Below are 56,383 nucleotides of genomic sequence, written 5' to 3'. Positions count from 1 at the left end.
CCGGAGTTATTGGGGCATTCCGAGATGATGAAATTGTTACTGGTGTGTATCATACCAGCCTTGTTTTCCCGGATGTGTGAGTAACTATGTCCCTGTTATCCGTATTTGCCGTGTATATGGTGCTTGGGGCCTTTGCGGGCACGCTTGCAGGCCTGTTCGGCATTGGTGGTGGCCTTATTATTGTGCCGGTACTGATTTTTAGTTTTGGGGCGCAGGGCTTCGGTCTTGAGGTTGCTGCCCACATGGCTGTTGGAACCTCGCTGGCGACCATTGTTTTCACATCCATTAGCTCCATTCGTTCTCACCATGGTCATGGGGCTATTCGCTGGGATGTTTTCCGGCCAATGGCTATCGGCATTGTAGCCGGTGCACTTATTGGTGCCTGGACCGCTGCGTTATTGAGTGGTGCTGCTTTGGAACTGATCATCGGTATATTTGTCATTCTGGTGGGCATCAAAATGCTGCTCGACGTAAACCCCTCGCCGGGCCGGAACGTTGCGGGTAAACCGGGTCTTGGTGTGGCTGGAGCAGTTATTGGTTGGGCCTCTGCCATATTTGGTATCGGGGGCGGAACGCTCACCGTGCCATATTTGAGCTGGAGCAATGTTCGAATGCAGCAGGCAGTGGGCACCTCTGCCGCGTGCGGGTTACCTATTGCAGTTGCAGGTGCTCTTGGCAATGCCTGGACGGGCTGGAATGAGCCAGCGCTGCCGGAATACAGTCTCGGTTTTATCTATTTGCCTGCCTTGATCGGAATTATTATCACCAGCGTGCTGTTTGCACGTGTGGGAGCTAATTTGGCACACCGGCTCAACGCCAAAGTGCTGAAACGCGTCTTCGCCATCATGCTTTTGCTGGTGGGCCTTCGTTTTTTAATGAGCTAAGAGGTTATTGATGCTTCAGCATCCACAGATAGACCCCGTTGCCATCGCCATCGGGCCACTAAAGATTCACTGGTACGGTCTGACATATTTGGTCGGCTTCCTGGCTGGTTGGTGGCTAGGACGAATACGCACACGCAAACCCTGGTCTCCTGTAACAGAGGAGCAGATGGGCGACCTTCTGTTTTACCTTGCCCTTGGGGTTATTCTGGGGGGGCGCTTTGGTTATGTGATCTTCTATAACTTTGATGCCTTTCTGGCAGACCCGCTGTGGCTTCTGCGGGTATGGGAAGGCGGCATGGCTTTTCATGGTGGACTGTTGGGAGTCATGTTTGCCATGTGGTGGTACGGCCGCAAAATCGGAACCGGATTCTGGCGGATTGCAGATTTCGTTGCTCCCTTGGTGCCGGTAGGGCTTGGGGCAGGGCGCATTGGTAATTTCATCAATGGCGAACTCTGGGGTAAGCCTACCGATCTACCCTGGGGCATGGTGTTTCGCCAAGCCCCCGATGCGCTGGCTCGCCACCCGTCCCAGCTCTACCAGTTTGCTCTCGAAGGCGTGCTGTTTTTCATTATTCTCTGGTGGTTCTCCGCCAAGCCGCGCCCAAGAATGGCGGTGTCTGGGCTGTTTCTGATTTGCTATGGCGTCTTCCGCTTTTTGGTGGAATTTGTACGTGAGCCCGACGCACAGCTTGGTTACCTGGCTTTTGACTGGGTCACCATGGGACAGGTGCTTTCCTTCCCGATGATTCTGGCTGGGGCGGTGTTGATGTTTATTGCTTACCGGAGAAACGCGGAATGAAAGCCTATCTCGATCTGATGCAGGATGTCGTTGAAAACGGGTTCAATAAAGGCGACCGGACGGGTGTTGGCACCCGTTCTGTTTTTGGGCGGCAGATCCGTTTTAATCTTCAGGATGGCTTCCCGCTGGTCACCACCAAAAAAGTACACCTGCGCAGTATTATTTATGAGCTGCTTTGGTTCCTGAAGGGGTCTACAGACAACAACTGGCTAAAAGAGCGGAAAGTCTCGATCTGGAACGCCTGGGCGCTGGAAAATGGCGATCTTGGGCCTATCTACGGCAAGCAATGGCGAAGCTGGCAATGCCCGGATGGCCGTGTGGTGGACCAAATCAGCGATGTCATCGACCAGATCCGCAACAAACCAAACTCTCGCCGCCTGATCGTCTCAGCCTGGAATCCGGCGGAGCTCCCGGATGAGTCCGTGGGGCCACAGGACAACGCCCGCGAAGGCCGCATGGCGCTGGCCCCCTGCCACTGCCTGTTTCAGTTCTACGTGATTGACGGCAAGCTATCCTGCCAGCTGTATCAGCGCAGTGCGGACTTAATGCTCGGCGTGCCGTTCAACATCGCATCCTATGCTCTGCTAACCCACATGATCGCCCAGCAGTGTGATCTGGACGTGGGTGAGTTTGTACACACCTTTGGCGATTGCCACCTGTACCAGAACCACCTGACAGACGACATTGTGTTTGAGCAGCTAAAGCGCGAGCCAAGAGCTCTGCCAAAACTGGTTATCCAGCGGAAGCCAGGCTCAATTTTCGATTATGAGCTGGAAGACTTCGAATTCGAGGGCTACGACCCTTATCCGGCCATCAAGGCGCCTATCGCTATTTGATGCTGGCGGGGCGTCTTCCAAAATTTGACCGGAAACTTGAGTGAACGGGCGAGCGGGAAGGGTACTCCGAAAAACGCTGTGAATACGTCCGTGTACGCTTGGCTCCGCCATCCATGGCTCCGCACATTTTCGGAGTCCCCTTCCCGCTCGCCCGAATTATGTTTCGATGTTCGAATTCGAGAGGAAAAGAAATGCGTAAAGCCTTAATAGTCGCCATGTCCCGAAACCGGGTAATCGGCAAAAATAACAATCTGCCTGGTACCTGCCGGGTGATTTGAAGTACTTCAAGCAAGCGACCATGGGCAAACCCATCATCATGGGCCGGAAAACCTGGGATTCCATTGGTAGGCCACTGCCTGGCCGGATGAACGTCGTCATTTCCCGCAACGCAGACCGTGAAGCCCCCGCAGGAACCGTTACTGCAAAATCACTGGAAGAAGCTCTGGTAAAAGCTGAAGCACAGGCTGAGCTGGATGGTGGTGACGAGGTAATGATTATCGGAGGAGGGCAAATCTATACGGAAGCGCTACCCATGGTAGATCGTATTTACATTACTCAGGTACACGCCGAGGTGGATGGCGATGCGTATTTTCCGGAAGTGAGCTGGGATGAGTGGGAAGAAATCGGACGGGAGGATTTCTCCGCGTCCGATAACAACCCTTACGACTACAGCTTCGTCGTCTATCAGCGCTTGGCGTCTGACTGACGAGGAGGCCGGTTACCGGCCGGCTTGCCACCTTTGCCAGGTGGCTTGCCGCGAGCACCGGCGCCGCCAGGCCCACCGCGTCCTTTGTTGAAGCCGCCTTTTGGTGGTCCTTTGCGGAATTCACCTTGGCGGCCGCCGCCTTTGCGGTCACGGCGCGCAGGTGCAGACGCAGATACTACGGGCAGGGCTTCCGGCTGCTCCAGGGGCAGTGAACCAGGTTGCATTGCCTCCATCCAGCATGCCAACGCGCCGGCAACCATGGCGATGTCCATTTCGTTGCGCTCAGCTATTTCATCCAGCAGAGCCATGGATTTTGCGATCTTTTTGTCTTCTGCAAAGCCCATAAGCTGGCTTTCAAACTGCTCTTCGCGCATTTTTTTCAATTCAACGGGCGTTGGCAGTTGGTAAGCTTCCATGGGTGAGTTGGTAGCGCGCTCAAGAGTGCGCAACCAGCTCCGCTCCCGTGGCGTTACCAGAAGAATCGCCTTTCCTTCGCGCCCGGCACGACCGGTGCGGCCTACCCGGTGGATATAGGCTTCGGTGTCGTAGGGTACATCGTAGTTAATAACGTGTGTGATTCTGGGTACGTCCAGGCCACGTGCGGCTACGTCAGTAGCAACAATGATGTCTTTCTTGCCGCGCTTGAGGTCTTCAACGGTCTGTTCGCGCTGGCGCTGGTTCAAATCCCCGTTCAGGGGCGCCACTGCGTGACCGCGGGCGCTCAGTTTTTCTGCCAACAGCGTGGTTTCGGCCTTGGTGCGCACAAAGATAATCGCACCTTCGATAGGCTCTACTTCCAGGATGCGGGTCAGCGCATCCAGTTTGCGCTCTGCATAAACGGGCAGAACAAACTGCGAAATACGCTCAACTGTGCGGGTTTCGCTTTCGATTTTCACCTCAACCGCGTCGCTCAGGTAGGTTTGAGCTACCTTCTTGATTTGCGGTGGCATGGTGGCTGAGAACAGAGCGCGCTGACAGTTTTCCGGCGTCTTGGAGAGAATGGCCTCAACGTCGTCAATAAAGCCCATGCGCAGCATTTCATCTGCTTCGTCCAACACCAGGGCCTTCAGGTTGCCCAGCCTCAGCGTGCCTTTGCGAAGATGGTCAAGCATACGGCCGGGGGTGCCGACAATAACCTGAGCGCCGCGCTTGAGGCCTTTGATCTGAGGGTAGAAATCCTGGCCGCCGTAAATAGGTAGCACGTGGAAGTTACGAAATTTCGAGGCGTAGGAGGTAAAGGCTTCTGCTACCTGAATAGCCAGCTCTCGCGTGGGCGCCAGAACCAAAATCTGGGGCTCAGTTACCGTGGCGTCAATTCGGCTCAGTAGTGGTAGTGCAAAGGCTGCGGTTTTACCCGTGCCGGTCTGGGCAACGCCCAGGAGATGTTTGCCAGCGAGCAGCGCAGGAATGCACTGGGCCTGGATGGGCGTTGGGGTTTCATAGCCAATAGCGGATACAGCTTCAAGTACGGCTGGATCAAGCCCCAGTTCGGCAAAGGACAATTCAGACATTGATTTACTCGGTATTCGAAAGGTAGAGCATTGCCCGTGCAATGCATTATGTGGCGATATTATAACCGCTTTCTACGGGCTTTAATACGTAAAATCTTTTGTAGTCTGTAGGTAGTTGCCGGGGCGCTGCCATTGCGTTGTTCCGGGATTTTGGGCAATCTTTCTGTTCTCACCGATAGGTTGCTAACAGGAAGGCACTATGACCTTTGATGAACTGATTACCGCTGGCCGTGCCAGTAATGAGTTGACGATGCCGGCATCCTGGGCCCAGGGCGCGCGACGTTTGGCGGCCTGGTGACGGGCTTGTTGTTTGATCGGATGGAGGGAATAGTCACCGGTGCCAGGCCGGTGCGCTCCATGCACGTATCTTTTGTGGGGCCGGTGGAGGCTGAGGTACCCGCAACTTTTGATGTGCAAATACTGCGTGAGGGGCGGTCGGTTAGTCAGGTAGAAGGGCGAATTATTCAGAACGAAGAGCCCAGGGTGGTATGTATTGCCGCGTTTGCCGGCGACCGAGAGTCCGCTGTGCGGATTGATGGCGTGTCAGCTCCAGAGATAAAACCTGTGGATCAGTGCCAGGCCCTGCCTTATATCGAAGGCGTGACCCCGGGATTTATAGGTCACATAGATATGCGTTGGGCGTACGGAAGCATGCCGTTCACCGGAGGAAGCGGGCGCGAAATGGGTGGATGGATGCGGTTTCGGAAAACGCCGGAGGTTATGACAGATGCACACATTGTGGCCCTGATTGACGCTTGGCCCGCGCCGGTTCTCCAACACTTCAAATCCCGCGTGCCAGCGAGTTCATTGTCTTGGGCGTTTGATATCATCCACCCAAGGCCAGCCTTGAAGGCGGATGACTGGCTCGTGTACAAGGCGACAATTGAACAGGCAGGAGATGGTTACTGCCATTTCAATGCCCAAGTCTGGTCCCCTCGTGGTGAGCTGTTGGCAATCAGTCGCCAGACGGCGACTGTATTCGGTTAATGCCGTCTAAGCTGCCTGGAATAAAAGGGTGGCTTAGGCCACCCTTTCTATTTTCAGCGCATCAATAATGATCTGAGCAAAATCTTCGGGGGAATCTTCCTGCAAAAAGTGCCCGCCTCGCAAAATGAGGTGCGGTTGTCCCAGTGCGCCTGGAATGCGACGTTGCATATAGCGGTCGCCGCCGCGGGTTATGGGGTCGCCGCTGCTAAAGCACGTGATAAAGGGTTTGCGCCATTGCTCCAGAACTTTCCAGGCTGCTTTGTTGGCATCGCTTGCGGGGTCGTCTGGGGACACGGGTACCAGCTTGGGGAACGCCCGAGCCCCGGCCTTGTAGTCGGTTGACGGGAATGGCGCCTCGTAGGCTGCCAGTTCGTGCTTATTCAGTGTTCGCTCGGTTCCCAGTTGGACAATCCGGCCAACTGGGAACCAGGGGCTGTGGGTCGCGAAAGCCTTCCACACACTGAATGCGGCTGGCGCGCGGGTTTCACCGGTTGGCAGCATGCCGTTGCCAACAATGATGCGCTGGAATCGATCCGGAAGCTCTGCTGCAAGCCGCAGACCAAGAAGCGAGCCCCAGTTTTGGCAAACCAAGGTAATATTTCTGAGGTTCAGAGTTTCCAGCCACTGGGTAAGCCACGCCATGTGGCGATCGTAACTGTAGTCGTCCACAGAGGCCGGCTTGTCGGATTTTCCGAAGCCCACAAGGTCTGGCGCCAACACCCTATGCCCCGCAGCGGCGACAAGAGGGATCATGTGACGGTACAGGTACGACCAAGAGGGCTCGCCGTGAAGCATTAGAACGGGCGAGCCGCTTGCAGGGCCTTCGTCAACATAGTGCATCCGAAGACCGGGTTCGACATCCAGGTAATTAGGAGCAAAAGGGTAGTCCGGAAGACCTGTGAAGCGGTCGTCGTCGGTTCTTAGAATACGCATGCCATCGACTATCCTGACTGATTGGTTGCGTGATTGTTACGGGCTTCCTGTTTCAGGAGCCGTTGCAACAAGCTTCAGCCACTAGGATAAATCAGTTCGCAGAATAGTGTGTTTGAGTTGCGTAACAGAGCGTTGCGGCTTTGAATCAGGACTTGTCTGGCTCGACAGTGGGACGACGGTTGGAGCGCTTGTCTTCCCAGTTGAGATCTTTTGGGTTGTACCAGCCGATGGCGTTGAGCACTTTTTCGCGTGTTGTGGTCGATAAGGTTGGCCACAACTCCTGAAAGTCATCCAGCCCCTGGTCGCGCAGCCGCTGTTGCTTGCTCTGCAAGCGGTTAATAATTCGCGGCAGTTGCAGAGCCTCGCCCAGCTGGCCCGGCACAAGAACCTCCTGGCCCAGAACTTTTCGGCGGTGGGTTCTGGCGGCGAGCACTCGGCGCAACTCCGCCGCTGCGTCCAAGGCAGTTTCCGTGGTAAAGGTTTCCAATGCCATGACCTGTTTAATAGTTAATCAACAACTTTTCACTATACCCTGAAGCATGCACGAGTGGCCATGCAGGCGTGGTAGCTAATGCCCGACTGAATCTGATAGGACAAAACGGAATTATGTACGCAAAACTTGAGACACGAACCTTTCTTGCCATGCTGGTCGGAGTTTCCCTAGCCTTCGTGCTTCTCATGAAGCCTTTTTTCGGGCCCATTTTTTGGGCAATCGCCATTGCACTGATTTTTCACCCGTTTCAGGTATTCCTGGTGCGCCGGCTTGGCGATCGACCAAACGTGAATGCATTGATTACGTTAACCGTATGCATGTTGATTGTGGTGATTCCGGTGCTGGTGTTGGTGACCTCTCTGGTGGCTGAGGGGCTAGGGATTTATCAGCAAATTCAGGACGGTCAGATAAAGCCAGGCGAGTATATTGATCAGGTGAACCAGTCTTTCCCGGCCATTCAATCATCCCTGGCGCAATTTGATATAAGCTTTGGCGAAATCCGTGATCGAGTGGTCAGCCTGTTTGTGGGTGGTAGCCAATTTCTTGCGAAACAGGCCCTGGGTGTTGGTCAGAATACTTTCCAGTTTTTCCTCGGGCTGGCCCTGATGGTGTACCTGGCGTTCTTTCTACTGCGCGATGGCAACAAGCTGGTTGACCTGCTGATTCGCGCGCTCCCGCTGGGGGATGAGCGTGAGCGCTTGCTGTTTGCCAAGTTTGCTGAGGTAACTCGTGCAACGGTTAAAGGTAATCTGTTGATTGCTATTATTCAGGGCGCTTTAGGTGGCATCATTTTCTGGCTTCTAGGCATTGGCGGCGCGCTGTTGTGGGGCGTGGTCATGGCTATTTTCTCATTGCTGCCTGCTGTGGGCGCTGCGCTGGTCTGGGTGCCAGCCGCTATTTACCTTGCCGCCGTGGGGGATGTCACCCAGGCGTTGGTGCTTACAGCTTTCGGCGTAGTGGTTATAGGGCTTGCGGATAACCTGCTGCGCCCAATTCTGGTTGGCCGGGATACTAAGCTTCCTGATTACATTGTGTTGCTGTCCACCTTGGGTGGCATTGCCATGTTTGGTATTAATGGTTTTGTGATGGGGCCGTTGGTCGCTGCGCTGTTCATGGCGTTCTGGGGGATCTTTATTCGGGAATTCAGTGAAGAGCCACAAGCGACCCTTAACAATGATGAGGATGTCGGTTAAGGCGACACGAGACAAAAGTATGCTAGTCTTTTAAGAATTCGCCTCAGCCTGTGGAGATTGGCACCACATAACAAGAAAGAAACGGATATCGGTGAGATATCAGGAGTAAAGCAGGTGAGTATCATGAAAAACGCGACCACCCGTATGGGCCGCTTGGCGCTCGCAGCCGGTGCAACCGTCATTTTGGGGTTCGCGCCCGCCGCGTTCGCGGATGAAGCGGTTTCGCTGAAGAATGCCCTTTACGGCGCTGGGTACAACATTACCAATGTAAACTCTGGAATGGACGAAACCACCCGGTCTGAACTGTCTCGTTTTCAGAAGGATAATGGGCTTCAGGCAAACGGTATTCTGGATGAGGCAACCAAAAAAGCGCTGGGCATGATCCGTGTTCAGGTTGCGGCCGCCGCGCCTGTGTCAGCTCCAAAGAAAGCTCAACCTGCAGCTACCAGCCAGCCTGAGCCAGTTGAGGAAGATGCCGTTGAAGAAGAGGATGACGGCGGTTGGTCATTCTTCTGATTTAGGTGTCCAGAAACAAAAAAGCCCGCGCAGGTTATGTCAACTGCGCGGGCTTTTTGTATGAGGGGCCAGATTAACCGAGCTTTTCCAGATCCCTTACGGCGCCTTTGTCAGCGCTGGTTGCCAGCAGCGCATAGGCTTTCAGAGCCGCTGACACTGCACGATCTCTGGGTTGCTCAGGCTTCCAGCCTTTTGCATCCCGGGCTTCTCGACGACGATCCAGTTCCTGTTGATCCAGCTGTACGTTGATGGATCGTTGGGGAATGTCGATAAGGATCGGGTCGCCGTTTTCGATTAGGCCAATAGCGCCCCCGGCTGCAGCTTCGGGCGAGGCGTGGCCAATGGAAAGCCCAGAGGTGCCGCCGGAGAACCGGCCGTCGGTGAGCAATGCGCAATCTTTGCCCAGCCCTTTGGACTTGAGATAGCTGGTGGGGTAGAGCATTTCCTGCATACCGGGGCCGCCTTTGGGGCCCTCGTAGCGGATAATGACCACGTCACCGGGTTTGACTTGATCATCCAGAATACCTGCAACCGCAGCGTCTTGGCTCTCAAATACCTTGGCCGTGCCCTCGAACACAAAAATGCTCTCATCCACGCCTGCGGTTTTTACCACACAGCCGTCAACGGCGATGTTGCCATACAGGACGGCAAGGCCGCCTTCTGAGCTATAAGCGTGCTCAACCGAACGAATACAGCCGGTCTCGCGGTCGCCATCAAGGCTTGGCCAGCGAGTGCTTTGGCTGAAGGCTGTCTGGGTTGGGATGCCGGCGGGACCAGCTTTGTAGAAGTCAACAACCTCAGGCGGCGGTGAGCGCATAATATCCCAGGTTTTCAGGGCTTCTTTCATGGTTTTGCTATGTACCGTGGGCAAATCGGTATTGATCAGGCCGCCACGTTCCAACTCCCCCATAATGCCCATAATGCCACCCGCGCGATGCACGTCTTCCATGTGATATTTGGGCGAGTTTGGAGCGACTTTGCATAACTGCGGGACCCGGCGGGAAAGCTGGTCAATCTCGTTCAGAGTGAACGGAACCCCGCCTTCCTGAGCGGCTGCCAGTAGGTGCAGAATGGTGTTAGTGGATCCGCCCATGGCGATATCCATAATCATGGCGTTTTCGAACGCGGCCATGGAGGCGATGCTCCTTGGCAGCACACTGGCATCGTCCTGTTCGTAATAACGCTTTGCATTCTCCACAATCTGCCGGCCGGCTTTCAGAAACAGCTGCTCACGGTCGGAATGGGTAGCCAGCATGGAGCCGTTGCCGGGTAACGCCAAACCAATGGCTTCGGCCAGGCAGTTCATGGAGTTGGCGGTAAACATGCCGGAGCAAGAGCCACAGGTGGGGCAAGCGCTGCGCTCGTATTCTGCAACCATTTCGTCGTCGGCAGTGGGGTCTGCTGCAATAACCATTGCATCCACCAAGTCCAGTTTGTGTTCTGACAGCTTGGTCTTGCCGGCTTCCATGGGGCCGCCGGAAACGAAAATAGCGGGAATGTTCAGGCGCATGGCGGCCATTAGCATTCCCGGTGTGATTTTGTCGCAGTTGGAGATGCACACCATCGCGTCGGCGCAGTGAGCATTCACCATATACTCGACTGAGTCAGCAATCAGTTCCCGGGACGGCAGCGAGTAGAGCATGCCATCGTGGCCCATGGCGATGCCGTCATCCACTGCGATGGTGTTGAATTCTTTGGCAACTCCGCCGGCTGCCTCGATTTCGCGGCATACAAGCTGGCCAGATCCTTGAGGTGGACGTGCCCGGGCACAAACTGCGTGAAGGAGTTAACAACGGCAATAATGGGCTTGCCGAAATCACCGTCTTTCATGCCGGTGGCGCGCCAGAGGGCGCGGGCGCCGGCCATATTGCGGCCGGCGGTCGAAGTCCGCGAACGATACTGAGGCATGGTGTTCTGGTCTCTCTGTAAGAATGCTGGTTGAATGCTTTAATGCAGAGGTAAAGGATACCAGATTAGCCTCTGGGCGCATGGTTGTTTTCCGCCGCCGTGGTTACAATAGTTAACAGATATTACGAATCAATGCCTCGCTTAAGGAGATTGCCTATGGCTAGCCAGGAAAGCCTGCCGCTACGCCGTTTGAAAGCATTTCAGCCACTGAATCGACTGACTGATGATCAGCTGGTATTACTAGCTAGTCGCGCCGAACGCAGGGCTCACGGTCCAGGCCAGCGCGTGCTGGAGCGAGGTGTGCGTGACGGCCTGGATTATTTTCTGGTGTCCGGAAAGGTCGAGTTGGAATCGATGGATGGTCGTAAGTCGGTCATCGAGGCCGAAACCGAGCAGGCACTGAACCCCATCGCCAGACTGCAGCCGCGAATGTACGACGTGACCGCAGTAAAGCCTTGTGAGTTTCTTGTGGTTGAGCAGGACGTGCTCAATCAGCTTTTGCGCGCAGCGCCAGTTGCCCAGGTAGAGATGGATTCGGGTGAGAGCCAAGGTGAGGGTGAGAGCGAAGAGCACCATCTACTGATGAAATTTTACGCAGAGCTTCGCTCCAACCAGCTTAAGCTTCCAAGCGTTCCCGATGTGGCTTGGAAAGTGCGGCGTCTGGTCGACAGAGACGACACTACTGCCGACCAGGTGGCCAGCGCCGTGTCTGCCGACCCGGCCATGGCGGCCAAGCTGGTGCGAGCCTGTAACAGCCCGCTTTACCGGGGTTTCAGCGATGTGCGTAACGTTCGTGAGACAGTTGTTCGGCTGGGCATGCGCACAACTCGTCAGCTGGTTACCGTGTTTTCCATGCGGGAAGTGTTCAAAAGCCGGCATCCGTCGTTACAGAGGGAAATGGAAAAACTCTGGCGGCACTCCCGTGAGGTGGCGGCACTTTGTTGGGTTTTAGCCGACCATGCAACCCGCCTGAATCCAGAGGAAGCATTGCTGGCGGGACTGCTCCATGACATAGGTGTGGTACCGGTTTTGGTGCAGGCGGAGCATCATGTAAATCTGTTTGCTGACGACACTAATCTGCACAGTGCCATCAGCGAGCTGCGGGCAGATGTTGGTACCGCTGTTCTGGAAAGCTGGTCATTCCCGCCCACTTTTGTTGAAGCTGTGCGGCATGCAGAAGACTGGGGCTATGAGGCCGGGAAGCAGAGCCTCAGCTGGTGGATGTCGTTATTGTGGCGCAACTTCACGCCATGATTGGGTCCAGCCAAAATGAGGGCCTGCCTTCGTTCGACGAGGTGCCGGCCTATGGCAGGCTTGGCAATCTTGAGCTGAACGCCTCTCGCAGTCTTGATCTTCTGACCAAGGCGCGAGCCCGGGTTGATGAAGTTCAACAACTGTTGTCGATTCGATGAAGGTTCCGGTTTTTCCTCTCAATTCGGTTGTGTTGCCTGGGGGCAGGGTTCCATTGCAACTGTTCGAGCCGCGTTACATCGATATGCTGACCCGCTGCCTGAAAGAAGATCAAGGATTTGTTATCACCTTGCTACGCGAGGGTGAGGAATCCGAGCGAGTGGCGTCTTTTTATGAAACCGGCACATACGTGCGCATCATCGACTTTCAGCAACTGGACAATGGGTTGCTAGGGATTACTGTTGAAGGCGATGCCAAGGTTTCTATCACCCGCAGCTGGCAACAGGACGATGGCTTGAATTTGGGCGAGGTGGCCTTTTTACCTGCAGAAACCCGGGCGGATATTCCCATCGTATTTCACGAGCTGCCCTCTGTATTGCGCGCGTTGTTCAGGCACCCGGTTATTGATGAGCTGGGTATGAGTGTTGATTATGATGAGGCTTGTAGTGTCGGCTGGCGGTTGACCGAGCTGCTACCTCTGGACAAGCAGGAAAAGCAGCACCTTTTGGAGATGCAGGATCCACTGACACGCTTGAGTCGCCTACAAGAATTGCTTGAAGCTCTCGAAGAAGGCTGAGGTCGTTAAAGGGCGGGGGCGTAGTGCTGCACGGCTTCTGGCCAAACGAACCAGATATAGCCTCCGCAAAAAGCCAGCCAGGCCAATGCGGCCGAGAGGGTTAGTGCATCGAGGGCGATCGGAACCCGGTCAAATCGGCTGAAGCTGGCTCTTGTTGCGCCGGTAATTGCCAGCCCGAGTAAAAGCCCCCCTATAATGTCGCTGAACCAGTGTACACCCAGATAAAGCCGGCTAAGGGCTACGGGGATCAGTGGTAGCGAGAACATTATATAACTTTGCCAGCGTTTGCGGTTGCGGGCTTCCGCAGCCACAAAGCTGGCCAGCAGTGTTACAAACACGGTGATGCCGGCAGTGTGGCCGCTGGGGAAAGAGCCAGATGACGGCGGGTTTACCACCAGCTCAGGTCGCACAACGCCAATGGCGGATTTTAGACCCCATACCAATACTATGGTCATAATCGCCGCTAGCAGTATATGTACAGCCGCTGCGTAGTGACCCCGGAAAGCCAGTGCCAGGCACGCCACCACGGCCCCAGTAGTGAGGACGGGAGGGTCGCCCAGAAGTGTGGCTGCTATGGCTGGTGCGTCAAGCAACGGTTGGCGCAAATCGCTGAACCATTGCATGGCCAGTTGATCGAAAGGTTCGATTACGCCAGTCATGGTTGCCAGCTGCGCCCAGAGGATAAACAAGGCCAGAGCGCCAAGCGCAAGCATCAGCGAAGCCAGCGGGAACTCTCCTTCTTGGGCAGGGCGTTCATTGGAGTAAAGGCGCCAGAATCGGTGGGTGGTGTCATATTGCGCCATCTTCCGTTGAAGCCAGAAGTAAAGGCGGCTGTCGTCGCCAAGGCCTAGTTGAAAACGGAAAATAACCAAATAGATTACGGCCAGTGTCGCCAGGCTAATTCCCGTGACCAGATACATGTGTGCAGGTGGCTGTACATCGCTTGCCAGAGCGCCTCCCACCAGAAAGCCGGGCAGAATATAAGCCGGAGCCCAGGCAATAGCGGATCCTATATTAAATGCCAGAAAACGACGCCAAGGCATCAGCAGTGCCCCTGCAATCAGCGGTATTATCGGTCGCAATGGCCCCACGAACCGCCCGATAATAACGCTCTTCCCACCGTGTAGATGGAAAAAAATCTCTGCTTTTCTGATGTGTTCAGGGTAGCGACTTAACGGCCACACGCTTGCTAGCCGCCCCTGAAAGAGCCTGCCGATCGCAAAGCTCACAGTGTCGCCGCTGACCGCGCCCAGCCACGCCCATACCAGTACAGTCATAAGTGGCATGTCGATTTGGGCCGCCATAACCGACATGGTAAACAGGAACGCAACGCCCGGGACAAGGATGCCCGCAACCGCCAAAGACTCAATAAACGCGGTACTGAACAATGCCAGCGACAACCAGCCAGGGTTGGCGCTTAGCCATGCCGTCAGATCTGTAAGCCAGGCGCTGCTCATGTCCGGAGCGCTTCTCCCGGGCTAAACCAGGCAGAGTCGGCCCCGCGCCGGCGGGCCTCAATCATGGCTTGATGGGCGCGATTGCGCAGATTGTCGGTGCGGGTGTCGCTGCTGCCACGGGTTGTGCAGCCGAGACTGACAGTGGCTTTGCCGATCAATGGCCATTGGTGTTCGGAGATGGTGCGCCGTATGCGTTCGGCAATCACGCGCACACCTTCTTCCGGGGTGAAAGGTAAAATCAGGAAAAACTCCGAGCCATTCAGCGTATACAGTGTGTCGCCGGCACGAATAACTCCGAATAAATGCTGGGTCATGTTGTAGAACAGTGCCTGCATGCCAGGTTGGCCGTGAAGATCGACCGCCTCGTCGGCGTAATCTATGGTGAGGTCGATTACTGAGAGGCTGTGGCCGGTAGCAATGGCCCGGCTAATTTCTTTTTGCAGGGTCTCGTCCAGAAAGCGGGCATTATGGGCCCCTGTAACCGGATCGGTGATGGCGAGATCTTCTGCGGATTGAGCCATGTGATCGTATTGCCATATATAAAGTGCTGCAACGATCAGAACAATAAGTGAACCACTAACGGCTGTGAGGGCCTCTGCGGGAGGCTGTTTGACAAAAAGCAGAATCGCCATGGGGGCAAGCAGGAGCAGAGACAGCGCGAGTGCCTGGCGCAAGGGCAATATCAGCAGGTTGAGTACCAGTAGTGGCATGGCCCAGTGGCTAATGCCGGTGGTGTCCATTGTAAACATAGCTGCCAGAAGACCGCTGTTCAGGCCAGAGAGAATAATCAAGTGGCCAGGGGCAGAGAGTTGGTGCCTTCGGCTTAGGAACGTATAGGCTACGCCCCCAAGGGTCAGGGCTGCCATGCCCGAAGCCAGATAGAAAAGCTCATAAAATCCATAGCGAAGGTTTTGCAGAGCCAGGGTAAAAATAAATAGGGCCGCCAGGCCGTAGCCAACGCTGTGTGTCCAGGTTCTTAGCCGGGTTTCTGTCATGGCGCAGTTCCTTCCGCACGTGGCTGGGTTGGCGTAGATGCTGGTGACCAGGCACTGTAAGCCTGAGTCCTGTTGCCGCCCTGTTGCTGCGCGCGGCGCAGTGCGTTGGCTGCGCTTTGTTGCAGGCTATCGGCATCATCGCCGATGTTTAGCCCGGCGATGCCGGTGCTTACGGTCAGGTTCATGCCGTGGGTGTCGAGTAGAGCGTCAAGCCCCTTGCGGATGATTTCGGCCCGGGTGATGGCTTCATGGGTGGCTATGCCCGGCAAAATGACCAGAAACTGTAGGTCTGCCGCCCGGTAGTAGGTGTCAAAATCCCGTATCTGCGAGTGCAGGAAGCGTCCGATTCTCGGTAGAATCGACCGGATATCTTCGTCTGGGTCGTTGTCGCTGGCGTGGGCATCAAGGCCGATCATAATGATAGACATGTCAGTTCCCTCGCGCTCGCTGCGTTGGATTTCCTTGTGCAGGTCTGCCGACAGATATTCTCGGCTGGCGGCCTGAGTGAGTTCGTCTGTGCGCCTAAGCGGCGCTAGCTGGCGAGTTTTGTAATCGCGCAGGAATATCAGTACAGCGGAAAGCAGAGTAGTGAGCACAAAGGCACTGATCATTTGATGGCGATCAGCGATGCCTTCAGCCCCCTGGGCAGCGGCTATGGCCAGAATCACCACAATCACAGTTACCAGTGTTGCGATACCGCGAGGCACTAGTGCAAACGCAACCAATACCAGCCCGTAGAGCCAGTGGCTGAGCGCCCATGGTCCTGTCCAGAAACTCGCCATCAGCAACAATACAAGTAACCCGAAAAACAGCTTTTGAATGGTTGGCCATGGGTTGGCCCCGCGCCCCTGATGAAAGCTGCGGCCGCTGATGACGATACCTGCTGCGGCTACGGCACAGGCGGCAGTGAGTGGCTCTCCAAATAGGGCGCACAGAACCGCAATGGCCACAAAAACGACCAGGCTGGCGCGTGATAACCGGTTCAGCAAAAACTTGTCGGCCGTTTGGGCCATGGTATTCGTCCTTTTTCGGAGTTCCTGTTGTACCGCAACGGTATAATATCTGTTTGGGGTGCGTACTTGAAACGGGAAAGGTAAAGTTAGGTTCTTATTCCTGAATTCTGGCAGAAAATACATAAGGTAAAGGGATGGATATTGCAGTTTATATGACCGAAGTCGGCCAGCAGGCCCGGGCCGCGGCGACACTTGTTGCGCGTTCTACCACAGAGGTGCGAAACCGTGCGCTCTTGGCTACTGCCGAAGCGCTGGATGGCGCGCGCAATGAGCTGGCCGAGGCAAATGCCCGCGATCTTGCCAGTGCCCGGGAAAGTGGTTTGGATGCCGCCATGCTGGATCGGCTTGAGCTTACGCCTGCACGTATTGACGCCATGATAGAGGGGCTCCGCCAGGTTGCCTCTTTGCCTGACCCTATTGGTGCAATTACCGACATGACCTATCGCCCATCTGGCATTCAGGTGGGGAAAATGCGAGTGCCCCTGGGGGTTATTGGCATTATCTACGAGTCTCGCCCCAATGTAACGGTTGAGGCTGCAAGTCTTTGCTTGAAATCTGGCAATGCTACTATTTTGCGCGGTGGCTCTGAGTCCCTTCATTCCAACCAGGCCATTGCTTTGTGTCTGGCTCGGGGGCTCGCAGAGGTCGGCTTGCCAGAATCGGCGGTTCAGGTGGTCAAAACTACCGACCGCGCTGCGGTTGGGGAGCTGATCACCATGCCGGACTATGTGGATGTCATTGTGCCCAGGGGCGGGAAAGGCCTGATTGAACGAATTAGTCGGGACGCGCGGGTGCCTGTAATCAAGCATCTTGATGGCGTATGCCATGTGTATATCGACAGCCATGCCGACCCGGAAAAAGCACTGAGCGTTTCTGTCAACGCCAAAACTCATCGGTATGGGACCTGCAACACCATGGAAACCTTGCTGGTGGATAGGGAAATTGCCGCCGATATGCTGCCGCTGTTGGGGCCAGCGTTTATTGAAAAAGGCGTGGAGTTGCGGGGCTGTGAGCAAACCCGGGAAATTCTGACAAACATAAAAGCTGCTACAGAGGCCGACTGGCAGGAAGAGTATCTGGCGCCTGTATTGGCCGTGCGCGTGGTGGATGGTTTAGATGGCGCTATAGCGCACATTAACCGTTACAGCTCTCAACATACCGACTGCATAATCACAGAAAACTACACCCGTGCCCGACGTTTCATCACGGAGGTTGATTCGAGCTCGGTAATGGTTAACGCCTCCACCCGCTTTGCCGATGGCTTTGAGTATGGCCTTGGCGCTGAGATCGGTATCTCCACAGACAAAATACACGCCCGTGGGCCGGTTGGGCTTGAGGCTTAACCTCGCAGAAATACGTGGTATTCGGCGACGGGCACATTCGAGCCTGATGCCGATGCATGTAATTTATGGCGGTACCTTTGACCCGGTGCACCATGGCCACCTGCGTCTGGCGCTGGAAGTTAGTGAGCGGCTCGGGAACGTGCCTGTCAGCCTTGTGCCCTGTCATATCCCTCCCCATAAGGGCGAGACGGGTGCAACCGCCGCGCAGCGTTTACGCCTACTGGAATTGGCGCTAGCCGGCGAACCCAGGTTGCATGTTGATGACCGTGAGCTGCGCAGGGAAGGGGCGTCGTATACAGCCGACACACTACGCCAGTTGCGCGGCGAGCTGGGTGCAGATACCCCGTTGGTGATGGTTGTGGGCACGGATGCATTTGCCGGCCTAAACCGCTGGAAACAGTGGCGGCAAATTGTGGGCCTTGCACACATTGTTGTTGTGCGTCGCCCCGGTATTACGCTGGACTCTGATGGCGAACCTGCCCGGCTGCTGGCGGAGCGTGGAGTGGAGGATGTTGCGGCCTTGTGCCGCCAGGCGTCGGGGCTGGTTCTTGAACTGGATCCCCCCTGGCTGGATATCTCTGCCACCGGCATTCGCCAACGTATTGGTGCTGGTCAGTCATCCCGCTATCTGGTTCCCGATACGGTCTTGGCTGAGATTCGACGAATAGGCTTTATCGGCATGCCCCGTGAGGAACTTTTAGTGTTACAATCGCCATCGAATATGACTTTTCGGGTGGCCATTCCGGCCGGCACCCGAACAACAGGGTGATTATGCAGGCAGAACAACTCAAGAATCTGATAGTGAACGCACTTGAAGATGTGAAAGCACAGGACGTCAGTGTTGTTGACGTACGGGACCGCACCAGCGTTACCGATTTCATGGTTCTGGCATCCGGGACATCCAGCCGACACGTTAAATCTCTTGCAGACTCTGTTGTTGTCGACGCAAAAGAGCAAGGCGCTCGTGTCAACAGTGTTGAAGGTGGCGGTGGTAGTGACTGGATACTGGTGGATCTGGGCGATGTGGTTGTTCATGTCATGTTGCCCGCCACCCGTGAGTTTTACGATCTGGAGCGCTTTTGGCGCGACGCCCCGGATCCCGGTGCCGAAGGCAGCGAGTAATCATGCGATTGCGTCTGATCTGCGTAGGCAAAAGATGCCCGACTGGGTCAGTAGAGGCTACGACGACTACGCGCGTCGTATGCCTCCGGAGATGCCTCTGGATTTGGTAGAAATTGCCATGCCTCATCGTGGCAAAAACCCCGATATTCCCAGGCTGATGCAGCGCGAAAGCGAGGCAATTCTGGCCGCAACCGGTGGCAAAGACAGGGTTGTCGCTCTGGAAGTGACAGGGCGCCCTTGGTCTACCGAAAAGTTGGCAAGCCAGTTGGAAAACTGGCAGCAGGACGGGCGGGATGTGAGTTTTCTTGTAGGCGGGCCCGACGGCCTGGCAGATCCCTGTCGCCAGCGTGCAGACCAGCAGTGGTCGCTATCTCCTCTTACGTTACCTCATCCTCTGGTGCGAATCCTGCTTGCGGAACAGCTATACAGGGCCTGGTCGATTACCCGTAACCACCCGTATCATCGGGCTTAGGAAACATCCATGCCATGGGGTGAATTCAAGGACACTGCTGCCGAACGCCGGTTATTTCAGCGTCGCGTCACCGTTATGTTGGTGTTCGTGTTCCTGCTTCTGGCAGGACTGGTTGCGCGGATGTACCAGCTTCAGGTAGTAGAGCACGATATCTACACTACTCTTTCCGATAAAAACCGCGTGCAAGTTCAGTCTGTGCCGCCGCCGCGCGGGCTCGTTTACGACCGTAACCAGGTTTTACTGGCGGAAAATCGCCCGGTTTTCAGCGTAACGGTGGTGCCAGAGCGGGTTGGCGGCATGGACGCTACGCTGGAGCAGCTTGCCGGTATTCTTGATGTTTCCGAAGAGGATATGGATCGGTTTCAGCGCCGCCTTCGGGAGCCAAGGCGGCCCTTTCAGGAAATTCCGCTGCGTTATGACTTAACCGAAGATGAAATTGCGCGCTTGGCGGTACACCGACATGAACTGCCCGGTGTGGAGGTGGAAGCGGAGCTGGTTCGGTATTACCCACACAGCGAACTCACAGCCCATGCGCTGGGTTTTGTTGGCCGTATTAACCGTGATGAGTTGCAACGGATTGATCCGGTCAATTACGCCGGCACCAACTACATTGGCAAGTCGGGTGTTGAGCGGTTTTATGAAGAGCTGTTGCACGGAAAAGTTGGCTATCAGCACGTAGAAACCAATGCGCGGGGTCGTACGTTAAGAGTTCTGGAGCGAGAAAACCCGGTACCGGGTGAAGATGTCCAGCTGCATCTGGATTTGCGGCTGCAAAATAGAGCACACGAACTTTTGGATGGCCGCCGGGGTGCGATCGTCGCTATTGAACCTGCAACAGGCGGAATACTGGCTCTTGCCAGTGTGCCAGGCTTTGATGCCAATAAATTTGTGACTGGCATCAGCGTGCCAGACTACCGCGCATTGAGCGAAAGCAAAGACAAACCCCTTTTCAACCGAGCCCTGCGCGGGCAGTACCCTCCAGGTTCCACGCTTAAGCCCATGCTGGCCATTGCGGCGCTTGATAGCGGCGCGGTAACAAGGGATCACACTATCTGGGATCCGGGCTATTTTCAGATCAACTCTGCGGGTCGTCGTTGGCGGGATTGGAAGCGAGGTGGGCACGGTTGGGTTGACCTGAATTATGCAATGGCGCAGTCCTGTGACGTCTACTTCTATGAAGCGGCTATGGAAATGGGCGTGGATACCATGGTCAGCTATTTGTCTCGCTTCGGTTTCGGCGAAGACGCCACTCTGGATGTATCTGGCGCGTTAAACGGCCTCTTGCCGTCTCCGGACTGGAAGCGGGCAACGCGCAATGAGCCCTGGTATCCGGGCGATACGGTCAATTTAGGTATTGGTCAGGGGTTTATGCTATCTACGCCCTTGCAACTCGCCACGGCAACAGCGCTGATAGCTAATCGGGGCGAGTGGGTTGAGCCGCGATTGCTGAAGGATATCCAGGGCGACCGGTCGCCAGATGAGTTTCTGCCTGGCGAAACGCACGAGCCTCTGAAGTTAAAAGACACCAGCAACTGGGAATATATTGCAGATGCCATGGCCGAAGTGATGCATGGCGTTAAAGGCACTGCCCGTGGTGCAGGTAGGGGAGCACCTTATCGGATGGCGGGGAAAACCGGCACAGCGCAGGTATTCAGCCTTGCGGAAGATGAAGAATACGATGCCGACGAGATTCGGGAGCGGCTGCGCGACCACGCTCTGTTTGTCGGCTTTGCGCCCTTGAAAAACCCGCAGATCGCCGTTGCCGTAATTGTTGAGAACGGTGGCGGAGGCAGCAGTACCGCCGCGCCTGTGGCCAGGGCTCTGTTCGACGCCTGGTTGTTGGAGTTTTCGGCCATCACAGATGGCCCTTCGATTAGCAAAGCCGATTTGAAAAGCGAGATTCTTTAATGGCCACCCGGGAAGTGTTCAGTTCAACGGCCAGCAACCCTCTTGGTCGCCCGAGAGGCGTGTGGTCGGCATTGCATGTGGATCCTATTCTGCTTGTATTGCTTGTTGCCCTGATTTCCTGTGGCTTGTTCGTGCTTTACAGCGGCGCCGACCGAAATCTTGATGTTGTAAAAGCTCAGGGTGTGCGTTTTGGTATCGCTTTTGTTGTGATGCTGGTTTTCGCCCAGCTTGACCCATCGGTATTCCGGCGCTGGGCGCTTGGCTATATGTTCTTGGTCTCGCCGGCCTGGTTGCCGTACTGTTTGTGGGGGTTGGTGCGAAAGGCGCGCAGCGTTGGTTGGCGCTGCCTGGCCTTCCCCGGTTTCAACCGTCGGAACTGATGAAGCTGGTTGTGCCTATGATGGCGGCCTGGTACCTGTCGCGGCATTTTTTACCGCCGAGGCTGTCGCGCATAGGCGTCGGACTGGCAATTGTACTGCTCCCCATGGTTTTGATCGTGAAGCAGCCCGATCTCGGAACATCGCTTCTTGTGGGCATGGCTGGGCTCTTCGTTGTGTTTTTTGCCGGCATGAGCTGGAAGCTTATTAGCGCTTTTTTGGTAATGGTTTCTGTAGCGGCCCCGGTTATGTGGTTTTTCGGAATGCGCGAATATCAAAAGCAGCGCGTGCTGACATTGCTGGATCCCCAAAGCGATCCCCTGGGCGCGGGCTGGAATATTATCCAATCCAAAACCGCCATTGGTTCTGGCGGTTTCGATGGCAAAGGTTGGCTTCAAGGTACCCAGTCGCACCTTGAGTTTCTGCCTGAAAGCCACACGGATTTTATTGTGGCGGTTCTGGCGGAGGAGTTTGGGTTTATAGGGATGTTGATACTGCTCAGTGTTTACTTTCTGATTATTCTGCGGTGTCTCTTTATTGCAGTTACGGCTCAGGACTCATTCAGCCGATTGGTAGCCGGTGCGCTGACTATGACGTTTTTCATCTATGTGTTTGTCAACGTTGGCATGGTGAGTGGCCTGCTGCCGGTGGTCGGGGTACCCTTGCCGCTGGTTTCCTACGGTGGCACATCAACCGTTACCTTGATGGCGGCGTTTGGCATTCTGATGTCCATACACACCCATCGCAGAATGATCACGGCCTGATGTCAGGCCGGTAATGGTGATAGGGGTAGGGAACCCGTTACAATGGTAATGATTGCTGCATTTCTTTTTAAACAGCGGCACTTATCTCAGAGGATTTCCGGACAGTGACATCAAATTGCTCAGGTTTATGGCCGTTAGTGCTGGCAACGTTGGCTCTGGCAGGCTGCGCGTCGGCACCTGCCCCCGCCCCCGCCGGCACCGATCACTCATCACGCTATACCATCACACAAGACAGAGCCCCTAAAGGAAACTTTGACGCCTCAGGCTTGTCCGATGCCGTACCTGTGTACCAAGCGCCGGTCAGAGCCGGAAATAAATCGTCTTATACGGTTTGGGGTAAACAGTACTCGGTGATGAGCAGCAACGAGGGTTATGTCGCTCGTGGTACCGCGAGTTGGTATGGCGAGAAGTTTCATGGTCACAAGACCTCTAACGGCGAAACCTTCGACATGTACCAAATGTCGGCGGCTCACAAATCCCTGAGAATTCCGGGTTATGCCAGAGTGACCAACGTAGATAACGGTCGTTCAGTGATTGTTCGGGTTAACGACAGAGGCCCTTTTCATGGTGATCGATTGATTGATTTATCCTATGCGGCGGCCAAAAAGTTGGGGTACCAGTCTCGCGGCACTGCGAAAGTAGAGGTGGAATCAATTACCGTAAAGCCCGACGGCAGCATGTTCATCGCCGGGCAGCCGTTTGCCCTTGATGGACAGCCTCCATCGAAGGCAGTTACTGCCGTCGAAAATGATGGGCAGGATGCAGCTGGTGGGCTTTTTGTTCAGCTGGGATCGTTCAGCAGTCGCGACCCTGCAACAAAGCTGCAGGATCGCGCCAAGGGCGTGCTCAGCAGCCCCGTGAGGGTGCGAGCTGTAGATACTGCTTCTGGGCGCTTCCACCGAGTACAGGTTGGGCCTTTTCAGGATGAAGGCAGTGCGCGAAAGACGCAGAACCTCTTGGAAGCAAAAGGGTTTTCACAGTCAATTGTGCTAACCGATTCTGATTAAACGTAAGCTAATACATAAAAATTCACTTAACGACGAATGAATAGACCCATGGTATTTAAATCAATTTTCCGTTCGCTTAGCTTTCTTTCAGCGACACTCGCGTTTGTGCTGATGCTTTCCGCATCAGGCAACGCAATGTCCCAGACTGTACTGATACCGTCTCCGCCCCAGATTGCTGGCAGCTCCTACGTGCTGATGGATCCGAAAAGCGGCCGGGTTATCATGGAGGAAAACAGTAACGAACGGCTGCCGCCAGCTAGTCTGACCAAAATGATGACGGCATACATAGTTGAGCGTGAGCTTGATGAAGGCCGGATTACCATGTCCGATATGGTTCCTATCAGCGTAAAGGCCTGGAAAACAGAAGGGTCTCGAACGTTTGTAAAAGAGGGCACCAGCGTCTCCGTAGAGAACCTACTTAAAGGCGTGATTATCCAATCGGGCAACGATGCGTCTGTCGCACTGGCAGAGTTTGTTGCCGGCAGTGAAGGGGCCTTCGTTGATATCATGAACCAGCAAGCCCAGCTGCTGGGCATGAAAGACACTCACTTCGAGAATGCCACAGGCTTGCCTGCTCCCGATCATTTTTCCACCGCCTATGATCTGGCCGTGCTGGCACGGGCGATCATCAATGATTATCCAGAGAACTACCCGATTTACGCCGAGAAGCACTTCACCTACAACAACATCCGACAGCCCAACCGCAACAGCTTGTTGTGGCGCGATGACAGTGTTGATGGCCTGAAAACCGGCCACACGGAAGAGGCCGGGTATTGTCTTGTTGCGTCAGCCAAGCGTAATGATACCCGCTTCATTGCCACGGTAATGGGTACCAGCAGTTCACAGTCGCGTTCCCAGGAAATCCAGAAAATGTTGAACTATGGATTCCGCTATTTTGAAAGCGAGCGTTTGTTCCGTGCAGGCCAAGAACTTATTGAAGCCAAGGTTTGGGGTGGCGAGTCGGATAAGTTGTCTGTGGGTATGATGGAAGACGCCTATGTAACCATTCCGCGTGGCTCCCGTGACAGCCTTGAGTCCAGCATTGATCTTGATTCGGTGATCAAAGCACCGATTCGTGCCGGTGACGAGCTTGGGCGTGTGAAGGTCTCATTTAACGGTGAAGTGCTGATAGACCAACCGTACTCGCGTTGACTGAAGTGCCCGAGGGTGGCCTGTTCAAGCGCATTTGGGATGCCATCAAGTTGTTTTTTGTTCAGTTGTTTCAGTAAGGGCGAGTTGAACCCAGGAGTAAAGCGGCATGAGTGAGCCGAAAACACCAAAAATTGAGTTCCCCTGCGATTACGCCATCAAGGTGATTGGCAACGCCGCTCCGGATTTTAAGGAGTTTGTGGTTGGGGTTGTTGAGCAGCACGCCCCAGGTCTCAGTGAGGCTGATGTGTCCGTTCAAGACAGCAGTAAGGGGCGGTTCTGTTCGGTTCGGTTGAACATCGTTGCGACCGGCGAGCCACAACTAAAGGCACTGTTTGAAGAGCTCAAGGCCAGTGGCCGTGTGCACATGGTGTTGTAAGCGAGATGTCTGAGCTGATTGTCAGGTCATTAGGGCTGCAGCCCTATTTGGAAACCTGGGAAGCCATGAAAAGCTTCACAGCGGAACGAGGCGATCACACCAACGACGAGCTCTGGTGCCTTGAGCACCCCAGGGTTTACACCCAGGGGCAGGCAGGTAAAGCCGAACATATTCTGGCACCCGGTGACATCCCGGTTATTGAGGTGGATCGTGGCGGACAAGTAACCTACCACGGCCCCGGTCAGCTCGTGGTTTACCTGATGATGGGGCTAACACGGCGCAAGATGGGAGTTAGAGCGTTAGTAGACCTCATTGAGCAGGCGATCGTGCGTACATTGGCAGAGCTTGGCATTACCGCCGAACCGCGGCCGGATGCACCCGGTGTATATGTGGGTGAGGCGAAAATCGCATCCCTTGGGTTGCGGGTGCGCCGTGGCTGTTCGTTCCATGGCTTGGCGCTGAATGTTGATATGGACATGGAACCCTTCCAAAGAATCAACCCTTGCGGATACGCAGGACTGGCCATGTGCCAGGTGCGCGGCTTTGCTCCCACTGTATCTATGGGAGATATTGAAGAGCGTTTGGTGACCCAACTGGTCGCTGGCCTGGGTGACTCTAAGGTGAGTTATCGGGATGGCTGGGAGGATGGAGTCGGTGTTTCGCTTTGATGCGCACAAACCCGGTCTCGCCCAAGAGACTTTGCACGGTACAGAGCTTCATCTGCACGCTGAAGTAACTTGTCGATAGACTCTGACCCGCTGATGCTCGCCACCCCAATGCTGGCTGTGCAGGCTACGGGCGTGAACCCAACCATTACGGTATTTCCCGCAATGGCCTCACGGATTCGGTTTGCGATGTGCTTGGCCTCATCTGCAGCTGTTTCCGGTAGTAACACCAGGTATTCCTCGCCACCCCAACGAGCGATAGTGTCCACCTTTCGGCACTGATCCAGCAGCGTTTTTCCAACCAACACAATAAGGTCGTCGCCCACATGATGCCCGTAGGTGTCGTTGATGCTTTTGAACAGATCTATGTCTGCCAGGAGTACGGCGAACGGTCGGCCATTGCGAAGGTAACGCTCGTACTCACTCTCTAGTTGCGCCAAGGCTTCCCGGCGATTTGCCAGCCCCGTGAGGGCGTCGTGTTTGGCGGCGAATTCGAACTCCGAAGCCAGTGCAAGCAAGCCTAGCTTGCTCCGTCGCCGGCTCTGGTCAAGGATGTAACAGGTGATCATCTCAAAGGCCAGTGCCACAACCATGGTCACGCGGAAATTGGTGCTGTAGGGCAAGTCCAGCAATTGACCAGCCAGTGGGCTGAACAGCAATACAATGCCCACAATTCCCATGAGGCAGGTGGCAACGCCAACCCGTGCTTCGCTTATATAAAACACAACAGGGGGGTAGGCGAATAGCCAGATAATGGCAGAGCCGTCTTCTACTGCATGTATGGCAAGGTAGGCGAGCAGAACGGTGGACAGCGAAATAAAACTGCGGCGGTGAAGAGTGTCTTTGCGAAAAAATGCGTACAACAGCGTATTACTAGCAAAAAGCGCAGCAAATGCTGTAAGCCAAACCGCCGTGAACGAGTCGCCCTGATCAAACGACCGCCAGGCAAAAAAAGTCAGTATTGGCGCAGCAACCAGAATCAGCCAGTTAATAAGCACAGGCACGGGTATTTCCCCCGTCACCCGGAACTGGGACCGCGTTTTATCTGGAATTTCAGATACAGTATTCGGCATAGGTGGAAAAGGTTCTGGTTAGGGCCGTCGGTAACATTGCTGGCGACCTAATGGTAGACGGAATCAGGAGTTGGAATTGTATTAAAACGTAAAAAGATCCAACCGTACCTGGCAAACATCTGACAATCCCCCAGTGGTCCCAAGGCCGCGCAGGAGCGTAGGATAGGTATAGACGGACGGGTTTGTGTAAGCAATGGCCGATAGGCCGCAAAATGCGGGTCGAAACGGAGACGTCAGGTGGTTACAGTGTCCGTATAATGGTAGGTGTCACCCAGAGCTGTTACGTTAAAGAGATACAATCAGAGATTAAATCAGGGTGGTTAAACTCTCCGGTTCGGGTAGGTCGTACATGTCATCCAGCAAACGCTCAGGTAATTCAGTCTCCCGCATCAAGACCGGTAGCTTCGAGCGCCGTTTGAGCCTGACTCGTGCGGGGCTTTTCGCCGGAACGCGCATGGCCTCTCACATGGCCACCAACTGGCTCAGCAGCAAAGAAAAGCGAGACGAACGCCACCCGTGCCATGCTTTCAAGCCAGGCGCGCTTTCTTGTTGACGAACTTGGCCAGCTTAAGGGCAGCGTGGTAAAAATCGGCCAGGTTATGGCGTTATATGGCGAGCATTTCTTGCCAGAAGAAGTGACCGAAGCGCTGCATACTCTGGAAGATCAAACCACGTCCCTGGAATGGGCTGCCATCGAGCGGGTGCTTAAGGCTGAGCTCGGTGAAGAAAGGCTTGCAGAACTCGATATAGACCCCGAGCCTATAGGTTCCGCCTCGCTTGGCCAGGTTCACCGTGCCCGTAGGCGTAGTGATGGTCTGGAGCTTGTGCTCAAGGTTCAGTACCAGGTGTCGCCGACGCGGTAGACAGCGATTTGAATGCCGTTGCCAGATGCTCAGGGTGGCCCGTCTGGTAAGCTTTGGGCCGGAGTTTGAAGACTGGCTTGAAGAAGTCAGGCAGATGATGCTCAGGGAGGTGGATTACCGGCTGGAAGCGCGTACAACAGAAAAATTCCGACAAATGCTCGCCGACGATCCCCGTTTTGTGGTTCCCAGAGTGTTAACCGAGTACTCCACCGATCACGTTATTGGTGCGACATACGAGCATGGCCATTCTGTCAGTTCCGAAGTGGTGGCTAATTTACCGCTTGAGCGCCGTAATGGTTTAGGCAAAGCCGCGTTAGAGCTGTTTTTCAGTGAGTTGTTTGTTTGGGGAGAAATCCAGACAGACCCCAACTTTGGCAATTACCGCATTCGTATTGCCGGAGAGACGGACGGAAAGCACGGTGAAGGTGTTGAGCACGACCGCATTGTTTTGCTGGATTTTGGGGCGGTGCAGTCGTATTCAAAAGAGTTTCTGGACCCGGTTATTCAAATGATCCGAGGGTCGTATGAAAACGACCTTGATGCTGTGATCGATGGCGGCATAAAGCTCCGCTTCATGAGTACCGACTGGCCGAAAGAAGTGCTGGAGACGTTTGGCCAGGTTTGCATGTCTGTTCTGGAACCGCTTTCCAGTGATCATAAAAGTTGGCCAAAGGAGGCGATTAACAGTCAAGGACAGTATCGTTGGAAGCAAAGTGACCTGCCGTCCCGGGTTGCGCGGCAGGCGGCACGATCGGCCATCAGCCGCTATTTTCGGGTGCCTCCCAGAGAGTTTGTGTTTCTTAACCGCAAGCTGATTGGGGTGTATACCTTCATTGCCGTGCTTTATTCTGAGTTCAATGGCGAACCCTTGTTGCGCAAGCATCTTTACGGTGACGGCGATGATACGCCAGACGCTTCAGCAACCAACCAGATTACAAATGCATAGCGCAAGCCTTTGCCAATACCCACCAGCACAATAAAGTTGAGCCAGGCACGCGCATTACGCCACCCACCAGCGTGAGCGCGTCGCCGCCCAGCGGCAACCAGCCCAGCAGCAAAGACCACTGACCGTAGCGATTAAAGCTGTTTCTGGCTTTGTGGAGCTGAGCTTCGCTGATCGGAAACCAGCGCTTATGCTTTAGGCGGTCTATCTGCCGACCAATAACACCGTTAACCACAGACCCCAGTGTGTTGCCCAACGTGGCCCAGACCCACAGCCACAACATAGGATACCCCTGAACAACCAGCGTACCTGTCAGTATTTCCGAATAGGCCGGCAGCAGAGTGGCTGCCGCGAAAGAGGTAAGAAATAACGACAGATAAACCATAGAGTTCTCCTCAAGAGGGTGAGCATATTCCTCCTTAGAATGAGTAATAGCGACCTACGTATGATCCGGTACTATGGGCGCCATTCAAAGAGCCAATTTTTAATTTTCCAGAATCATGTCATCATCAATTCCTAACTTTTTAACACTCCGGACGTTTTCGGAGACCATCACTTTGGAGGTTTTATGGATCAGGTCACTATCTATGGTCGCTCAAGTTGCGGGTTTTGTGTGCGCGCTAAAAGCCTGTGTGAGTCCCGCAATATGCCCTATACATGGGTTGATATGATCGAACAGGATATGACGAAAGCCGACATAGCAGACAAAATTGGTCGGCCCGTGCACACCGTGCCGCAGATTCTTGTGGGCGACAAGTACGTGGGTGGTTACGACGAGTTCTCTGGTTACGTGCGCCAGCTAGAAGCAGGTCAGGCGCGCTGATCTATCTGTACACACCGAGCTTTAACGAAAAGGGCCCTGCAAAGATATTGCAGGGCCCTTTTTTGTGGCCTGAAAAGACCCCGGCAGTGCTTAAAAATCACACCGTAAATTAATCAGAGGTGAAAGTCTGTTTTCAGCTTCTTCGGCGTCAGGGTGTTGCTTAGCTTTGCAACCCGGGGCAGGCCGTTGTCGAAAGGCGGGAAACTCTCACCGGCAATCAGCGGCTCGAGGTATTCCCGGCACTCCCGTGTAATACCGAAGCATCATCCGTGATGTAATGGATTGGCATTTTCTTTTCCTGGTTGGCCACTTCGCTGAGCGGGGCCTCACCAATCTTCCAAACGTAGGGCTTCGCCTGTACGCGCACAATTGTCGGCATAACGGCTTGTTTGCCTTCCAGCGCCTTTTCCACAGCAGCTTTGCCAACTGCGTAAGCCTGCTCAACGTCGGTCGCAGAGGCAATATGCCGCGCGCTGCGCTGCAAATAGTCTGCAACTGCCCAGTGGTACTTGTGCCCCAATGCTTGCTTGACCATGTTGGCCAATGCGGGTGCTACGCCACCAAGTTGAGTGTGGCCAAAAGCATCTTTGGCACCAGCGTCTGCCAGAAAGCGGCCGTCTTCGTACTGAGCGCCTTCAGAGGCGACCACCACGCAGTAGCCATACTCCTTCACGCAAAAATCCACCCGCTCCAGAAACGCGTCGCGGTTAAACGGAATTTCCGGGAACAGAATAATGTGGGGAGGCTCGCCTTCGCCCTGGCCAGCCAAACCGCCAGAAGCCGCAATCCAACCGGCGTGACGGCCCATCACCTCAAGAATGAACACCTTGGTTGAGGTCTCACACATGGACTTGATGTCCAGGCTAGCTTCGAGGGTAGAGGTGGCAATGTACTTGGCTACAGAGCCAAAGCCTGGGCAGCAGTCTGTAAACGGCAGGTCGTTGTCCACGGTTTTGGGGACGCCGATACAGGTAATGGGGTAACCCATTTTTTCGCCCATCTGCGAGACTTTGTAGGCAGTATCCTGGGAATCACCGCCACCGTTGTAAAAAAAGTAGCCGATATCGTGGGCACGAAAAACCTCGATAAGTCGCTCGTATTCGCGGCGGTTTTCTGAGAAGTTTTTCAGCTTGTGACGACAGGAACCGAAAGCGCCACCGGGTGTGTGGATAAGTTCTTGGATGGCCTCATCACTTTCGAGGCTGGTATCAATCAGTTCTTCGTTCAGCGCGCCTAGTATGCCGTTGCGCCCGGCAAACACTTTGCCGATTTTGTCCGGGTGCTTGCGCGCGGTCTGAATGACCCCGCAGGCACTGGCGTTAATAACGGCGGTAACACCGCCAGACTGAGCGTAGAATGCGTTCTTGATGGCCATCTCGGGATGGAGCCTCCTGCTGGTTCGACAATGCCGCAGATGATACGCCAAACGCATGGGATTTTCATGGCAAGAAGTGCGGATGGCCGTGCTCTTGACGGAGTGGGGCGGATACGGGAGGCTTGTCGGGTTTCAACGGAGAGGGCAAACGGCGAATGCACATTCATATCCTGGGAATCTGTGGCACTTTTATGGGCAGCCTGGCTGTTCTGGCAAGAGAGCTTGGCCACACAGTTACCGGTTCCGATCAGGGCGTTTATCCGCCCATGAGTACCCAATTAGAAGCGCAGGGTATCGGCCTGATGGACGGCTTCAGTGCAGAGCACCTTGAGCCAAAGCCCGATCTGGTGCTGATAGGTAACGCCATGTCGCGGGGTAACCCCGAGGTGGAGGCGGTACTTAACCGTAATATCGATTACATGTCTGGCCCTGAATGGCTGGCCCGCGAGGTGCTACGGCACCGCTGGGTTCTGGCGGTTGCCGGCACCCACGGCAAAACCACCACCACGGCTATGTTGCTCTGGATTCTTGACCAGGCAGGGCTTGCGCCAGGTTATCTGGTGGGTGGTGTGCCCAAAGATTTCCCCGTATCGGCACGGCTTGGCGAGAGCGACTTTTTCGTTATTGAAGCGGACGAGTACGACAGTGCTTTCTTTGATAAACGCTCCAAATTTATCCATTACCGCCCCCATACCCTGATACTGAACAACCTTGAGTTTGATCACGCAGATATCTTCGATAACGTTGAGGCGATTGAGCGCCAGTTCCATCATCTTGTTCGCACGGTTCCTTCCCAAGGGCTGATTGTTCGCCCAAGCCTGGACGCTCATCTTGATAATGCATTGGCTTTGGGGTGCTGGAGTCCCGTGCAGGACGCGGCCATTGGCAGCGAAATTTCGGGTACAGCGGATTGGCGCGCAGAACTGCTCTCTGAAGACGGCAGCCGCTTCATGGTTATTCACCATGAGCAACCGGTTGCGGTGGTGAGATGGTCCCAAACCGGCCTGCATAACGTTCGTAATGCTCTTTCTGCTATATCTGCGGCCCGACATGTGGGCGTCACACCAGACCACGCCGTGGCTGCGCTGTGCAGGTTTTCAGGCGTAAAGCGCCGTATGGAGCTGCTGGCGGATATTAATGGCGTAAAAATCTACGATGATTTTGCCCATCATCCGACAGCCATAGAGACCACCCTGGACGGCTTGCGCAATCAGGTTGGCGAAGAGACTGTGATAGCGCTTATTGAGCCGCGATCAAATACCATGAAGCAGGGCGTTCATCAGCAAACGCTGCTGCCAAGTGCCGCGTTGGCCGACAGGGTTTATTGGGCCAATCTCAACAACATGGACTGGCTGCCAGAGCTGGTTTCTGCGTGGCAGGCAGGCAACCCGGAATCGGGGCAGCACTGTGTGGAATCTACAGTTGAAGGGCTTGTTGAGCGGGTACTGGTAGACCTCCCTAGCCCTTGCCACATTGTCATCATGAGCAACGGCGGCTTTGGCGGTGTGCACGGTAAACTCATTGCCGAGCTTGAGCGTATCCGTAGCTGATCGTGCCTTTAGGGAATCATTACGATGACAAGCACCAAGAGTAAAAACGTATCCCCGCAGCGAACGATTAACCTGGCCTTCACTGGTGCTTCTGGCGCCCAGTATGGCCTGCGCCTACTGCAGTGCCTGGTGGCTGCCGGCTGCCGGGTTCATGTGATGATAAGCAAAGCGGCACAGATAGTGATCGCAACAGAAACCGACTTGAAACTGCCGGGAACCCCGCCGGCCATGCAAAAAGCCCTGTCTGAATACGCCTCTGCCGAGGACGGGCAGGTTCTGGTGTTTGGCCGTGAAGACTGGTTTTCTCCACCGGCGTCTGGCTCTGGTGAGAAAGCGCCGTTGGTCGTGTGCCCCTGCAGTACCGGTACCCTTTCTGCTCTTGCCACGGGTGCAAGCAATAACCTGATTGAGCGCGCTGGCGATGTAGCTCTTAAAGAGCGGCGCCAACTGATTCTGGTTACCCGCGAAGCACCGTACTCGGAAGTGCATCTGGAAAACATGCTGAAGCTCACCCGCATGGGTGCAGTCATCATGCCGGCCAGCCCGGGGTTCTATCATCGGCCGAGCTCGGTGCAGGATCTTGTAGACTTTATTGTGGCCCGCATTCTCGACCATCTGGATCTGCCTCAGGATCTGATGCCTCGTTGGGGCGAGGCTCGGGTGAACGCCAAAGTTGGCAGCAACGATGGTTTTGGCCAGCATGATTGATGGTTTTAACCATTGAGCAAATCTGCCTGCCAGCAGAGACTTGGTGAACGTTCATTACAACATTGTTCACTGACTGAGGTTCACCATGATTCCACGCACGCTCTTCGACGCTGACCTTGATGGCTTTCGGGATTCCGTTCGGAAATTCCTCGAGCAAGAAGCTGCGCCATACCACGAGCAGTGGGAAAAAGATGGCCAGGTCAGCCGTGAGCTTTGGGAGAAAGCCGGCGAACTGGGTTTTCTGTGTCCAACCATGCCGGAGGAATACGGCGGTGTTGGCGCAGACTTCCGCTACAGCGCCGTTGTAATGGAAGAAGTTTCACGGGCGGGGCTTTCCGGTATCGGCTGGACACTGCATTCCGATATTGTGGCGCCTTACATTCTAAAGTACGGCTCGGAAGAGCAGAAAAAGCACTATTTGCCGAAGATGGCTTCTGGCGAGATAATTACCGCTATTGCCATGAGCGAGCCGGGTGCCGGTTCCGACCTGCAGGGTGTGAAAACCACCGCTTTGAAGGACGGCGACCACTATATTCTGAATGGCTCCAAAACCTTCATCACCAATGGTCAGATGGCTGACCTGGTGATTGTTGTTGCCAAAACCGATCCCAAGGAAGGCGCCAAAGGCATCAGCCTGTTGCTGGTTGAATCCGCGTGGGAAGGTTTTGAAAAAGGCCAGAACCTGAACAAGGTGGGCATGAAAGCCCAGGACACATCCGAGCTGTTTTTCCAGGATGTAAAAGTTCCGGCTACTCACCTGCTGGGCTCCATGGAAGGGCAGGGCTTTATGCAGCTGATGCAGGAGCTTCCCGCTGAGCGCCTGCAGATTGGCCTTACAGCCATTGCCGCTGCAGAGGCAGCTTGGCAGTGGACACTTGATTACGTGAAAGAGCGTAAAGCTTTCGGCAAACCAGTGATTAAATTCCAGAATACCCGGTTCAAAATGGCGGAGATGAAGGCAGAAATAACCGCAGCCCGGGTATTCACCGACCGCTGTCTGGAACTGCACCTGGAGAAAAAGCTCGATATACCCACGGCTGCAATGTTGAAGCAGTACACAACCGATCTGCAGTGCCGCGTGATGGATGAGTGTGTGCAGCTGCACGGTGGCTACGGCTACATGTGGGAGTACCCGATTGCTCGCGCCTGGGCTGACTCGCGGGTTCAGCGTATATACGGCGGAACCAACGAAATCATGAAAGAGATTGTTGCCCGCGCATTCTAAACCGCATTTAGCAAAACCTCGGGGCCAGTTCCCGAGGTTTTCTTGTTACTAAACTTTACAGATTGCCAAACCTATCAAGGTCTCCGGCGGCCACATCCCCTAAAGTAACGGCACAACCTCTAACAAGGATAAACGGTTGCGTGATGAAACCCCTTATATTTCTGCCTGTTTCCGTACTTTTTCTCACCATTGCCGGCTGCGGCAAGGAATCCGATGAGCTGCCTGTAGACGGGCGAGACTTTGATGGTGTGCAATACAGCGATCCGGCACCCTACACAGGAAGGGTAATAGACGGCTACCTGAAAAACGCCCGAGTGTGGCTGGATTTAGACGGCGACAACCAATTTACGCCGGGGCCGATGGAGTTCGAGCTGGCCTCTGGTCGAACGGTTACCCTGGCCTCCGGCGAGCCTACAGCCATGAGCGGCGAAGACGGCCAGTTCTCGCTGAACACCGTTGAACTTGTGATGGAGCCAGATGTGGGGCCCAACATCGATCCACGTGCATTCCCTTTATATGCTTTGGCCCTTCCCGGGAAAACCCTGGAGCAGACGCGCAGCGGAGATGTGCCGGTTCCCCATGCATTTTTGCTTTCTGCAGCGCCAGGCGTACGCAACATTACGCCTCTAACAACGCTGGCTCGCTATCGTCGCCTTGTAGCACTTGGCCCATTTCTGGGGTCTGATGATTCGTCGTTATCTGGTTTGGCGGGCATCAATTTACTAAGGGATTATGTGCTCGCCGAAGATGATCGTGCCCATGCATATGCGAGAGCCATGGCGCGCTTTATGGCTAGCCAGTTTCCAGATGCCTACAACGATTTACTGGCCGAGCCCGGGAGTGATGGCACGGAGTATTACCTTAGCCGCGAGGGTGCCTTTTTGCTCGGGATTTCTCTGGTTCAAAACGCCGGAGGTGTGACTGCCGCCGTTGATTCAGCGGCTCAGGGCAACTACGCGAATGTAGACATTGGCCTCATCGACTTGCCCCAAGTGCCTCTGGAATTGAGCGATCCGGTGCTGCTCACCAGCCAGAGCATTTATGCTCAGCCTGAGCGATCGGATACGCTCCCTGCGAATCGTTCAGATGTACTTATTTCGGCCAAATTGGCGTTTGACTACAGCGCGGATGGGCGCCTGCAATCTATAAGCGCTGATGGCTGCCTTGCTCCCTCCATGCAAGAGATTGCAAGGTTGGTGAGTGTTAATGGCTATATGGCAAAACTCAGTACCCAGTGGTTGCCCTCAGCGGCGTTGTCGCCTCAGAGCGAAATCGCGTATTCCAACTCGGGTGTTGATGAGCGCCTGGAGTTTGACTGGGCAGCCGGCACGGCCAGTTTTGAAACCGGCACCACCTGCCATCAGCTTGAGGGTGTTCAGCCTGGTTCGACTGAAATGGGTGGAAATCCCGAGGTAACCTACCGTTGGAGCTATAACGATGGAGCATTGGCAGAGCTGGTTGCCGAGATCCGCCAGCAAAGTGGCACCATTACCCGGACATTAGTGCCGAAGCTTTCAGAAGCCCCCACCGGTTTTCCTGGGTACCAGCTCAAGGAGGAGGGTGTTGAACTGGAATCTCTGATCTACAGCAGTGCGTTTCAAGATTGTACGATTGATGAAGAAGTTGATGTCGAGAATACAGCGCAGGTAGTCACCGGGTTTCATAGCTATGTCTTCTCGGGGTACGAGCCTCAGCCCGAGCCATTCTCTGGGCTTGCCTTCGAGTTTGACACACGCGGTGATCTTAACCGGCCATTGCGCTACGGCTTCCTGGCGCCGGAGATGTCCGGGCTTAGTCACGTAGATGCCGATAATGGTTTTGAATGGGCGCTGTATTACCCAGCCAGAACCAGCGAGACACCTCCCGGTGGCACGCCCAACCTCATTCAGAAAGCGTATCTTAAGAGTTATAGTAGCAATCGCGCTTGTGGTCGTAAGTTCGAGGATGAGCCGTCTGGAATATACGCGCGGGTAGATTACGCCTACAAAAACCTCTCTGAATATTTGGTGGAGCTGCTGGACTAATCAAAAGCTGGGCAGAGTGGGAGGGCTGTTTGGTGTTTTCTTGAAGTTTTTTTGGGAATGCTTACTTGACCATTTCTTGGGGAAAGAAATGGTGCCGAGGAGAGGACTTGAACCTCCACGCCCTTGCGAGCACTAGCACCTGAAGCTAGCGTGTCTACCAATTTCACCACCTCGGCAGGTGATTTGCAGATTTACCGTTAGTTTGTTGAAAACTGGCGGTTTCTGCCAAAGATGATATGTTGCCTCATCTGATGGCGCGTACTTTAGTAATTCCCGCTTAAGCTGTCAAACATTTTTTCAGCGGTTGGGCGGCAGGTATTTGTGCTTATAAAAGGTGGGTTGTTAGGCAGCCGACCTGTACCAACGTATACTATATTGCAAATGAATATGACCAGCGCCGTTGTGGCGCCGCATTGAAGAGCAAGGATTTGAATGGTTTCCAGGAATAAAAAGCACAAAGACCCTCACGCTGGCCGTGAGGCTCAAAATTATGACAACCCGATTCAGAGCCGGGAGTTCATTCTCGCGCACCTGAAAGAGCGAGGGGCGCCGGCAACACACGAAACGTTGTGTTCCGAATTAGGTCAGGCAGAACCCGAAGGCATCGAAGCACTTAGGCGCCGCCTGATTGCCATGTGCCGTGATGGCCAGCTTATTTGTAATCGCCGTGACGCGTTTTTACCCATTGAAGAGGCCGATCTTGTTAGCGGTCGGGTTATTGGCCACAAAGATGGCTTTGGCTTTTTGGTGCCAGACGATGGCGGGTCGGATCTGTTTCTTACCGCCCGGCAAATGCGCCAGGTTTTTCACGGTGACCGTGTGGCTGCCCGAGTAGACAAGGTTGATGACCGTGGCCGGCGTGAGGGCGTTATTGTTGATGTCATAGAGCATCGCACGCAGCAAACAGTTGGGCGCTTTTTTAATGAAAGCGGTATTGCCTACGTGGTGCCCGAGAACGCCCGTATCAATCACGAAGTCTTGATACCCAAAGAGCATATGGGTGAGGCGTATCATGGCCAGTATGTGGTTGTGGATATTCTACGCCAGCCTACGGTTCGCACGCAGCCTACTGGCAAGATCGTCGAGATTCTGGGTGAGCACATGGCCCCGGGGATGGAGATTGATGTGGCTATCCGTTCTTACGACATTCCTCATAGCTGGCCTACAGAGGTAGGTGAGCAGGCGGCGGCAATTCCGGGCGAAGTTGAAGAGAAAGATAAAAAGAACCGGGTAGATATCCGCAATATGCGGCTGGTGACTATCGACGATGAAACCGCTCGGGATTTCGACGATGCCATTTATTGTGAGCCAAGAGGTAGAGGCGCCTATCGCTTAGTAGTCGCGATAGCCGACGTATCTCATTACGTGCGCACGGGCTCACCCCTGGATGAGGAAGCTGTGCGCCGGGGCAACTCTGTGTACTTCCCGGATCACGTGGTGCCCATGCTTCCAGAGAAGCTGTCCAATGGCCTGTGTTCCCTGAATCCAGATGTAGATCGCCTGTGCATGGTGGCAGATATGACCATCAGCGCTGCAGGCAACATAAGCGGTTACACCTTTTATCAAGCGGTCATGCGCAGCCATGCGCGGCTGACTTATAACAAGGTCAGCGACATGTTGGAGCGGCCAGATTCAGAGCCGGGATATCGGCTGTCTGCCCAGTACGCCGATGTGCTTCCGCATTTGCATAACCTGTACGATCTATACAAGTTGCTGCGCAAAGCGCGAACAGAGCGTGGTGCTATCGATTTTGAAACCACAGATACTCGTATTGTTTTCGATGCCGAGCGCAAAATAGAAGAAATTGTGCCGGTGTATCGCAACGATGCTCACAAAATTGTGGAAGAATGCATGCTGTGCGCCAACGTGGCGGCGGCGCGCTTCCTTAAAAAGCACAAGATGCCGGCACTTTACCGGGTACACGATGGGCCCGCTGAAGAGCGGCTTAATTCGGTGCGTTTGTTCCTTGGTGAACTTGGGTTGCAATTGGATGGGGGCGACAAACCGACCTCCGCCGATTATCAGGCGTTGTTATCCCAGATATCTGATCGGCCAGACGCAAAAGTAATCCAGATGGTTATGTTGCGCTCGCTCAGTCAAGCGGTATACAGCCCTGAAGAAAGTGGCCACTTTGGCCTTGGTTTTCCAAGCTATGCCCACTTTACGTCACCGATTCGTCGCTACCCCGACCTTATTGTGCATCGGGCTATCAAATCCCGGATACACAATCCTGAGGTGACGAAGGATGTGGTGTCGCCGGCCGTGTTTGATCCAAAGCTGGCGGAGTACCCATACGATTACGCCAAAATGGAACGGATGGGCGAGCACGTGTCGATGACGGAGCGGCGCGCCGATGACGCGACCCGTGATGTTATGGCGTGGCTCAAGTGCGAGTTCCTCAGCGACCATGTTGGCGAAGAGTTTGATGGCGTGATTGCCGCTGTGGTGCCCTTTGGGTTCTTTGTTGAGCTTTCAGGTGTGTATATCGAAGGCCTTGTGCATGTCTCTACCTGAACGGCGACTATTTCCATCACGATTCTGCGAAGCACCGCCTGATTGGTGAACGTACCGCTATTAGCTTCCGCCTGGGTGACGAACTGCGTGTTCGTGTTATGCGGGTTGGCATGGAAGACCGCAAGATCGACCTGGAGTTGGTCAGCGAGCCGACGCGTCGCCAAGCAGATCGGGATGCTCTGGATGTGGCCAAGCGGGATACCCGAGGCAAAGATGGCAAACGCGCCGATAAGGGCCGTAGCCGGGGTGGTGCTCCTGCGGGTTCTAAATCTGGCAAAGGCGGTAAGCCAGGCAAGTCTGGAAAGGCGGGCAAGCCGGCCAGTGCGAAAGCCCAGTTGGTAGCGGAAGCTGCCAGTGAGGCTGGCAAGAAGCCAAAGAAAGCCCCGGGTAAGTCAGCCGGTGCCAGCAAGCCGCGGAAGCCACGTAAGACAGATAAATAACAGGAAGCTGAACCAGTGTCCGAAGAATTTGTATTTGGCTGGCACGCGGTTGAGGCTGTCCTCAAGCGCGAGCCGGAAAGGTTGCAGCAGGTTTGGATTCAGACTGGCCGGCAGGACAGGCGAGTAAAAACCATCACAGATGCCCTGGATGAGCTGGGGGTTAAGTGGGGGGTTGTCCATCGTCGGGAGTTAGATGAGCGGGTTGGTGGGGTTCATCAGGGTGTTGTTGCCGCAGTCAGTGAAAGCCGCGAGTGGACAGAAGACGATCTTCTGGCCCAGCTTGCGGCAAGCGACAAGCCGCCGTTTTTGTTGGTGCTGGATGGCGTAACCGACCCACACAACCTGGGTGCGTGTATGCGTACCTGTGATGCGGCAGGGGTGCAGGCGGTTATTGTGCCCAAAGATAAGTCTGCCTCGCTCACGGCAGTGGCCCGCAAGGTTGCCTGTGGTGCCGCCGAAACCGTGCCGTTTGTACGTGTAACCAACCTGGCCCGTTTTCTTCGTACCCTGCAAGATCAGGGAGTTTGGTTGATTGGCACCGCCGGAGAGGCGAAGGCCACGCTGTATCAGGCAGATTTTAAAGGCCCGGTGGCGTTGGTTATGGGCGCGGAAGGCAAGGGCATGCGCCGGCTTACCCGCGAGCACTGCGATCAGCTTATCAATATCCCCATGCTTGGCCATGTGGACAGCCTCAACGTTTCGGTCGCTACGGGCGTCTGTCTTTACGAGGCTCTGCGTCAACGCCTAGGTTAACTCTTGCACACTGGGCTATGTCCGCCTAGAATGCGTGACCCCTTTTTTAAGGGGGAGGTTTTGTATTGCCTTTGGTTAGGTGTGCAACGCCTCGCTTTTGATTAAGCCTTTCTGGTAAAGCCTTATTGATAAAGCAAAAAAACCGGCGGCTCAGGCTGCCACCTCCTTGCTTTCATGCTTCCCGGCTAGCCCGCGAATTACTGAAAGCTGTTCAAACCGTAGGGAGAACTCATGCGTCACTACGAAATCGTATTTATGGTACACCCGGATCAGAGCGAGCAAGTGCCCGCGATGATCGAGCGTTATACCGCCCTCATCACTGAAGATGGCGGCAAGGTAAATCGCTTGGAAGATTGGGGCCGTCGTCACATGGCATACCCGATCAACAAGATTCACAAAGCTCACTATGTGCTGATGAACGTAGAATGTTCACAGACAGCGATGGACGAGCTGACTCACAACTTCCGGTTCAACGATGCCATTATTCGTGACCTGATTCTGCGTCGCGATGAAGCCGTTGCTGATATCTCTCCGATGAAAGCCGCTGAGTCCCGTGAGGACCGTCGTCCAAGCGGAGATGATCGTCCACGTCGTTCAGCTGAACCTTCTGATGATCGTCAATCTGAGGAGCGTCAAGAAGAGCCTCAGGAAGACAGCCAGAAAGCTGAAACCCAGGACGAAGAAGAGTAATTAACCGGAGTTGAGGAGTTACGTTATGGCTCGTTTTTTCAGACGTCGTAAATTCTGCCGTTTCACGGCAGAAGGTGTTAAAGAGATCGATTATAAGGATCTGGACACCCTGAAAGGCTACATCACTGAAACCGGCAAAATCGTGCCCAGCCGTATTACCGGCACAAAAGCACGTTATCAGCGTCAGTTGGCTACCGCTATCAAGCGCGCTCGCTTCCTGGCACTGCTGCCGTACTCGGACAGCCACGATAACTAAGTAACAGATATACAGGACTTGGGACCATGCGTGCTCTAGCACAATTTGTAATGCGCGGTCCCCTGCAGGCCAGCGGGGTAGCAGCGGTTACAACTGCGGTGCCTTTGCTGTTCTGGATTGGCGCAGCAGTTGTCGGCCTGGTAATTCTCAGGCTTGGCATTAGCCAGGGGCTTGCCATCGGCCTTTGGGCATTACTGCCAGCTCTTGGCTGGAGTGTGTTCGGAGGCGATCCAACAGCCTTGGCCGTGTTGCTGCAGGTGATGCTGATGGCGTCATTGATCAGAACAACGCTGTCCTGGGAGAGAGCCCTTTTAGGAGGGAGCTTTCTGGCGATCGTTATGGGGCTTACGTTGCCCATGATGTATCCCGGTTTGCTGGACGAGCTCGTTCGCGCCGGGGTCAGTTTTTACGAACAGTACAATGCTGAAGTGGCCCAATCCCTTGGGAGTGATCTCGAGACGGTTATACGGGACACCATGAACGCCAGTATGGCCGGTAGCTACCTGGCAGTGGGCGTGGGCATGACAATGCTTGCAAGAGCGTGGCAGTCGGGGTTGTATAACCCTGGCGGTTTCCGAAAGGAGTTTCACGACCTTAAGTTGTCACCCGCCATCGCTGTGGTTCTTACGGTTACCATGGTAGTAGGCCCCTTTATTGGGCTGAACTCCATGTTGCTGGCGTGGGTAGCCGGAACGCCGATGTTTTTGGCGGGGCTGGCTCTGATTCATGGCATTGTTGGGCGTAAACAGCTGAGCAGCCATTGGCTTGCGATGTTTTATGTTGCGCTGGTGCTTTTGGGCCCAAGTCTGATGATTCTGTTAGTGGTTCTGGCTTTTGTGGATAGCTGGTTGGATATTCGGGGGCGCATAAAGCCCGCCGGGCCGACTGAATAAAGCACGAAGAGGTTAACGAGATGGAAGTTATTCTGCTCGAGAAAGTTGCAAACCTTGGCACCCTGGGTGACAAGGTAAAAGTTAAGTCCGGTTACGGCCGTAATTTTCTGCTTCCGTATGGCAAGGCTGCGCCTGCCACTGAAGCAAACCTGAAGGCGTTTGAAGAGCGTCGTGCCGAGCTTGAGAAAGCGGCAGCTGACAAGCTGGCAACAGCTCAGTCCCGCGCTGAGGCTCTGGAAGGTGCATCCTTCACAGTAACCTCTAAAGCAGGTGACGAAGGTAAGCTGTTCGGCTCCATCGGTGTGCGTGATATTGCAGACGTAATCACCGCTGCAGGTACTGAAGTTGAGAAGAGCGAAGTTCGCCTGCCGGAAGGCCCACTACGGGTTACCGGTGAGTACGAAATCGAGCTTCACCTGCACTCAGACGTTGATGTGACTGTTACGCTGGCGGTAGTTGCCGCGTAACCTGCTTTCTTTGAAAGCAGTGCCGGGTTTTGCTCGGCACACCCAACAAGCCCGAACCGTTAATACGGCTTTCGGGCTTGTTGCTTTCTGGTATGCTGGTAGCCTCCAGTAACCCCTTCCCATAGCCGCGACATTTCTCATATATTGTTGTGGTTGTGACGTTTAACTGAAGAAGTGTTCATGGCCAAGCCTAATCTGAAGCCCGCAAATACCGATCTGGAAACCAGTCGCATTAAGGTGCCTCCCCATTCAGCAGAAGCGGAGCAGGCGGTACTTGGTGGACTTATGCTGGATAATCGGCGGTTTGATGAGATCACCGAGATAATCTCTACTGGTGATTTTTATCGTCAGGATCATCGGCTTATTTTTGGCGCCGTGGAGCGCCTTGCCAATGAAAACGAACCGCTGGATGTTGTTACCCTGGCCGAATTTTTGGAGCGAGCCGGAGATATTGAAGACGCCGGCGGGTTGTCTTATTTGGCCGAACTGGCCGAGAAAACACCGGGTGCTGCTAATATACGCGCCTACGCCGAGATCGTTCGCGAACGCTCCATCCTCAGGCAGCTTGTGGAAGTGTCGGGCAAGATTTCCGACGCTGCGTTCAACCCACAGGGTCGCAACAGCAACGAAATTCTGGATGAAGCTGAACGCAACGTCTTTCAGATTGCCGAGTCCCGGGTTAAAGAGGGTTCAGGCCCCCAATCTATCAATCCGATTCTTACCAAAACCCTTAGCCGCATAGAAGAGCTGTTTGAATCTGGCGAACAAACCACCGGTTTGACGACAGGCTTCAGGGATCTTGATGATCAGACATCCGGTATGCAGCCGGCAGATCTCATCATAGTGGCAGGCAGGCCCTCTATGGGTAAGACCACGTTTGCCATGAACATTGTCGAAAATGCGCTGATAAGCACGGGCACTCCGGTTCTGGTGTTCAGTATGGAGATGCCAGCAGATGCGCTGGCCATGCGTATGCTTTCGTCTCTTGGGCGTATCGATCAAACCAAAATTCGGGGCGGTAAACTCGAAGAAGACGATTGGCCCCGCCTAACCTCTGCCGTTAGCCTGCTTAAAGACAAACCGTTATATATTGATGATACGCCAGGCCTCAGCCCCACAGAGCTGCGCTCGCGCGCGCGCAGGATCGCCCGGGAGAACGGCGGCAAAATTGGGCTGATCATGGTGGATTACCTGCAGTTGATGCGGGTGCCCGGTAACACGGAAGGCCGAACGGCGGAAATTTCCGAAATCTCTCGATCTTTGAAGGGCATTGCGAAAGAGCTTAGTTGCCCGGTAGTTGCACTTTCACAGCTTAACCGAAGCCTTGAGCAGCGGCCCAACAAGCGGCCTATCAACTCGGACTTGCGGGAATCTGGTGCGATTGAGCAGGATGCGGACGTCATCATGTTTGTTTATCGTGATGAGGTATACAACGAGGACACGCCGGATAAGGGTATTGCAGAAATTATTATCGGCAAGCAACGTAACGGCCCTATCGGTACGCTTCGCTTGGCGTTTATTGGCAAGTACACCAAGTTTGAAGACTTGGCCCATGGTGACTACGGCGATTATGGTGGTGAATACTGATGCCGCGCAGCACAACCGCCCGCATTGATCTGAATGCTCTTCGTAATAACTACTGCACAGCGCGTGAACGTGCGGGCAGTGCCAAAGCAATGGCTGTTGTAAAGGCAGATGGCTATGGCCATGGCATTGCCCAGGTTGCATCCGCCTTGGCGGATGTTGCGCCCAAGTACGCCGTTGCTTGTATTGAAGAAGCTGCGGCTATTCGAGCAGCTGGCCTTGCCCAGCCGGTGGTTCTGCTGCAGGGCGTGCATGCGGCCGGTGATTTGGCGGATTGCGCACAGCAGAATTTTGAACCGGTATTGCACGGCGAGCACCAATTGAACTGGCTGGAGCAGGGGGGCCACGCGCCCGATTTTTGGTTGAAGGTTAACACCGGCATGAACCGCCTGGGTTTTCGGCCGAATGAGCTGCCTGCTGTGATGGCCAGGCTTGAGAAGATAGGCGTTGGCGGCCGACTGCATGGCTTTGTAAGTCACTTTGCCTGTGCCGACGATGCCGAAAGCACAATGACCGCTGCCCAAACGGCTACGTTTGAAACGGCTACCGCTCCCTGGCCCCAGCTACTGAAAAGCGTGGGTAACTCTGCTGCGCACTTCATTTCCGGCCAACCACTGTTTGATTGGAGCCGCCCGGGTATTATGCTCTACGGTGGCTCCCCAGTGGTGGGCAAGACGGGCCCGGAGCTGGGTCTTGAGCCCGTGATGACCCTGGAGGCACCACTTATCACTACGCGTGTTGTAAGTGCTGGTGAAAGTGTTGGTTATGGGGGTGCCTGGGTGGCACAGCGCGATACCCGAATGGGTATGGTGGCTATTGGTTACGGAGATGGTTATCCCCGTCATGCAGGCACTGATACGCCCGCAGCGATAGACGGTCGCCGTATTCGGCTGATCGGCCGGGTGTCCATGGATATGCTGGCGGTGGATCTGAGCAATGCGCCGGAGGCCCGCGAGGGCGACCCCGTTGAGCTTTGGGGGCGCACCGTAGGGGTTGATGAGGTTGCCAGCTGTGCAGGTACCATCTCTTATGAGCTGTTAACGGGCGTTACCAGCCGGGTTCCCCGTACATCTTTTTAGTGCTCTGGCTCGTGAATGATTTCCTCAATGAAATCGAGAATGGAGTCCAAGCTGCGATCATCCAGTTTTTTTAGTACTTTATGGACAACCATTTTGCTACCTTTGAGCATGCTGCCGATGCCCACCTTGGCCATGCTTAGCATCATCTTGCTGGCTCTCAGGCGCCGCAGGGGCTCGATAAAAAAGAAGTCCAGGCCGGCGTCAGTCATGTCTACGATCAGGCCGTAGAGCTTGTCGATTGCCTCTTTGTCGGCCTTGCCTCGCCCGCGCAGCTCTTCCACGATATATAATGCACGGGTACGTAATTCATCGGGAATGGGCGCTACAATGTGGCTGTGTTGTTTTAACATGACGACCTCTAGTGATGTATATTTTTGATAGCACTAATAAAGGTGGTGTTATCTGAGAGAGCCTGACTACACCCTGTATTGTAGGGCATTGTATTAATGAGTGGCGAGAAGCCATTGGCCTGGCGGAACGCTGAAACCGTCATATGAGTTATATCCGGAGGCATTGAGTTCTAGTGCATGTACTTGTTGTTCACGATTATGGCCCCTTAGGGAAGGTTCTGCTTGAGCGGCTTCGGGAAACGTCGCTGCAGGTCAGCCCTTTGCTGGTCAGCAACCCGGACAACGCAGATCTCAGTGCTCTGGAGCACTGGATCCCGGAAGATACAGATCTCATTGTTAACGCGCTCTGGCTGGCCGATCCAGAAGCCGCTGAACGGGATCCCGAGGGCACCCATAAGGCAGCGTTTTCTCTGCCGGTAGCCATCGCGGAGTTTGCCCGTGACCGACGCATTGCTCTGTTCCAGTTGTCATCTTGTTATGTGTTTGATGGTCGCAAGCAAAGTGGTTATTTAGCCTCCAACCCCGGTCAGCCAATGAATCAGTTGGGTGGCTGGCAGTGGGAGTGCGAGCAGGCGCTACGCACACTCATGCCCCGGCATATCATTTTACGCACGGGCTGGAGCCTGGGCCGCTTTATCCGCAAGGTTCAGGCGAATGCGGCCGTCACGGAGGTTCTATCACTGCCAGGGCGGTGTGTGGGCCAGCCGGTCTCAGTAAGAGACCTCGCACGGGTAATAACGGCTGTTATACAGCAGCTAGATTGTGGTGCAGAGGTATGGGGAACATTCCAGTATGCGGGCGCTGAAGAAATCAGCCTGTACGAGCTGGGCCTGGCAATCGCGGGCTTGCCGCAGATTTCTGAAGATCTTCATGTGGTGGACGATATGCCGCCATGGGGCGCCCTGGAGCCGCCAAACACTACGCTGAACTGCACAAAAATCCGCAATACATTTGGAATAAAACAGTTCCCTTGGCGCTCGGGGTTGGTTGGTGAGCTGGAAACGCTGAAGAATGAGGCGGTGCGTGCAGAAGCTGGAGCACCAGCCACCTAGTGTAGGCCGGTGCAGGAAAAAGGCAGTTTATTGGCTGCAGCCTTGGCGGGAAAACTCCCGTGTTACCAATTGCAGTGCTTCAACATCCAGCAGCTCCACTTCACGCCCCCGTGCCCGGATGATGCCTTGATTCTGAAAGCGGGTGAAGACCCGGCTAACCGTTTCTACGGCAAGCCCCAGAAAGTTGGCAATGTCATTTCTGGCCATTGGCAGGCTAAAGTTGGTAGGTGACATGCGCCTGCGCTGGAAGCGGCTGGACAGCGACAAAAGCAGAGATGCAATGCGTTCTTCGGCTGTGTTCTTGCTAAGCAGCATGGCAAGCTGATGGCTGTTCTGGATTTCCTGGCCCATCAGGCGATACATGTGGTGCTGTAAATCCGGCAGCTTACCCGTGAGCTCTTCCAACTTGTCTATCGGGAACTCGCATACGCTGGTGCGTTCGAGAGTCTTGGCTGTGCAGGCGTAAGTCTCGCCGCTCATGCTGTCTAGGCCCACAAGCTCGCCAGGCATAAAGAAGCCTGTGACCTGCTCTTCACCACCCTCGGTAATAATCGATGTTTTAATTGAACCGCTCTTTACCGCAAAGCACGAACGAAACGGCGAGCTTTGGTCAAAAATGTGTTCGCCGCGATTGTAAATACGCCCCTGTTGAACAATGTCTTCCAGGCTGTCCAGATCGTTGTCCTGAATAGCGAGTGGTAAGCACAGGTTGCTTAGGCTGCATTGGTGGCAGGAAGCTTTGAGAGCAGAGGTAGCCTGGCGTAGTCTTGTTGCTTGGGTCATTGGTTATAAACCGTCCAGGTTGATGCAAATCAATTTGATATTTTAATACGCGGGGGCGAGTTTGCCAATGATGAAGCTTAAGGACATGTGCATATAGTGGAAATATAAAAGGCGGAGCCGCTGGACTGGCTCCACCCAGACGCCGTTAAGCCGACAGCCTCTCAAAAATCAAAGAGGCGTTTGTGCCACCAAAACCGAAGCTGTTGGACATAACAGTATTAAGTTGTGCTTCCCGGCCTTGTGGCCCTACCAGCGGTATATTTCCAATGGCCTCATCTATCGAGCTCAGGTTGGCGGTGCCGGCTATAAAGCCGTGCTGCAACATCAGCAGTGAATAAATTGCTTCGTGAACGCCCGCCGCGCCCAAAGAGTGGCCCGAGAGGGACTTGGTGGAGGATATGGCGGGAATGTCAGCGCCAAAGGTTTTCTGCACGGCGCCCATCTCCGCTAAATCGCCCACTGGGGTGCTGGTGCCGTGGGCGTTGATGTAATCGACCTTCCCACGAATGGTTGCCATGGCTTGGTTCATACAGCGTTGGGCGCCTTCGCCGGAAGGGGCGACCATGTCGTAGCCGTCGGAAGTGGCGCCATAGCCGGTCAGTTCCGCGATAATGTTGGCCCCGCGTTTTTGTGCGTGCTCCAGTTCCTCAAGCACCACCATGCCGCCGCCACCGGCGATCACAAAACCATCTCGCCCTGAATCAAACGGGCGGGACGCAGTTTCCGGCATGTCGTTGTATTTGGTGGAGAGCGCACCCATGGCATCGAACATCATGGTTAGGCTCCAGTCTTCTTCTTCACCGCCGCCAGCAAACACAATATCCTGCTTGCCGTATTGAATCTGCTCCATGGCATGACCAATGCAGTGCGCACTTGTGGCGCAGGCCGAAGACATGGAGTAGTTAACGCCACGAATCTTGTAGGCGGTAGCCAGGCAGGCAGAAACCGTGCTGGTCATGATGCGAGGCACCATATAAGGCCCGATGCGCTTTACGCCTTTCGCCCGCATGATATCGGTTGCCTCTACTTGGCTTGAGCAAGATGAGCCTCCGGAACCGGCAATCAGCCCTGTGCGGTCGTTGGAAATTTGCTCGTCACTAAGGCCTGCCTGGGCAATTGCTTGCTCCATAGCGAGGTAACTGTACATGGCAGAAGGGCCCATGAAGCGTCGCATCTTCCGGTCGATAACCGTGGTATCGACAACCGGTGAGCCAGAAACCTGGCTGCGAAACCCTTTTTCTTTGTAGGTTTCATTAAAGCGGATGCCTGAGGCTCCGGTTTTAAGGCTTGTATGAACCTCATCAAGGGAGTTGCCCAGGCACGAAACAATACCCATACCGGTAACAACGACTCGTCTCATACCGTTCTCCTAATGCAGTTTACAGGCGGCGACCAGAGCGGGATGCTTTGGCAGCGGCTTTCTTATCTGCCAGTTTAGACTCTTTTTCGGCCTCAACGACAGCGGCATCCTGTATTTCTCGTTCAACCATTTTCGGTGTCTCAAGAGAAATTCGCCCAAGTGTACCGGCGCGAAATTCATTGAGTAATACTTCTGAGACCTTGTTCAGATCCGGCACACCGCCACGCCCCAGAAACCGTCGCTTCGCGGCAATGCCGTCCATCACGGCCAGGCCGTCCACCGGCAGATCATCAAAACCGTAGCGCGCTTTTATCAGCTCCGGGTAGGCTTCCCGTAGGTAATCGGCCTCAAACATCGCGATGTCTTCAAAATCCAGAACGGAGCTGCGAATGGCTCCGGTGATCGCCAGCCGATAGCCGCAAGCTTCGGGCGAGAGCTTTGGCCACAGGAACCCAGGCGTATCGTAAAGAAGAACGTTGTCCGGCAATTTGATGGTTTGCTGCGCCTTGGTCACTGCGGGCTCATTGCCGGTTTTTGCAGCCGGTCGGCCGGCCAATGTGTTGATCAGAGTGGACTTTCCTACGTTTGGTATGCCCAAAATCATGACCCGCAGTGCGCTTTTTTGGCGATCGTGATTTGGTGTCATTTCACTGGCCAGCCGGAGAATATCCAGCGCCTCGCCGCGTTGGTTGCGGGTGAGGGTGATAGTTCGCACGCCCCGCTCTTTTTCCAGCCAGGTCTGCCATTGCGCGGTAATTTCCGGATCCGCCAGGTCGCGTTTGTTAAGGACTCTGATCAGTGGCGTGTCGCCGCGCAGCTCGGGCACCAGAGGGTTTTCGCTACTGAAGGGGATGCGTGCGTCGAGCACCTCAATGATGAGATCCATCTGAGGCATGATCTTTTTGATCTCCTTGCGGGCCTTATGCATGTGCCCTGGAAACCAGTTAATAGCCATCGATTACGCTCCGGAAGTATGTGAACCGCGCCATTATGACGGGGAATGACTAAACTTTCACATTTGTTTCAATGCGCTCGTGCAGCGGGTTCAGGGCGGGCATGGCGCACAACATGTACAAATAGAAGGGATATCGGGGTGAAAAACAGGGGCAGGATGCTTTAGGGTGTTAATCCAGTTAATTACCACTAAAGCAAATCGTTAACGGAGATTTTTTATGAAGCTCGCAAAACTTTTTGGTACGGCTCTTGTTACATTGAGCCTGTCAGCACCAGTATTGGCCCAGCAAGCAGCCGGTGGCCAGCCGGATCAGGTTGACCAGCTGGCGCAGATGGTAGGGCTTTCAGAAGATCAGCAGGAAGAGGTTCGTGGCATCCTTGATGGCATGCAGGATGAGATCGGAACCCTGCGCGAAGAAGCCAAAGCATTGCAGCAAAAAATGCAGAGTGAGATAAAAGCGGATTACGATGAAGACGCTATCCGCGATCATGCTGAAGATCTTGGTGAGGTGACCGGTGAAATCGCAGCGCTTTCAACGCTGATGCAGGCCAAGGTAGACAGCGTGTTTACTCAGGAGCAGCGTGACGAACTCGATAAGAAAATGCAGCAGATGCGCCAGCAAATGCAGCAGCGCCAGATGATGCAACAGCAAGGCCAGTAACATACTTGCTGCCCCCTCCCTTGCAGGTTGGGGCGAAAGCAAAGGGGCAGTGCACAGCCAATGTGTGCACTGCCCTGGCTCAGTATCAGTCTATAGCTTTTACGGGTATCTGCATGGCGCCAGAGTCAGGCACCTTGGGCACAGCTAGCCCCAGATTGTTTTTGTCGAATACTTTGTCTGCCCGGTAACTGGAGCGCACCATAGGCCCAGAGGGCACTTCCATAAAACCCTTCTCAAGACCGATCTCGCGATACCTGTTGAAAGCTTCGGGGGTTACATACTCCTCCACCGGTAAATGGTTCGGTGTAGGGCGTAGGTATTGGCCCAGGGTCAGGATATCCACGCCAATGGCGCGCAGGTCGTCCATCGTGGCAAGAATCTCTTCCTCAGCCTCCCCCAGGCCCAGCATCAGGCTGGTTTTGGTGAGCACATCTGGGCGATGTTGTTTAGCATGAGCCAGTACACTGAGCGTTTTCTGGTAACCGGCGCGTGGATCACGCACACGGCGGGTCAGTCGCTCCACGGTTTCCACGTTCTGCGCAAATACTTCAAGGCCGGAATCCAGCACTTTCTCCACATCAGACATCACTGCATCGAAGTCTGGCGTCAGCGCTTCCACAGCAACGTTGGGTGTGCGCTTCTTGATTGCGGAAACGCAGGCGGCGTAATGGGCAGCGCCGCCATCCTCCAGGTCGTCCCGGTCTACCGATGTAAGCACAATGTAACGCAGCCCCATCAGCTCGACAGATTTGGCCGTGTTTTCTGGCTCGTCTTTGTCTAGCCAACCATTGGGGTTGCCGGTATCCACCGCACAAAACCGGCAGGCGCGAGTGCACACAGAACCCAGCACCATGATTGTCGCGGTGCCAGCAGTCCAGCACTCGCCAATATTAGGGCAGTGAGATTCCTGGCATACGGTGCTCACCCGGTTTTCGGTGACGTTTTTTCGAACGGCTTCAAAGCGTTCGCCGCCCGGCATGCGTGCTCTCAGCCATTTGGGCTTTCGATCAACCGGTACCGATTCCTGCTTTGCCGAGCGCTTCACGCCATCTTTGATGGCCGAAAAACCATGCTCGTTGCGGAATTTGGAACCACTGGTGACGCGGGGCTTTGCGCTTTCGCTCATTGCAACCGGACTCTCATTAAGGCTTGGGGAACTCTAGAGAATAATCGCTGACGGGACAGTTACAAGGCAGGTAAGGGCAATCACTGGGTTATGGGCGGGGTGTCGGGCACGACTTCGGTCGTACCCGGCTGAGGCCAATTACGCTTGGGCTTTTTCCAAGGCCTGTGTAATGTCGGCCAATATATCGTCTACGTGCTCAATGCCAATAGACAGGCGCACCAGGTCTTCACTTACACCTGCGTGCTCGAGCTCTTCCGGGCTCAACTGACGGTGCGTGGTGGTTGCCGGGTGGCAAGCCAGCGATTTGGCGTCGCCAATGTTCACCAGGCGATAGATCAGATCCAGCGCATCAATGAACTTTGCGCCGGCTTCGCGCCCGCCCTTGATGCCGAAGCTCAGAATGCCCGAAGCCTTGCCGCCACAAATTTTGTCGCAAGTGGCTTTGAACGGGCTGTTAGCCAGTGCTGCGTAGTTAACCCACTCCACTGCCGGATGTTCCTGCAGGTAGTTGGCAACTTTTTCAGCATTCTCGCAGTGGCGCTCCATACGCAGGCCAAGAGTTTCCAGGCCTTGCATGATCAGGAACGAGTTGAACGGCGAGAGGGCAGAGCCGGTGTTACGCAGAGGCACAACGCGGCAGCGGCCGATAAAGGCTGCAGCGCCCAAGGCTTCTGTGTATACCACACCGTGATAAGACGGATCCGGCTCGTTCATCATGGGGAACTTGGCGCCGTTGGCTTTCCAGTCAAACTTGCCTGAATCCACAACACAGCCGGCTACGGTGGTGCCGTGGCCGCCGATGTACTTGGTGAGAGAGTGAACCACAACATCTGCGCCGTGCTCGAACGGGCGGCAAAGATAGGGCGTAGCTACGGTGTTATCAACAATGAGTGGGATGCCGTGTTTGTGGGCAATTTCGGCCCAACGGGCAATATCCACCACGTTGCCGGCTGGGTTGCCGATGGATTCGCAGAACAGCGCGCGCGTTTGGTCATCGATGGCGTTTTCGATGGCGTCGAAGTCATCGTGGCGAGCCATACGGCATTCAATGCCCTGGTTGGGCAGTGAGTGGGCGAACAGGTTGTATGTGCCGCCGTATAGCTGGCTTGTGCTTACAATGTTGTTGCCAACCCGGCAGATGGTTTGCAGAGCATAGGTGATGGCAGACATGCCAGAGGCAACGGCCAGAGCACCCACGCCGCCTTCAAGTGCGGCCATGCGCTCTTCAAGAACCGAGTTGGTGGGGTTCATGATGCGGGTGTAAATGTTGCCCGCAACCTTCAGGTCGAACAGATCTGCACCATGTTGGGTGTCGTCGAACGTGTAAGACGTGGTTTGGTAGATCGGTGTGGTGGCCGCCTTGGTAGTGGGGTCGCCGTTAAAGCCGACGTGTAGGGCGAGCGTTTCAAATTTCATGTTAACTTCCTTGCGAATGGGCAGTCGGTATTATTGCTTTAGTGAGCCAGTATGCCATATAGATTTGGCGGAGTTTATAGCGGTATGCAATCGTGACATACCCAAACATAATATGTTTGCCTTACAAGGTCTTCCGTGAGCCGTGGGGCAATAAATCATTGAGGATGAAAGGTGTGACTGATGAATAACTGGGTTTTACTGGGGGTGGCCATCGTGGCAGAAGTTGTGGCCACATCTGCGCTTAAAGCGAGCGAAGGGTTTACCCGGTTGGTGCCTTCGGTGGTGGTCATCCTGGGCTATGGTGCCGCGTTTTACCTGTTGTCCTTGGCGTTACGCACCATTCCGGTTGGTATCGCTTACGCAATCTGGGCTGGCCTGGGTATCGTTCTGATGGCTGCCGTAGGTTGGCTGGCGTTCGGGCAGAAGCTGGATGCCTGGGGCATGGTTGGTATGGCGCTGATAGTTTCCGGCGTGTTTGTGCTGAACGCGCTGTCCCAGGCAGGCACTCACTAATCGAGAGGCGCTAATCGAGTGACGCCGCTGCATCTGTGTCGGGGAAGGTTGTGTCGTAACACCAGGTAAACACAAAGGCGTAAACCAGATAAAACAGGGCAAATGAAACGTCCACCAGAAACGCTTCCAGTAGTTCAATCTCCATCCACCACGCAATAATCGGCAGAAAAACGATCAGCAGCCCCAGCTCAAAACTGAAAGCATGCAGGAAGCGAAGTTTTATGGATTTGCGTGTAGAGCCTGTTAGGCGTTTCAGGGTGTGGTCGAACCCCAGGTTAAACAGGTAGTTCCAAGTTGTGGCAAGCGTGGCGCCAATTAGCCAAGCACGCCGGTTTTTCGAGAGAGTAACCGAAAACAAAGGCTGCAAGGGGAACGGAAATCAGCAGCCCGATAACTTCAAAGGAAACCGCTTGCCGGATTCTGTCGCCGGTGGTTCTCATGAGGACTCTCCGCTAGGGCAAGGCGTTGCGCGTTTGGGTTACCCGAAAATAAAAAAAGGCCGCGACGTGAATCGCGACCTTTTTCAAATACTGGTAGCAAGGGGCGGAGTTGAACCGCCGACCCCGGCATTATGAGTGCCGTGCTCTAACCAACTGAGCTACCTTGCCACATCGCTTCACCAAAGGAAGCGGCGCGTATCATATGTATGGAGCGCGGGAGTGTCAATAGCTGGCCTGTAAATCTGATCGCGGAACGCCTTTCGTATGAGTATTAACTTCCTTTAAATCCTTTTGAAACATAGCGTTGAAGCGTTTTCTGACCAGTTCGTTGCGTGCTCACGCTGTTATTACGCCGTATCGCGAGATGCGACAAAAATTGCTCCACCTCCTTTGCCGAGCAGGTAGAAGGGTGCTGCATGTCATGAAAACGGATGAAGCGCTTGATCCAGTGACAGTAGGTCTGTTCAGTTTTGTAGGCCAGGTTCCGGCTGCGGATCAGTGCCCGCAGCTGGTCCATGAAGCGGGTAGGAGTGTCTGGTAACTTTGGTGGTATATCCAAGATCATAGGTTCAGCCTCCATGCTGTTTTTATATACAGTATTTTGAGCGAGGCTCGCCGTAATTGCACGGCAAAAGACGGAGATATACGACAACTGTCGCAAAACTTCGTAATTTTTCGGTTGGGCAGCTTACAACCCTATGAAAAATCTGAAATAGTCAGTGTGTAACGATGGTAGATAAGCGAACACGTATTTTTGGGAGAATCCGACAATTGACGCTTATTTCCAAGCGAACTACCTTATAGAATAGGTAGTTTGTTGATAAAAAAGACAAATTTTATGGCTTGCATGTGCCACGCAGGGAAATAGGCGCATATGGATAGATGTCATTTGTCGTTGAATTAGCTGTTGGGCTTTTCTATTAACTAAGGAGTAAATAATGAGCAAGAAACGTATTTTTATCAGCTTTGCTATGGAAGATAAGACTCTTCGTGATTTTCTTGTGGGGCAAGCAAAAAACGAAAAGTCACCGTTCGAATTTGTAGATATGTCCGTTAAAAAGCCATGGGACTCCGCATGGAAGACAAACTGTCGGATGAAAATTAAAGGCTGCGACGGCGTAATAATTATAGTCACCAAAAACACCAAGAATGCTGACGGCCAGCTATGGGAAGTAAAATGCGCGAAGGAAGAGGGCATATCGCGTCGCGGCATATACGGAAGCTCCACGGATCGTCCTGCGACCTTACCCAAAGAGCTTGAGGGTACTCGGGTCGTTAATTGGACATGGGACAATATTAAAAACTGGATTGATACACTGTAACGGAGGCAACATGAGGAAGGCTCTAGTTGTTGGTATTAATTACTATGCGCATGTCTCGCCCCTATTTGGGTGTGTAGACGATGCGCATGCAGTAAAAGCAGCCTTAGCAAGAAATGGTGATGGCACTATAAACTTTGACGTTCAGATATTCACTGGGACCGGGCCATCAGACCAAGTCACGAGAGGCCAGCTGAAGGATTACGTCAAAGAGCTGTTTGAAGATGATAGTGAAATTGCTCTCTTTTACTTTGCTGGCCACGGCTACGTTGAATCAACGGGTGGTTACCTTATAGGTAGTGACTGCTCTAGAGGGGATGATGGCCTCTCACTGAATGACATTTTGGCTATTGCTAATAAATCGAAAGCGCGGAATAAAATAATCATTTTGGATAGCTGTCATTCTGGCATTGCCGGAACGCCCGCTACAAGTGGTGATAACGCAGTAATTGCTGAAGGCGTAACGATTCTGACAGCATCAACCGCAGAGCAATACGCTACTGAGAAAGATGGTCGGGGTGTTTTCACAACTCTGTTCGTCGACGCATTGAATGGAGTTTCTGCCAACTTGTTAGGTGACGTGAGTCCCGGCGGAGTTTATGCCTATATAGATCAGTCTCTGGGAGCTTGGGAACAAAGACCTGTTTTCAAAACAAACGTTAAGAGTTTTGTGTCGTTAAAAAAAGTTCAGCCAACTGTTCAGCTCTCAGATCTTCAAAGGCTTCTAGAGATATTCCCCTCGCCTGGCCATGAATTCAAACTTGATCCATCTTTTGAACCAGAAATGAAAGGCCGTAGCGAGGGAATGCCAGACCCTGACCCTGAAAATACGCGCACCTTTGCTATCTTGCAGAAATTTAACCGGGTTAATTTGGTTGTCCCGGTAGATGCGCCACATATGTGGAATGCAGCAATGGAAGGTAAAGGGTGTCGTTTGACGGTGCTTGGTGAGCACTACAGGCGCCTAGTCGAGAAAGGGCGAATATAGTAGTGAGCACAAAGCCTAACACATATGAGCCTTCTCGGAATCAATAGGCAATAGTCGTTTTTTTGGCCGCGCCAGCGGCCAATCTAAACCCATGAGCGAGAACGCCTGCTTCGTCAGTCTCGTAGAGCTGTCAGGCACTTACAGCAAACACATATAGGGGCTCTCTTACGTGGCTTTAGGCCACAGCCTGACCGGTCGTTCCTTCGGTGGGTCAGGGGCACCAGACATTCATCGGTTAACCGATCACTGGCACTATTCAAACGACGGGCTGCAGGGCTCCAGTTAGGTTCAGGCTCAGGACCGGTGTAAGCGCACTGGCTCATGGTATTAAGGCACGCCCACGGGCTGGCTAATCAAATCGCTCTGGCTTCGACATCGGTGACAGAGAACTGCGGCGGTATCGGGTACCAGTCAGCGGACTCGCAGTCTTCACAGTCATCCTCTCTGATCCAGTTAGACATCATGCTCAGCCCGTGGCGTGACTAACCTTTCAGGAATCGTTGTTCATCGAACACCCTCTTGTCTTTGAGCATGAAGTAGGCCGCCCGCCCCAGTTTGTGGGCCAGCGCAGACAGGGCCTTGGGTTTGTTCATGCGCTTCTGAAGTTTTTCGACGTAGCGCTTGGCTTTATCGCTGTTACGGATAAACAGTACCGCTGCCTCGGAGAAGGCCCACTTCAGATGGGCATTACCGATTTTGTTGCCTGGGTGCCGTAGACCTTGCCGGCGGACTCCGCTTTGCACTTCACCAAGCGAG

The 56,383-nt window shown here is 54.3% G+C and carries 48 protein-coding genes, 2 tRNA genes and 12 pseudogenes; 40 read left to right on the top strand and 22 right to left on the bottom strand.

Annotation, left to right across the window (positions count from 1 at the left end; all coding sequences use genetic code 11):
- Nucleotides 1-86 precede the first annotated feature (86 nt).
- The 4 genes and pseudogenes from BCA33_RS06555 to BCA33_RS06540 all read left to right on the top strand — a co-directional run bounded on the left by BCA33_RS06555 (nt 87) and on the right by BCA33_RS06540 (nt 3,225).
- A complete protein-coding gene (locus BCA33_RS06555; RefSeq protein WP_071264379.1) occupies nt 87-884 on the top strand; it encodes a sulfite exporter TauE/SafE family protein in 798 nt (265 codons plus the stop codon).
- 10 nt (nt 885-894) lie between these two features.
- A complete protein-coding gene (gene lgt / locus BCA33_RS06550) occupies nt 895-1,683 on the top strand; it encodes a prolipoprotein diacylglyceryl transferase (protein WP_071264378.1) in 789 nt (262 codons plus the stop codon).
- Nucleotides 1,680-2,519, top strand: a complete 840-nt coding sequence (locus tag BCA33_RS06545) for a thymidylate synthase (RefSeq protein ID WP_071264376.1) — start codon at nt 1,680-1,682, stop codon at nt 2,517-2,519. The genes lgt and BCA33_RS06545 overlap by 4 nt, the downstream gene beginning before the upstream one ends.
- Before the next feature lie 191 nt (nt 2,520-2,710).
- Nucleotides 2,711-3,225: pseudogene (locus BCA33_RS06540) on the top strand (dihydrofolate reductase).
- Here BCA33_RS06540 and BCA33_RS06535 read toward each other — a convergent pair.
- On the bottom strand, nt 3,204-4,736 hold the full coding sequence (locus BCA33_RS06535; protein ID WP_071264374.1) for a DEAD/DEAH box helicase: 1,533 nt from the start codon (nt 4,734-4,736) through the stop codon (nt 3,204-3,206). The pseudogene BCA33_RS06540 and the gene BCA33_RS06535 sit on opposite strands and share 22 nt — an antisense overlap.
- A gap of 294 nt (nt 4,737-5,030) precedes the next feature.
- Here BCA33_RS06535 and BCA33_RS06530 point away from each other — a divergent pair, with 294 nt between their 5' ends.
- Entirely contained in the window at nt 5,031-5,723 is a 693-nt protein-coding gene (locus BCA33_RS06530; protein WP_254774232.1) for an acyl-CoA thioesterase II, read from the top strand.
- 33 nt (nt 5,724-5,756) lie between these two features.
- Here the strand turns inward: BCA33_RS06530 and BCA33_RS06525 are convergent, their stop codons facing one another.
- Together BCA33_RS06525 and BCA33_RS06520 are read right to left on the bottom strand one after the other, a co-directional pair.
- Complete coding sequence (locus BCA33_RS06525; RefSeq protein ID WP_071264372.1) at nt 5,757-6,656, bottom strand: haloalkane dehalogenase; 900 nt, start codon at nt 6,654-6,656, stop codon at nt 5,757-5,759.
- Between the two features lie 145 nt (nt 6,657-6,801).
- The gene (locus BCA33_RS06520) at nt 6,802-7,149 is read right to left on the bottom strand and encodes a hypothetical protein (RefSeq protein ID WP_071264370.1); all 348 of its coding nucleotides are present in this window, start codon (nt 7,147-7,149) and stop codon (nt 6,802-6,804) included.
- 113 nt (nt 7,150-7,262) lie between these two features.
- On the opposite strand from BCA33_RS06520, the gene BCA33_RS06515 reads away from it, so the two are divergent.
- A complete protein-coding gene (locus BCA33_RS06515; protein WP_071264368.1) occupies nt 7,263-8,342 on the top strand; it encodes an AI-2E family transporter in 1,080 nt (359 codons plus the stop codon).
- Between the two features lie 123 nt (nt 8,343-8,465).
- The gene (locus BCA33_RS06510) at nt 8,466-8,858 is read left to right on the top strand and encodes a peptidoglycan-binding domain-containing protein (RefSeq protein WP_071264366.1); all 393 of its coding nucleotides are present in this window, start codon (nt 8,466-8,468) and stop codon (nt 8,856-8,858) included.
- Between the two features lie 73 nt (nt 8,859-8,931).
- On the opposite strand, the pseudogene ilvD reads toward BCA33_RS06510, so the two are convergent.
- Nucleotides 8,932-10,766 (bottom strand): annotated as a pseudogene (ilvD, locus tag BCA33_RS06505) (dihydroxy-acid dehydratase).
- Between the two features lie 156 nt (nt 10,767-10,922).
- Between ilvD and BCA33_RS06500 the strand changes: the two are divergent.
- Together BCA33_RS06500 and BCA33_RS06495 are read left to right on the top strand one after the other, a co-directional pair.
- Nucleotides 10,923-12,178, top strand: a pseudogene (locus BCA33_RS06500) (HDOD domain-containing protein).
- Complete coding sequence (locus BCA33_RS06495) at nt 12,175-12,753, top strand: LON peptidase substrate-binding domain-containing protein (RefSeq protein WP_083394655.1); 579 nt, start codon at nt 12,175-12,177, stop codon at nt 12,751-12,753. The pseudogene BCA33_RS06500 and the gene BCA33_RS06495 overlap by 4 nt, the downstream one beginning before the upstream one ends.
- Before the next feature lie 5 nt (nt 12,754-12,758).
- Here the strand turns inward: BCA33_RS06495 and BCA33_RS06490 are convergent, their stop codons facing one another.
- From BCA33_RS06490 to BCA33_RS06480, 3 genes are read right to left on the bottom strand one after another with little or no spacing between them, the layout of a single operon-like run.
- Entirely contained in the window at nt 12,759-14,210 is a 1,452-nt protein-coding gene (locus BCA33_RS06490) for a bifunctional DedA family/phosphatase PAP2 family protein (RefSeq protein ID WP_071264364.1), read from the bottom strand.
- Nucleotides 14,207-15,205, bottom strand: a complete 999-nt coding sequence (locus BCA33_RS06485) for a GGDEF domain-containing protein (RefSeq protein ID WP_071264362.1) — start codon at nt 15,203-15,205, stop codon at nt 14,207-14,209. Before BCA33_RS06485 ends, BCA33_RS06490 begins: the two co-directional genes overlap by 4 nt.
- Nucleotides 15,202-16,218, bottom strand: coding sequence for a GGDEF domain-containing protein (locus BCA33_RS06480; RefSeq protein ID WP_071264360.1), 1,017 nt, complete (start codon nt 16,216-16,218; stop codon nt 15,202-15,204). Before BCA33_RS06480 ends, BCA33_RS06485 begins: the two co-directional genes overlap by 4 nt.
- A gap of 134 nt (nt 16,219-16,352) precedes the next feature.
- Between BCA33_RS06480 and BCA33_RS06475 the strand changes: the two are divergent.
- The 10 genes and pseudogenes from BCA33_RS06475 (at nt 16,353) to lipB (ending at nt 25,407) form a co-directional block, all read left to right on the top strand.
- Nucleotides 16,353-17,608: pseudogene (locus BCA33_RS06475) on the top strand (glutamate-5-semialdehyde dehydrogenase).
- A 5-nt stretch (nt 17,609-17,613) separates the two neighbouring features.
- Complete coding sequence (gene nadD / locus BCA33_RS06470; RefSeq protein ID WP_175469718.1) at nt 17,614-18,330, top strand: nicotinate-nucleotide adenylyltransferase; 717 nt, start codon at nt 17,614-17,616, stop codon at nt 18,328-18,330.
- A gap of 2 nt (nt 18,331-18,332) precedes the next feature.
- Nucleotides 18,333-18,683, top strand: coding sequence for a ribosome silencing factor (rsfS, locus tag BCA33_RS06465; RefSeq protein ID WP_071264358.1), 351 nt, complete (start codon nt 18,333-18,335; stop codon nt 18,681-18,683).
- 2 nt (nt 18,684-18,685) lie between these two features.
- Nucleotides 18,686-19,155 (top strand): annotated as a pseudogene (gene rlmH / locus BCA33_RS06460) (23S rRNA (pseudouridine(1915)-N(3))-methyltransferase RlmH).
- Nucleotides 19,156-19,164: 9 nt separating this feature from the next.
- A complete protein-coding gene (gene mrdA / locus BCA33_RS06455; protein WP_071264354.1) occupies nt 19,165-21,063 on the top strand; it encodes a penicillin-binding protein 2 in 1,899 nt (632 codons plus the stop codon).
- A pseudogene (gene rodA / locus BCA33_RS06450) lies at nt 21,063-22,204 on the top strand (rod shape-determining protein RodA). The gene mrdA and the pseudogene rodA overlap by 1 nt, the downstream one beginning before the upstream one ends.
- A gap of 104 nt (nt 22,205-22,308) precedes the next feature.
- Nucleotides 22,309-23,211, top strand: coding sequence for a septal ring lytic transglycosylase RlpA family protein (locus tag BCA33_RS06445; protein ID WP_071264352.1), 903 nt, complete (start codon nt 22,309-22,311; stop codon nt 23,209-23,211).
- Nucleotides 23,212-23,259: 48 nt separating this feature from the next.
- A pseudogene (locus BCA33_RS06440) lies at nt 23,260-24,440 on the top strand (D-alanyl-D-alanine carboxypeptidase family protein).
- Between the two features lie 29 nt (nt 24,441-24,469).
- The gene (locus tag BCA33_RS06435) at nt 24,470-24,739 is read left to right on the top strand and encodes a YbeD family protein (protein ID WP_071264350.1); all 270 of its coding nucleotides are present in this window, start codon (nt 24,470-24,472) and stop codon (nt 24,737-24,739) included.
- A gap of 5 nt (nt 24,740-24,744) precedes the next feature.
- Nucleotides 24,745-25,407, top strand: coding sequence for a lipoyl(octanoyl) transferase LipB (gene lipB / locus BCA33_RS06430; protein WP_071264348.1), 663 nt, complete (start codon nt 24,745-24,747; stop codon nt 25,405-25,407).
- On the opposite strand, the gene BCA33_RS06425 is transcribed toward lipB, so the two are convergent.
- Nucleotides 25,365-26,408 (bottom strand): diguanylate cyclase, encoded by a 1,044-nt coding sequence (locus BCA33_RS06425; RefSeq protein WP_254774230.1) that lies wholly within the window; start codon nt 26,406-26,408, stop codon nt 25,365-25,367. The two genes, lipB and BCA33_RS06425, sit on opposite strands and share 43 nt — an antisense overlap.
- Nucleotides 26,409-26,826: 418 nt before the next feature.
- On the opposite strand from BCA33_RS06425, the gene BCA33_RS21485 reads away from it, so the two are divergent.
- From BCA33_RS21485 to BCA33_RS21475, 3 genes are read left to right on the top strand one after another with little or no spacing between them, the layout of a single operon-like run.
- Nucleotides 26,827-27,030 (top strand): hypothetical protein, encoded by a 204-nt coding sequence (locus tag BCA33_RS21485; RefSeq protein ID WP_254774229.1) that lies wholly within the window; start codon nt 26,827-26,829, stop codon nt 27,028-27,030.
- Nucleotides 26,999-27,340, top strand: coding sequence for an AarF/UbiB family protein (locus BCA33_RS21480; RefSeq protein ID WP_254774228.1), 342 nt, complete (start codon nt 26,999-27,001; stop codon nt 27,338-27,340). The genes BCA33_RS21485 and BCA33_RS21480 overlap by 32 nt, the downstream gene beginning before the upstream one ends.
- A gap of 34 nt (nt 27,341-27,374) precedes the next feature.
- The gene (locus BCA33_RS21475) at nt 27,375-28,286 is read left to right on the top strand and encodes an AarF/UbiB family protein (RefSeq protein ID WP_254774227.1); all 912 of its coding nucleotides are present in this window, start codon (nt 27,375-27,377) and stop codon (nt 28,284-28,286) included.
- Here the strand turns inward: BCA33_RS21475 and BCA33_RS06415 are convergent.
- Nucleotides 28,226-28,668 (bottom strand): annotated as a pseudogene (locus BCA33_RS06415) (YqaA family protein). The gene BCA33_RS21475 and the pseudogene BCA33_RS06415 overlap by 61 nt on opposite strands.
- 183 nt (nt 28,669-28,851) lie before the next feature.
- Here BCA33_RS06415 and BCA33_RS06410 point away from each other — a divergent pair.
- Nucleotides 28,852-29,106, top strand: coding sequence for a GrxA family glutaredoxin (locus BCA33_RS06410; protein WP_071264344.1), 255 nt, complete (start codon nt 28,852-28,854; stop codon nt 29,104-29,106).
- Nucleotides 29,107-29,219: 113 nt separating this feature from the next.
- On the opposite strand, the pseudogene BCA33_RS06405 reads toward BCA33_RS06410, so the two are convergent.
- Nucleotides 29,220-30,481 (bottom strand): annotated as a pseudogene (locus BCA33_RS06405) (6-phosphofructokinase).
- 155 nt (nt 30,482-30,636) lie between these two features.
- Here BCA33_RS06405 and mpl point away from each other — a divergent pair.
- The 4 genes from mpl (at nt 30,637) to BCA33_RS06385 (ending at nt 35,988) form a co-directional block, all read left to right on the top strand.
- The gene (gene mpl / locus BCA33_RS06400; protein ID WP_071264342.1) at nt 30,637-32,031 is read left to right on the top strand and encodes a UDP-N-acetylmuramate:L-alanyl-gamma-D-glutamyl-meso-diaminopimelate ligase; all 1,395 of its coding nucleotides are present in this window, start codon (nt 30,637-30,639) and stop codon (nt 32,029-32,031) included.
- Nucleotides 32,032-32,055: 24 nt separating this feature from the next.
- Complete coding sequence (locus BCA33_RS06395; RefSeq protein WP_071264340.1) at nt 32,056-32,739, top strand: flavin prenyltransferase UbiX; 684 nt, start codon at nt 32,056-32,058, stop codon at nt 32,737-32,739.
- 85 nt (nt 32,740-32,824) lie between these two features.
- Nucleotides 32,825-33,964 (top strand): acyl-CoA dehydrogenase family protein, encoded by a 1,140-nt coding sequence (locus tag BCA33_RS06390; RefSeq protein WP_071264338.1) that lies wholly within the window; start codon nt 32,825-32,827, stop codon nt 33,962-33,964.
- A 143-nt stretch (nt 33,965-34,107) separates the two neighbouring features.
- Nucleotides 34,108-35,988, top strand: coding sequence for a hypothetical protein (locus BCA33_RS06385; protein WP_071264336.1), 1,881 nt, complete (start codon nt 34,108-34,110; stop codon nt 35,986-35,988).
- Nucleotides 35,989-36,077: 89 nt separating this feature from the next.
- On the opposite strand, the gene BCA33_RS06380 is transcribed toward BCA33_RS06385, so the two are convergent.
- Nucleotides 36,078-36,164: transfer RNA gene (locus tag BCA33_RS06380), tRNA-Leu, on the bottom strand.
- A gap of 256 nt (nt 36,165-36,420) precedes the next feature.
- On the opposite strand from BCA33_RS06380, the pseudogene rnr reads away from it, so the two are divergent.
- The 8 genes and pseudogenes from rnr (at nt 36,421) to alr (ending at nt 44,664) form a co-directional block, all read left to right on the top strand.
- Nucleotides 36,421-38,942, top strand: a pseudogene (rnr, locus tag BCA33_RS06375) (ribonuclease R).
- Nucleotides 38,943-38,957: 15 nt separating this feature from the next.
- A complete protein-coding gene (rlmB, locus tag BCA33_RS06370) occupies nt 38,958-39,695 on the top strand; it encodes a 23S rRNA (guanosine(2251)-2'-O)-methyltransferase RlmB (protein WP_071264334.1) in 738 nt (245 codons plus the stop codon).
- A 231-nt stretch (nt 39,696-39,926) separates the two neighbouring features.
- A complete protein-coding gene (gene rpsF / locus BCA33_RS06365) occupies nt 39,927-40,385 on the top strand; it encodes a 30S ribosomal protein S6 (RefSeq protein ID WP_071264332.1) in 459 nt (152 codons plus the stop codon).
- Between the two features lie 25 nt (nt 40,386-40,410).
- Nucleotides 40,411-40,641: a 30S ribosomal protein S18 gene (gene rpsR, locus BCA33_RS06360; RefSeq protein WP_071264330.1), complete on the top strand. Its 231-nt coding sequence runs from the start codon at nt 40,411-40,413 to the stop codon at nt 40,639-40,641.
- Between the two features lie 26 nt (nt 40,642-40,667).
- The gene (locus BCA33_RS06355; protein WP_071264328.1) at nt 40,668-41,534 is read left to right on the top strand and encodes a hypothetical protein; all 867 of its coding nucleotides are present in this window, start codon (nt 40,668-40,670) and stop codon (nt 41,532-41,534) included.
- Nucleotides 41,535-41,554: 20 nt separating this feature from the next.
- Nucleotides 41,555-42,001, top strand: coding sequence for a 50S ribosomal protein L9 (gene rplI / locus BCA33_RS06350; protein ID WP_071264326.1), 447 nt, complete (start codon nt 41,555-41,557; stop codon nt 41,999-42,001).
- A 180-nt stretch (nt 42,002-42,181) separates the two neighbouring features.
- Entirely contained in the window at nt 42,182-43,588 is a 1,407-nt protein-coding gene (gene dnaB, locus BCA33_RS06345; protein WP_071264324.1) for a replicative DNA helicase, read from the top strand.
- Nucleotides 43,588-44,664: an alanine racemase gene (alr, locus tag BCA33_RS06340; RefSeq protein ID WP_071264323.1), complete on the top strand. Its 1,077-nt coding sequence runs from the start codon at nt 43,588-43,590 to the stop codon at nt 44,662-44,664. The genes dnaB and alr overlap by 1 nt, the downstream gene beginning before the upstream one ends.
- On the opposite strand, the gene BCA33_RS06335 is transcribed toward alr, so the two are convergent.
- A complete protein-coding gene (locus BCA33_RS06335) occupies nt 44,661-45,014 on the bottom strand; it encodes a hypothetical protein (RefSeq protein WP_071264321.1) in 354 nt (117 codons plus the stop codon). The two genes, alr and BCA33_RS06335, sit on opposite strands and share 4 nt — an antisense overlap.
- Nucleotides 45,015-45,187: 173 nt before the next feature.
- Here BCA33_RS06335 and BCA33_RS06330 point away from each other — a divergent pair, with 173 nt between their 5' ends.
- Entirely contained in the window at nt 45,188-46,066 is an 879-nt protein-coding gene (locus BCA33_RS06330) for a sugar nucleotide-binding protein (protein ID WP_071264319.1), read from the top strand.
- A gap of 27 nt (nt 46,067-46,093) precedes the next feature.
- On the opposite strand, the gene fnr is transcribed toward BCA33_RS06330, so the two are convergent.
- The 3 genes from fnr to ylqF form a co-directional block, all read right to left on the bottom strand.
- Complete coding sequence (gene fnr / locus BCA33_RS06325; RefSeq protein ID WP_071264317.1) at nt 46,094-46,849, bottom strand: fumarate/nitrate reduction transcriptional regulator Fnr; 756 nt, start codon at nt 46,847-46,849, stop codon at nt 46,094-46,096.
- A 145-nt stretch (nt 46,850-46,994) separates the two neighbouring features.
- Entirely contained in the window at nt 46,995-48,209 is a 1,215-nt protein-coding gene (gene fabB, locus BCA33_RS06320) for a beta-ketoacyl-ACP synthase I (RefSeq protein WP_083394654.1), read from the bottom strand.
- A 19-nt stretch (nt 48,210-48,228) separates the two neighbouring features.
- Nucleotides 48,229-49,164: a ribosome biogenesis GTPase YlqF gene (ylqF, locus tag BCA33_RS06315; RefSeq protein WP_071264315.1), complete on the bottom strand. Its 936-nt coding sequence runs from the start codon at nt 49,162-49,164 to the stop codon at nt 48,229-48,231.
- Between the two features lie 217 nt (nt 49,165-49,381).
- On the opposite strand from ylqF, the gene BCA33_RS06310 reads away from it, so the two are divergent.
- Complete coding sequence (locus BCA33_RS06310) at nt 49,382-49,825, top strand: Spy/CpxP family protein refolding chaperone (RefSeq protein ID WP_071264313.1); 444 nt, start codon at nt 49,382-49,384, stop codon at nt 49,823-49,825.
- Nucleotides 49,826-49,910: 85 nt separating this feature from the next.
- Here BCA33_RS06310 and lipA read toward each other — a convergent pair whose 3' ends face one another.
- Both lipA and BCA33_RS06300 read right to left on the bottom strand, forming a co-directional pair.
- Nucleotides 49,911-50,951, bottom strand: coding sequence for a lipoyl synthase (gene lipA, locus BCA33_RS06305; RefSeq protein ID WP_071264311.1), 1,041 nt, complete (start codon nt 50,949-50,951; stop codon nt 49,911-49,913).
- A 138-nt stretch (nt 50,952-51,089) separates the two neighbouring features.
- Nucleotides 51,090-52,367, bottom strand: coding sequence for an O-acetylhomoserine aminocarboxypropyltransferase/cysteine synthase family protein (locus tag BCA33_RS06300; RefSeq protein WP_071264309.1), 1,278 nt, complete (start codon nt 52,365-52,367; stop codon nt 51,090-51,092).
- 180 nt (nt 52,368-52,547) lie between these two features.
- Between BCA33_RS06300 and BCA33_RS06295 the strand changes: the two genes are divergently transcribed.
- Nucleotides 52,548-52,880: a multidrug efflux SMR transporter gene (locus BCA33_RS06295; protein WP_071264307.1), complete on the top strand. Its 333-nt coding sequence runs from the start codon at nt 52,548-52,550 to the stop codon at nt 52,878-52,880.
- Between the two features lie 10 nt (nt 52,881-52,890).
- On the opposite strand, the gene BCA33_RS06290 is transcribed toward BCA33_RS06295, so the two are convergent.
- The 4 genes and pseudogenes from BCA33_RS06290 to BCA33_RS06280 all read right to left on the bottom strand — a co-directional run bounded on the left by BCA33_RS06290 (nt 52,891) and on the right by BCA33_RS06280 (nt 53,885).
- On the bottom strand, nt 52,891-53,247 hold the full coding sequence (locus BCA33_RS06290) for a PACE efflux transporter (RefSeq protein WP_254774225.1): 357 nt from the start codon (nt 53,245-53,247) through the stop codon (nt 52,891-52,893).
- 16 nt (nt 53,248-53,263) lie between these two features.
- Nucleotides 53,264-53,320 (bottom strand): annotated as a pseudogene (locus tag BCA33_RS21470) (hypothetical protein); the annotation flags it as partial.
- A 91-nt stretch (nt 53,321-53,411) separates the two neighbouring features.
- Nucleotides 53,412-53,488 (bottom strand) — tRNA-Met (locus BCA33_RS06285).
- 103 nt (nt 53,489-53,591) lie between these two features.
- Nucleotides 53,592-53,885, bottom strand: coding sequence for a site-specific integrase (locus tag BCA33_RS06280; protein ID WP_071264305.1), 294 nt, complete (start codon nt 53,883-53,885; stop codon nt 53,592-53,594).
- Between the two features lie 373 nt (nt 53,886-54,258).
- On the opposite strand from BCA33_RS06280, the gene BCA33_RS06275 reads away from it, so the two are divergent.
- Nucleotides 54,259-54,642 (top strand): hypothetical protein, encoded by a 384-nt coding sequence (locus tag BCA33_RS06275; RefSeq protein ID WP_071264303.1) that lies wholly within the window; start codon nt 54,259-54,261, stop codon nt 54,640-54,642.
- A gap of 10 nt (nt 54,643-54,652) precedes the next feature.
- A complete protein-coding gene (locus tag BCA33_RS06270; protein ID WP_071264301.1) occupies nt 54,653-55,627 on the top strand; it encodes a caspase family protein in 975 nt (324 codons plus the stop codon).
- A gap of 482 nt (nt 55,628-56,109) precedes the next feature.
- On the opposite strand, the pseudogene BCA33_RS06265 reads toward BCA33_RS06270, so the two are convergent.
- A pseudogene (locus BCA33_RS06265) lies at nt 56,110-56,383 on the bottom strand (IS110 family transposase); the annotation flags it as partial.

Source organism: Marinobacter sp. AC-23, from assembly GCF_001858325.1.
Taxonomy (GTDB): Bacteria; Pseudomonadota; Gammaproteobacteria; order Pseudomonadales; family Oleiphilaceae; genus Marinobacter.
This window is presented reverse-complemented; position numbering and strand designations above follow the sequence as displayed.

What these genes read in the sequence shown, in the direction of transcription:
- BCA33_RS06435 (WP_071264350.1), top strand. Translation starts at nt 24,470, where the DNA reads ATGAGTGAGCCGAAAACACCAAAAATTGAGTTCCCCTGCGATTACGCC.
- BCA33_RS06280 (WP_071264305.1), bottom strand. Translation starts at nt 53,885, where the DNA reads ATGATCTTGGATATACCACCAAAGTTACCAGACACTCCTACCCGCTTC.
- BCA33_RS06515 (WP_071264368.1), top strand. Translation starts at nt 7,263, where the DNA reads ATGTACGCAAAACTTGAGACACGAACCTTTCTTGCCATGCTGGTCGGA.
- BCA33_RS06395 (WP_071264340.1), top strand. Translation starts at nt 32,056, where the DNA reads ATGACAAGCACCAAGAGTAAAAACGTATCCCCGCAGCGAACGATTAAC.
- BCA33_RS06275 (WP_071264303.1), top strand. Translation starts at nt 54,259, where the DNA reads ATGAGCAAGAAACGTATTTTTATCAGCTTTGCTATGGAAGATAAGACT.
- BCA33_RS06295 (WP_071264307.1), top strand. Translation starts at nt 52,548, where the DNA reads ATGAATAACTGGGTTTTACTGGGGGTGGCCATCGTGGCAGAAGTTGTG.
- BCA33_RS06485 (WP_071264362.1), bottom strand. Translation starts at nt 15,205, where the DNA reads ATGACAGAAACCCGGCTAAGAACCTGGACACACAGCGTTGGCTACGGC.
- BCA33_RS06410 (WP_071264344.1), top strand. Translation starts at nt 28,852, where the DNA reads ATGGATCAGGTCACTATCTATGGTCGCTCAAGTTGCGGGTTTTGTGTG.
- BCA33_RS06355 (WP_071264328.1), top strand. Translation starts at nt 40,668, where the DNA reads ATGCGTGCTCTAGCACAATTTGTAATGCGCGGTCCCCTGCAGGCCAGC.
- mrdA (WP_071264354.1), top strand. Translation starts at nt 19,165, where the DNA reads ATGCCATGGGGTGAATTCAAGGACACTGCTGCCGAACGCCGGTTATTT.
- rpsF (WP_071264332.1), top strand. Translation starts at nt 39,927, where the DNA reads ATGCGTCACTACGAAATCGTATTTATGGTACACCCGGATCAGAGCGAG.
- BCA33_RS06270 (WP_071264301.1), top strand. Translation starts at nt 54,653, where the DNA reads ATGAGGAAGGCTCTAGTTGTTGGTATTAATTACTATGCGCATGTCTCG.
- rplI (WP_071264326.1), top strand. Translation starts at nt 41,555, where the DNA reads ATGGAAGTTATTCTGCTCGAGAAAGTTGCAAACCTTGGCACCCTGGGT.
- lipA (WP_071264311.1), bottom strand. Translation starts at nt 50,951, where the DNA reads ATGAGCGAAAGCGCAAAGCCCCGCGTCACCAGTGGTTCCAAATTCCGC.
- BCA33_RS06520 (WP_071264370.1), bottom strand. Translation starts at nt 7,149, where the DNA reads ATGGCATTGGAAACCTTTACCACGGAAACTGCCTTGGACGCAGCGGCG.
- BCA33_RS06545 (WP_071264376.1), top strand. Translation starts at nt 1,680, where the DNA reads ATGAAAGCCTATCTCGATCTGATGCAGGATGTCGTTGAAAACGGGTTC.
- ylqF (WP_071264315.1), bottom strand. Translation starts at nt 49,164, where the DNA reads ATGGCTATTAACTGGTTTCCAGGGCACATGCATAAGGCCCGCAAGGAG.
- BCA33_RS06480 (WP_071264360.1), bottom strand. Translation starts at nt 16,218, where the DNA reads ATGGCCCAAACGGCCGACAAGTTTTTGCTGAACCGGTTATCACGCGCC.
- fabB (WP_083394654.1), bottom strand. Translation starts at nt 48,209, where the DNA reads ATGAGACGAGTCGTTGTTACCGGTATGGGTATTGTTTCGTGCCTGGGC.
- BCA33_RS06535 (WP_071264374.1), bottom strand. Translation starts at nt 4,736, where the DNA reads ATGTCTGAATTGTCCTTTGCCGAACTGGGGCTTGATCCAGCCGTACTT.
- BCA33_RS06300 (WP_071264309.1), bottom strand. Translation starts at nt 52,367, where the DNA reads ATGAAATTTGAAACGCTCGCCCTACACGTCGGCTTTAACGGCGACCCC.
- BCA33_RS06525 (WP_071264372.1), bottom strand. Translation starts at nt 6,656, where the DNA reads ATGCGTATTCTAAGAACCGACGACGACCGCTTCACAGGTCTTCCGGAC.
- fnr (WP_071264317.1), bottom strand. Translation starts at nt 46,849, where the DNA reads ATGACCCAAGCAACAAGACTACGCCAGGCTACCTCTGCTCTCAAAGCT.
- BCA33_RS21485 (WP_254774229.1), top strand. Translation starts at nt 26,827, where the DNA reads ATGTCATCCAGCAAACGCTCAGGTAATTCAGTCTCCCGCATCAAGACC.
- lipB (WP_071264348.1), top strand. Translation starts at nt 24,745, where the DNA reads ATGTCTGAGCTGATTGTCAGGTCATTAGGGCTGCAGCCCTATTTGGAA.
- BCA33_RS06335 (WP_071264321.1), bottom strand. Translation starts at nt 45,014, where the DNA reads ATGTTAAAACAACACAGCCACATTGTAGCGCCCATTCCCGATGAATTA.
- BCA33_RS21480 (WP_254774228.1), top strand. Translation starts at nt 26,999, where the DNA reads ATGCTTTCAAGCCAGGCGCGCTTTCTTGTTGACGAACTTGGCCAGCTT.
- nadD (WP_175469718.1), top strand. Translation starts at nt 17,614, where the DNA reads ATGCATGTAATTTATGGCGGTACCTTTGACCCGGTGCACCATGGCCAC.
- BCA33_RS06385 (WP_071264336.1), top strand. Translation starts at nt 34,108, where the DNA reads ATGAAACCCCTTATATTTCTGCCTGTTTCCGTACTTTTTCTCACCATT.
- BCA33_RS06495 (WP_083394655.1), top strand. Translation starts at nt 12,175, where the DNA reads ATGAAGGTTCCGGTTTTTCCTCTCAATTCGGTTGTGTTGCCTGGGGGC.
- alr (WP_071264323.1), top strand. Translation starts at nt 43,588, where the DNA reads ATGCCGCGCAGCACAACCGCCCGCATTGATCTGAATGCTCTTCGTAAT.
- BCA33_RS06310 (WP_071264313.1), top strand. Translation starts at nt 49,382, where the DNA reads ATGAAGCTCGCAAAACTTTTTGGTACGGCTCTTGTTACATTGAGCCTG.
- BCA33_RS06510 (WP_071264366.1), top strand. Translation starts at nt 8,466, where the DNA reads ATGAAAAACGCGACCACCCGTATGGGCCGCTTGGCGCTCGCAGCCGGT.
- rpsR (WP_071264330.1), top strand. Translation starts at nt 40,411, where the DNA reads ATGGCTCGTTTTTTCAGACGTCGTAAATTCTGCCGTTTCACGGCAGAA.
- BCA33_RS06390 (WP_071264338.1), top strand. Translation starts at nt 32,825, where the DNA reads ATGATTCCACGCACGCTCTTCGACGCTGACCTTGATGGCTTTCGGGAT.
- mpl (WP_071264342.1), top strand. Translation starts at nt 30,637, where the DNA reads ATGCACATTCATATCCTGGGAATCTGTGGCACTTTTATGGGCAGCCTG.
- dnaB (WP_071264324.1), top strand. Translation starts at nt 42,182, where the DNA reads ATGGCCAAGCCTAATCTGAAGCCCGCAAATACCGATCTGGAAACCAGT.
- lgt (WP_071264378.1), top strand. Translation starts at nt 895, where the DNA reads ATGCTTCAGCATCCACAGATAGACCCCGTTGCCATCGCCATCGGGCCA.
- BCA33_RS06490 (WP_071264364.1), bottom strand. Translation starts at nt 14,210, where the DNA reads ATGAGCAGCGCCTGGCTTACAGATCTGACGGCATGGCTAAGCGCCAAC.
- rsfS (WP_071264358.1), top strand. Translation starts at nt 18,333, where the DNA reads ATGCAGGCAGAACAACTCAAGAATCTGATAGTGAACGCACTTGAAGAT.
- BCA33_RS06555 (WP_071264379.1), top strand. Translation starts at nt 87, where the DNA reads ATGTCCCTGTTATCCGTATTTGCCGTGTATATGGTGCTTGGGGCCTTT.